The organism is Bacillus sp. BB081 (genome assembly GCF_008368895.1).
Classification (GTDB): Bacteria; Bacillota; Bacilli; order Bacillales; family Bacillaceae_G; genus Bacillus_A; species Bacillus_A wiedmannii.
This window is the reverse complement of sequence record NZ_QOZX01000040.1, coordinates 1-47,874: the sequence shown is the minus strand read 5'-3', so window position 1 is coordinate 47,874 and position 47,874 is coordinate 1. Positions and strand designations below refer to the sequence as shown.

Genomic DNA, 47,874 nt, shown 5'->3' with positions numbered 1-47,874 from the left:
ACTATTCGGGTTCACTTCATCTATAAGACAAGCAGCTTTTTCTATATATAAAGGGGTTTGGGGAAACAAAGCATTAAACAAGACTTTGAGCAAGTGTGTAAATGAAAGCTGTAAGAAGAGTAGCTCCACTTGCAAGTCCGATAAAGTCTGATTTGTTGAAAGTAATGTTGTTCATTATAATCTCTCCTTATTTGTTTAATGTAGTTGCAACAGCTTTTGCATCGACAAGTGCGGATAGCACCATGCCCATTGTATTTAAAAATTTGTTTGATTTCATTTTGTTCATCATGCGTATCCGCTCCTTTTCGAATTGTTGTTGCCCTGCTTTATGTCTTAATTATAGGAAATATGATCGCCTGCAACTATCGAATTAGCTTACGGAAGGCTTACACTTTTGTAAGAAAAAAAGACATTCGCGTAAGAATGTCTTTTAAAGCATATTGATATGATGATGCTCTTCAATTGTTTTTAAAAAGCTACGCATTGAATTCGTCATATAACTATCTTTACGGCGTATGAAAACCGTTGAAATACTACCATATTTTTCAGGGATTGCATGACAATGTACTTTACCAGCTTTAGAAAGATGGTGGACAGCAGACTGTGGTACGAGTGTAATTCCAAGGCCGAGTGCAACACTGTTTAATATTGTCTCTAATATATTAAATTCCATAATTCTTTTTGGGAGCAAACCTTCATCTTTAAGCCATCGTTCTAGTTTGGAACGGTATCCACATCCTTGGTTAAAAACGAGTAGGGGCGTTGTTGTAAATTCTTCTATATGAAAAGCTTTATTTTGTGTTACAAGCATTAATTTTTCTGTACTAACATCGTATTGTTCAATTAGTGGATGTTTAATAGGCCCTGATATAAAGGCACCATCTAATTGATGATCAAGTACTTCTCTAATCAATGCTTCTGTTAGACCCGCTTGTAATGATAAATCGACATTCGGATATCGTTTATAGTAAGAAGATAAAATGGTAGGTAATGTACTTACTGTTTCGACAGTACCGATTTTTAATATGCCAGAGGGAGTTTCACTATCTAAAAATACTTGTTTTAGCTCGTCAACATCTTGCAAAATTTTATTAACATAAACGAGCATTTTTCTTCCTTCAGCTGTTAAAGTCATGCCTCGTTTATGACGATAAAAGAGGGGTGTTTTCAGTTCATTTTCTAGTTGTTTAATACGCGCGGTGACATTTGATTGTACATAGTTTAATTCCTTTGCTGCGCTACTTACACTGCCTTGTTCGGCAACGCTTTGGAAGATTTGTAAGTCTCTTAATTCCATTTTATGCTCCTCCTTGATGTTAACTATCATTATAAGTGATAGTTAACATCATTTTGAATCATTTTACGTGATATATTTTTTCTTTTACAATTCTCTTTGTGCAAATAGAAAGAAGTGGGGGATTGTGGTGAAAAAAGGTCAAATGATAATAGGGGCTTTAGCGTGTTTAATTGCAAGTATGTCGTGGGGAGCAATGTTTCCGGTTGCTGATCATGCGCTAGAATACATAGATCCATTTTATTTTTCGCTTATTCGCTATGGAGCGGTGGCAATCGTACTGATTGTATTGTTGTTAGCGAAAGAAGGAAAGCAGGCATTTCGTTTAGAGGGAAGAGGAAAGTTACTCGTCTTTTTCGGAACGATGGCGTTTACTGTATATAATATACTTATATTTTTAGGTCAAATGTTAATGGGAAAATCAGGCGTGATGGTAGCCTCCATTATGGAAGCGCTTATGCCGATGATTTCTATTTGTATTCTATGGGGCTATAAGCATGTAAAACCGAAAAAGTATATGATAACGAGCATGATGATTGCTTTTGTAGGAGCTATATTTGTTATTACAAAAGGTGATATGAGTTTCTTTTTAACGTTGAAAGATAACATGTTTTCGCTAGCATTTATATTTGTTGGTGTTGTAGGATGGGTGATTTATACGATGGGTGGTCAAACGTGTAGCGATTGGTCAACATTACGCTATTCTACTTTGACATGTGTATTGGGTACAACTGTCACAGGGATTATAACTGTAGTCATTACAGTGCTTGGATATGTATCTGTTCCAAGTATGGAAACGATTTCTATTGTGAAGCATGATTTGTTATTTATGATGACATTACCAGGTATCGTAGCGTTACTTGCTTGGAACTATGGTGTGAAAATTTTATCGTCCATTAATGGGATTTTATTTATTAATTTTGTACCGATTACGACTTTAGTTATTATGATGATGCAAGGATATCGAATAACGATTTTTGATATTATAGGGACTTTACTTGTTATTGCAGCACTTATTCGCAATAACGTTTGTCAGAGAAAAGAAGAAAATATAAACAAGCGAATTTTACAAGAAGAGCAATTACGTCAAGCTGTTTAATAGGCAATTGGAGGATTTCACATGTTAGAAAGTTTATTGTTTTTCTTCGCCGTCGGAGTTGCTTGTGAGCTTGCAGCAATTAACCGAAATGGTCGTAAGAAGATAAAACAACAAGCTGAAATGATACAGCTTTTAAAAGAGTTAAAAGAAAGAAAAATGTAAAAAGACGACCGGGCATAGACGGTCGTCTTTTTCTATATAAAGGGGAAAGGGGACACAAAGTTATACAAGCGTAGCAGCGTAAATAAAAGCGGTAAGAAGAAGAGAGCTGCTAGCTAATCCTAAAAAATCTAATTTGTTAAAAGTGATGTTATTCATAATGAATTCTCCTTACTTGTTTAATGTAGAAGCAACAGCTTTTGCGTCGATTAGAGCGGAAAATACCATGCCCATTGTGTTTAAGAAATTGTTTGGTTTCATTTTGTTCATCATATGAATCCGCTCCTTTTCGAATAGTTGTTGTTTCTTTCTGACTTAATTGTATGAAATATTTGGGGAAGTAACTATCGAATTAGCTTACAAGAAAATTACACTTTTGTAAGAATTGAAATTTAACAATTAATACTTATTTTTATTACCAACTCCTAAAACTTAGTGTTATAATCATTGTAAGAGAATGACTATAATTCGGATGTTCAGAAAGGAACGAAACAAATGTATAAACCAATTACATTTTTGTTAAAATATATATTTAAAACAGCTGGGAAAGTAGAAGTGCAAGGAAGAGAAAAGTTACCAGAAGGTGGCCCATATGTTGTTGCGTGTACACATACAAGTTTTATGGATGTATTAATGTTAGCTACAGGGATGTACCCGACCCAAATTCATTACATGGCCAAAAAAGAATTATTTGAAGGGAAATTCAAAAACTGGTTCTTTAAAAATGTGAATGCATTCCCTGTAGATCGTGCGAATCCAGGACCGAGTACACTCAAAATTCCGTCACGCCTATTAAAAGAAGGGAAAGTAGTAGGGATTTTTCCGAGTGGGACACGATCAACAGAAGACGTTTCATTAAAAGCTGGGGCTGTTACGATTGCACTGCGTTCTAATGTCCCGTTAGTACCGGCAGCTTATGTTGGTCCATCGAGTGTGAAAGAATTAATAAAAGGGAAAAAGGCGCAATTGATTTTTGGAGATCCAATTCAAATTGATGCGGAAGAACAAATAGATCGAAAAACAGCTATGAAAATGATGACAGATCAATTAAATGAGAAGTTTGATGAGCTAAAGGAAACTTTGCAATCAAATCAAAAGTAAGAAAAGACGACCGGGCATAGACGGTCGTCTTTTCTATTACTATTTATAATAAAGGGGAAAGGGGACACAAAAGTTATACAAGCGTAGCGGCGTAAATAAAAGCAGTAAGAAGAAGAGAGCCACTAGCTAGTCCTAAAAAATCTAATTTGTTAAAAGTGATGTTGTTCATAATGAATTCTCCTTACTTGTTTAATGTAGAAGCAACAGCTTTAGCATCGATTAGAGCGGAAAATACCATGCCCATTGTATTTAAAAAATTGTTTGATTTCATTTTGTTCATCATATGAATCCGCTCCTTTTCGAATAATTGTTGCCCTGTTTCTGACTTAATTGTATGAAAAAAAGCAGAGAGTAACTATCGAATTAGCTTACAGGAAAATTACACTTTTGTAAGAAAAACGAATGAAGATGTAATGATGAGAAAGTTTGACATATGTTCATGGAATTCATTAAGTTAAAAGTAGAGGTGAGCGTATGGCTAATATTAAAGATATTGCAAAGATGGCGGGAGTTTCAGTTACGACTGTTTCGAGAGTGTTGAATGATCACCCATATGTAAGTGAAGAAAAAAGGAAAGCCGTTATGGAGATAGTTGAGAAGTTGAATTACTCACAAAACGCAAATGCCGTTCATTTATCAAAAGGGAAAACGAATATTGTTGGTGTGATTTTACCGTATATTAATCATCCATGCTTTGATGCGATGGTGGGCGGGATGATGGAGGTGGCGTTAGCTCATAATTACAGAGTGCTACTTTGCCAAACGAATTATAATAAAAAAGAAGAAATGAAAAGTTTACATATGCTAAAAACAAAACAATTGGATGGCCTTATTATTTGTTCTCGTGCGAATGATTGGGAAACGATAGAGCCGTATGCTTCCTATGGGACAATCGTTGCTTGTGAAGATAATGATATTTCAAATATCTCAAGTGTATATACGAATCATTCGGCAGCTTTTCAATTAGGAATGGATTATTTGATTGAGAAAAGTTATAAAAAAATTGGTTATTGTACGGGAAGGAAGTTAGGTCCGAGTAGTCAAAAACGTTTTGATGTTTATAAACAGCAATTGCAATCTATAGATGAAGAAGTGAATGAAGAATGGATTTTCACAGAATGTTTTACATTAGAAGATGGTGTGAAAGTGGCTCATAAATTAAAGGGGATGCAGCATCTTCCCGAAGCATTAATAGTAGCAGGAGATGAAGTTGCGATTGGGGTTATGACAGAAGCTGAAAAATTAGGTATTCAAGTTCCTGAGGATTTAGCGATTATTGGCTTTGATAATCAACCTATTTCGCAAGTGTTACAACTTACAACCATTGATCAAAATTTAAAGGAAATAGGTAAAAAGGCCTTTGAAATGTTTTACAGGCAAATACGTGATGAAAGTTCTAAACAAGAAAAGGTGGAAATTCCATATGAACTTGTGGAACGCTCTACCGTTTAGTTTTAATCCGTTATGTGTAAGTTGCATAACGGATTATTTTTTTGAAATATCTTTGACAGGAAACGCGTTTCATACTTTATAAAGGAGTTACACCGGTCTGTAATAATCCATGGATTCTTTTCAAGAATAGTATTTGGAGGGATATGCATGAATGAACTTTTATTGAGTATGAAAAAGTATATAGAAGATGATGAAAAGATTTTGGCTTTTGTCGTAGGGATATTTGAGAAGGATAATTTTACGCTATCGTATCAACATGGGATTTTTGCTGCTACTACTAGACGTCTTCTCTTTTATGGGAAATTTCCATACTATCCTGCAACATTTAAAGATTATTCATATTTGCATATAGATAGCATAGATTTTCGTCCGCATTTCGAATGTACTTGTAATCATGAAACCATTCGAGCTAAGTATATACAGAAGGGGAATGTGGAGCGATTTGTCCGTACAGTTAGAGCGAATATGAATAATTAATCACCCCTTTGTTTAAACATAATATCCCGATCTTTAAGAGTAAAAATGCGCAATAAAAACAACTTCTAAACCTCTAGGAGATAGTGATACAATGTCAAATGGGGGGGAGGTATGAACTATGGTTAATCAACGTATAAAGGAAATAACACTAATTACAATTGGTTCATTATTATTCGCAATTGGTATTAATTACTTTGCAATTCCAAACCGTTTATCAGAGGGTGGAATTATTGGTTTAACGGTTGTTACGTACTATTTATTTGATTGGTCGCCGGGGATTGTAAACTTTGCTATAAATGCAATTTTACTAGCTATTGGTTATAAATTTTTTGATAAGAAAACGATGGTTTATACAATTTTAGGGATTGTAGAAACATCCTTGTTTTTATATGTTACGGAACATATTGAGTATCATGTAAATAGTGATACGTTATTAGCGGCTCTATTCGCTGGCTTATTTGTCGGTGTCGGATTAGGCTGTATGTTCAAAGCTGGAGGTACATCAGGAGGATCGGCAATTTTAGCTCGGTTAGCCAATCAATATTTAGGGTGGAGCGTTGGTAAAGGCGTACTTATTATTGATATTGTGGTAATTGCTGGTTCTGTATTTATAATAGGGCAAGAAAAAGCAATGTACACACTTGTTGCAGTATTCATCGGAGCAAAAGTGATTGATTTCATTGTAGAAGGAATGGATACAAAAACAGCTGTTACAATCATTTCAAATCAACCGGATTTAATCCGTGAAACTATTACGAAAAACATGACACGCGGTGTCACTGTATTAGAAGGACGCGGCGGATATACTGGTAAAAATAAAGAAGTGTTATATGTTGTTATAAATAAACAAGAGCTTGTTAAGTTAAAGCAGGTTATTAGTCGAGTAGATGAAGATGCTTTCGTTGTTATTCATGATGTACGTGATGTACTTGGCGGTGGCTTTAAAGCGAGCTAAAAGGTGAACGAGTAAATTCGTTCACCTTTTTTAATTCTTACAAAAATGTAAGTGTAATGTAATGAGATTCAATAGTAGATTTTATTCCTTCTTTTTAAAATGGATGTATATATCCTGCAGAGGAGGAAGATTGATTATGAAGAAAAAAATGATCGCTACTATAATAGCGATGATAGTGATAGTAGTAATGTTACTGCCTACGAAACTTGGACCAGTTATCGATAAATATAATCCACTTTATAAGACGAAAGAATACTATACGGTCGTGAATACAATTGGTCAGCATATTGGTGATGAGTGGTATGAATATGAATTTATTGCATTTGACGAACGTGGAAGAGAACAAAAAATAAAGAAGACTGTTAAGCATATGTTAAAGAGAGATGAAGCGTTAAAGGTGTATGCAAAAGGACGCTACGGAGAGGCGATTGAAGAAATTGAAGCTGTAAATATTCCTATTAATGCGAAGAGTAAACTTTTAACGATGAGATAGCAGATTATACCCCCACCTATTTTTTGTCGAAAATAAAAATACTAGGTAGGGGTATTTTAAGGTTCATGAAAGAGCCTTAGTCTATATGGACTAAGGCTCTTTTTGTTATATAAAGGGGAAGGGGGTACATCGTAGTAGCATGAGTGAAAGGTATAAGAAGAGTAGCTACTAGCAATGTAATTTGGTTATGTGAGTGTTCTTCTTATTTGGCTTGTTTTCTAACTTTATTGTACGAGATGTAGGTAAGAGAAACTATCGAATTACATTACACATAGCTTACAAACATGTAAGTCTTCTGTAATGTAATTCGATGGTTAAAAGATAGTTAATTTCATATAGTGTAATTAGAAAGTCTCACTGTATTACTTTCTGTTTGTAATATTAATGAAGAATGAAAAACCAACTACTTTTTAATAGCCCTCATCTGTATTTAGATGAGGCTCTTTTTATAAACCTTACAACATTGTAAGGTTTACGTAAGTTAATTCGATAGTAAATTTGTCATATTTTTTGCATAATAGATACAAATAGATAAAATAATTAGGGATATAGTAAGAAGGGAGAAAACTGGGATGCGTAAAGAAGAAGTAGTGAAGTTTCCAATTAAAGATTTCTGTAGCTACTTTACTGTTGCCGTAGTATGTATTGGATTATTTGATATCATAACAAACTTAATTGTTAAATAATATAGATGATAAAACAAGAAGGGAGATCCTTTCTTGTTTTTTTTATGGGGGAATAAAGATGAAATGGATTGATAGTCATATACATGTTGACCAATATAAGGATGAAGAAAAAAGTAGATTACTTAAAGATGTGGAACATAGTAAAGAGATACAGGGGCTTATCGCGGTATCTATGAATTATCAATCATGTAAAGAAACTTTATCTTTAGCAAAGCGATATCCTTTTGTACATCCAGCGATAGGTTTTCATCCGGAGCAACCGATTCATAAAGAAGAATGTGAGCAAATTTATAAATTAATTGAAGAGCATGTAGAAGACATAGTTGCGATTGGTGAAGTAGGCTTACCGTATTATTTAAGAAAAGAAGATGAGCGTATTACTATCAATTCATATATATCAGTGTTACAACGATTTGTTGAACTAGCTAGTAAATATGATTTACCAATTATATTGCATGCAGTGTATGAAGATGCTGATATTGTATGTGATTTACTAGAGAAATATAAAGTTTCACGTGCACACTTTCATTGGTTTAAAGGAAGTGAAACAACAATGAAACGGATGATGAGGAACGGTTATTATATTTCTATCACACCAGATGTTTTACATAAGGACAAAATTAGAAAAATTGTTTCGTATTATCCACTTGAATATATGATGGTAGAAACAGATGGACCGTGGGAATTTCACGAGGATGTTATGACGCATCCGAGAATGATTCGAGAGGTATTAAAGGAAATTAGTGTTATAAAAAACGTATCTGTTGATAAGGTTGCGAAAACGATATATGAAAATACCATTCAATTTTACTCCGCTATTTGCCAGACATTAAGAACCTGAATGATTAAGTTTTCACTTTATTTGAAGGGATAGGAGAGTTTCTCTTATCTCTTTTTATTATGGATATTTTTTCTAATATTTTCTATAATTTATGATATGTTTAATTTGATGAAGGAAGTAGGGGAGAAAATGGGGAAAGCATATAAAAAAATAGCTATTACAATTATGGTTGGTGCACTTTCACTTGCAGCGTTTGGTTGTGAAACAGAAAAAAAGACTATAAATTCAAACGCAACACAAGAAAATAAAGAAGTACAAATTGATCCAGTAGTTGAAAAACAGATGAAAGAAAATGAGAAAGACGGGAATTTGGTTGGAAACATCTCTAACCAAGGGAAGATGGCAGAGAGTAAAGGTTGGATTTACTATTCTGTAGATGGTGATAAAAATACAGGAGGCATTTATCGTACGAAAGATCAATTTCAGACTTCGGAACGTGTAGTGGAAGGTGTAAATGCTTCTTACATAAATATAAAAAACAAAGCTTTATATTTTATTCATACGGATGAAGATAAGAATGCGGGATTATCTTCTTTAATGAAGTATGATATATCTAATAAAAAGTTAGATACGTTAAAAGCAGATACAAATTATGTTTATATAAAAGATCAAACTTTATTTTATCCGAAAAAATATTCTGAGCATGGTGGTTTTGATATTGTAGGGATTGTAAAAATGGATTTAAAAACGGGACAGGAAGAAGAAGCGGCATTTAAAAATTCTGGTTGGTCTCGAACGATAGATGATAGTATTCTACATTGGAATAAAAATCGTGGAACACAAGTGACAAAAGATAATAAAACTTGGTCAAAAGAAAATTATGCAACAATATCTAGTGCTACGTATAATAATGAAGAATTATATGCTGTTGTCGACTTTTCGTTACCTTTTGAAACAAATGAAGCTGAGCATGGCATATATGAAATAGACGTTCAACAAAATAATGAAAAGTTATTGGTAAAGGATGCCTTGCAGATGAATGTGAAAGGGGATACTTTTTATTATATAAAAAAGGACGGAGTATATAAGAAGAAAATGAATGGTGGAAATGAAAAAGTAATTTATAATAAAGCGGTTGAACCAACTAAATCTTATTTATATTTTGTAGCAGGAGATATGTATCTCTATACGGATAATGGAACTATCATGAATCTAGATACAAAGAAATCAAATGAAGTAAAAGATAAGAAGCTAGCAGATGATGTTATGTTACAGAAAGTATGGAATGCACAGAAGGAACTTACTAATGTTCAAATGGCTGCACTAACAGGAAACCCGAAACGAGTAGGGGATTTTTCATACGGGGAATTAGTGAACCCTATTTATAATAAGAAAGATAATTTAGAGACTACGCTATCTACGTACTTTTCAAAATCATTTATAGCAGAGTATATGAAGAGTAAGTATATTAAAGAGTTAAATGGAAAAATGCACTATGCTATTGGAGACCCAGGATCAAAAGCAGCAACTAAATTTACAAAAATTATTTCTGCCGAGTTAAAGGATGGGAAAATAAAAGCGCAGGTAGAAACGTATAATGATTATGATAATATAACGGAAAAAGTAGAAGTTGAATTGATTTATGAGAATAATCAATGGGTTATTAATAACATGCCACGTTTTGGTTTAAGCTAAAAAAACCACCAAGCATTTTGCTTGGTGGTTTTGTATTAGGATTCTAATTTTTTCGCACGTCTTAATAATAAGAGAAAGACAAGGACGAAGAAACCAAGTATAAGGAAGAATCCATATTGTTTTACATAATCCATTACGTCACTTGCGCTTGTTGGCTTTTCAACGTGAATGCCATCTTTATTAGTAGTGATATGAATATCTTTCATTTTCACTTCATTTGTTTCTTTTTGTAAATCAATCCATTCTATATTTGGGATGCTTTCTAGATCCTTTAGTACTTCTTTTAATGGTTTCACACCTAAGTAAGGATGATAGAATGCACCAATAACTCCATCGGATAATTTGGCAACAGATACAGTATTTTCTTTCATTTTAGCAATAGCGTGTGGTTTATCTTCTTCGATAAATCCAACTGTTTCAGGCATTAATTTCATGCCATGTAAAAATGATGGTGTACTTCTGTATGCTGGAGAGTGCATGGATTTCCAAGTTGTATCACTTAATTGTAGCTGTCCTACATAAGTTGAAAAGTACCTTGATAATATTTCATATCCTTTTTGAGACATCGTGTAATGAGGTGCTTCAAATGCGACAGGATATAGTTTGGCATTTACAAGTTCTTGAATACCATTTTCAATATGATCAGTCGTATACTTTTCTTCAAACTCTTCCCCTTTTTTTACATATGCATTATATGCTTCGATATTAGGGAAGTCATCTTTTGTTTTTGGTTTTTCATGCTTCGGTTGACGAATTGGTTGATCTGTTTTTACGTCCCAAAATTCAAAACCTTCCCCAGTTTCACTATCATAAAATTGATGCGTATAACCATGCATAATAATTGCTACACCATCATCTTGCATAGAGCGTAAAAGATCGACTAGTTCGGGTTTATCTTTTAAATGCAGTGTTTTACCTGTATCAGGATCTTTATATACAGGAATAACAGTGATCATGTAAGGAATCTTTTTCTCTTTTAGTAATTCAGCAATTTCTTTTAATTGATTTATATCTGCGGCCGGATGAACGTCCTCAAGACGCAAATAAGCCTCTACTTTATTTGTCGTTGGCTTTTGTCCAAAGTAAGAAAATAACATTTCACCAACGTAATGAGACATCCAGGCAAAGAGGTGTGGCGTTGCGACGTAATAAGATGTTTCATGCTGAATGATTAGTGGGTTCTTGCTATTTGAGCCTAAAGCGTTAGCAAGAACAGTTCCGTTTGTATCAAAAGATTGAACCAATCGTTCCTCTTCTAAAGTGTTTTTTAGTTTATTACTTGGATATTCGATTTTATTAACTCGTATATCATCAGCCTTTAGGGTAATGAAAGAAAAGCGATTAGATAATTGTTCAACATTTTGTCCTAAAACTAATACTGGACCTGAGAAATTTTCTAGAAGTTGCTTCGTTTCAATAGGAAACTCTTCTTTTTGTTCACCGATATAAACAATATGTGTATAAGAAGATGAATTAGTAATTTCATTAGCCTTTTTTAAACTTTTCGTAGTTATATCATTTGTAAAATGTCCTAATTGGGTATTAAGGATTTGAATATTATTTGTAATTTTATCGTCTTGTGTACTGTATAAAACAAGTACTTTTGGTTTTGATGATGTTTGTGCAGAGGTGTGGATAGGGATAAGTAGTAAAATGCTGAACAAGAGTATTATGCACTTTTTCATTTGGTCTGCTCCTATTCTATATGTAGAGTTCAATTTACAATTATATACAAAAAATACGTTGTAGTCTATGGAAGTTACATTTTTGCACGTATTTACCAGCTGTTTTTTCACAAAATCGGTCTAAAGCATGATGATAATATATATAGTTATTTGCTATGATAAAAGGGTAAGAGAATGATAGAATGTGGGTAATTGTAAAGGGAAGAAGGCTGAAAGGGGACAAATTTCAGCGGAGAAAGAGGTAGTGGTAGTGAAGAAATTCTTTGTAGGATTTTTAGTTGTTCTTGGGGTGTACTTATATTTCCAAGGAAAGTCTGAAGGAATGGGCAAGTTAGTGAATGAGACAAGCTATGTTGACTCAGAAGAAGCAAAACAGATGAAACAAATTATTATAGAGGAAGCAAAGAAAGTCAATCTTCCAGAATGGATACCTCTTACAATTGCTGAACATGAAAGCCGGTTAAATCCAAGAAATGTTGGAGATAACGGAACTTCATTCGGATTGTTTCAATTGCACCGTGGCGGTGGCCTTGCACCAGATCATTTAACTGATGAAGAGTTGAAAGATCCGCGCACAAATGCGCAAATTGCAATGCCGCATTTAATGAAAGGATATAAGCGCGGGGTGCAAAAAGGTTTGACGGATTTTGCATTACTAAAATATGTAGCAAATACATCTGGATGGCCAGGTAATCTGGGTCCAGAGTGGACGGATAATAACATGAAGTATAACATCGGATTAGAAGATGTGTACTATCGAAATAAAGGTGTAATCAAAGAGTAGGTTTTCTATACCTACTCTGTTTTTTTATGAATAATTGCATCTTTTTCGCTCGTGAAGTACTGCGCGAGTTGTATTTTCACGTCTTCTAGTTTTGTGGAAACTTGTGGTATTTTATATCCTACATACAATGGTGAAACGACGAACCTAGGAACAACTTTACAAATGATTTTTCCGTTTAAGTAATAGAAGAATAAGTTATAACTACTACATCCTTTATGGAAATCTGTCAGTATGTAACGTACAGTTTGCTGAATATAATTTGCTAGTTCATCTATGCATCCAATATCTTCAATGATGATATTAAATTCAGTAAAACCGATAATAGGACGATCTGAAATATTGAGTTCAATGCGTTCGTTTTTTTGTACAATGACTCCTCGGAAGTTGTCCTGTTCTACGTTACCGAGATAGTCTACATATTTCATTCCGATAATCTGCATGTGTGCATGATGCAAACTCCCGCCTGAGAATGGACCGTGATTTTTGTATAAAATCACAGATGTGAATTCTTCATTCTTCTGTAAGTCTAACCAATGTTTAATGGAGAAACGAATTAGCGATCTCATATGTTCTTCTGTATATGTCGCAATATGGTCTTCACAATTATCTGTTTCGATTAGCACCGTTTGAAATGTATCTTTTAATGTAGGAAATTTGTTTTTTAACCAAATAATTGAGCCCTCAGTTGCTAAAATATCCGTTAAATTTTCTCTGTCACAAAAAGGACATGCAGCGCTTCTATTCCGAATGCTTTCTGGTTTTTGTTTGCCAATATCGTTTAAAAAGTATAGTTGTTGTGTATCCATTTGTATATATGCCCCTTTAAAATATGTGTAAAAATCCCGCTTAATACATTCGGGAAAAGGAGAAGGAAATCCTTTAAAAGGAATAGGAAAAATAAAAGACAAGATATCCTCATTACAATAGGGTACCTTGTCTTTTATTTTTTCTTTAATAATGTGTATGGATAATATAGAGCGTTTTTATTGTGCTTCTTTTTTCTATTTTTTATTGTGTATAAGGCAATTGCTGTACTTGCGATTACAATAATGGCTTTCTTCATATTCATTTACCCCTTTTTATTGTTGGTTTAATTCTTGGCTAACTGCTTTTGCATCAACTAGAGCGTGTAAAATCATTTTAACCATGTTCATCATATTCCTTCACTCCTTTTATAGTTCATTTAGTTCTTTTACAACTGCTTGTCCGTTCACTAATACCTCAAAGATTGCTTTTACGATTTCTTTCATCATGATCGTTTCCTCCTTTTGTTTGGCTCTCTTGTTTACATCTTTATTGTATAGGGAGGCATCTTTTCGTACTATCGCTTTCCATTACGTGAACATAACAGTTTTGTAAGATTTGATGTCACTTATTGAAATGTTTAGTCTATCTTCATTATTTTCAGAAAAATGACTATTCAAACATGAAATGGGAAAGTATAATAAAGAAGTAAGTATTAAATTCCGTACGAAAGAGGTGAATGAGATGAAACGTTCTTTAGCTGCACGTGCCAAATTTTTAGATTATATCTATTTTTGTCGTGCGATTTTTCATGATGTAGTTGTTAACGGGATACGTCTGTCCTTTTTTAACAATTGCATAGTAGCTATTGAACGATAGAAATCTCTTCACCCATTTTTAATAAACGTGTGAAAAGGGAGCTATTTGGCTTCCTTTTTCTATGCCGAAAACCATGGGGAATGTTTCTTTCCTATGGTTTTTTATATTGAAAGGAGTACGGAAAATGACAATTTGTAGTGTAAATAATGTAACGAAATCTTTTGGTGGAAACATCATATTTGAAAATATATCGCTTGAAATAAAGAATGGTGAACGTGTTGGATTAGTTGGTCGTAACGGTAGTGGGAAGACAACAATCTTTCAGCTTCTAACTGGAATGGAAAGTTTGGATGCAGGGGCCATTCATATGAAGAAAGGTACACGTATTGGTCATGTGGCACAAATTCCGAAATTTGATGAGGGTATGACTGTATATGATGTATTGAGTTCCGCGTTTAAAGCAGAAAAGGAATTAGAAAGAGAAATGCGTACTTTAGAAAAAAATATGGCGGAAGAACTGGAACCGTCTGCTTTACAAAGATTAATGGAGAGGTACGGAGTAATCCAAGAAAAGTTTGCGTTTCTTGGTGGTTATGAAATAGAAGCGAATATGATGAAGGTAGCAAATGGTCTACAGGTGACAGAACTATTTCCTCGGTCATTTCTGGAGTTAAGTGGTGGGGAACAAACAAAGGTAAGCCTTGCATACATGCTATTGCAGAAACCAGATTTACTTCTATTAGATGAACCAACTAATCATTTAGATTTATTCGCCGTAGAATGGTTAGAGCAATTTTTAAAAGAATACAATGGAACAGTTATGGTCATTTCACATGATCGTTATTTCCTTGATGAAGTTGTAACGAAGATTTTTGATTTAGAAGATGGAGAGATTCACGTGTATCATACAAACTATTCTCGGTTTGTTGAAGAAAAGGAAGAAAGATTGCTCCACGAGTTTCAGGCTTATCAAGAACAGCAAAAGAAAATAAAGAAAATGAAAGAAGCAATTAAGCGGCTGCGTGAATGGGCAAATCAGGCGAATCCTCCGAATGAAGGATTGCATAAGAGAGCGAGAAGTATGGAACGTGCACTGGAGCGTATAGAGAAACTAAAGAAACCTATTTTAGAACGAAAACAAATGGGGCTTCAGTTTGAAGGGCAAGAGAGAAGTGGGAAAGATGTTGTTGTAATGAAAAAAGTGAGTAAAGGATTTGCTGACCATCCTTTATTTAACGAAGCGAATTTACATGTTCGTTTTCAAGAGCGTGCGGCTATCGTCGGTCGTAATGGTACAGGAAAGACAACGCTACTAAAGTTATTATTAGAAGAAATAAAACCAGACGCTGGAGAAATTCGGATTGGTAGTAGTGTGAAAATCGGTTATTTATCACAGCATGCGTACGGAAATATGAAGAGTAATGTATTAGAGGCTTTCAGGGAATATGTAGCTGTAACAGAGGGAGAAGCGAGACATATATTAGCTAAGTTTTTATTTTATGGTCCAGCGGTGTTTAAGAAAGTAACGCAACTGAGCGGTGGAGAAAAAATGAGATTAAGACTTGCGCAACTTATGTATCAAGATATCAATTTTTTAATTTTAGATGAGCCGACAAACCATCTCGACATTGAATCAAGGGAAGTTTTAGAGGAAGCTCTTGAGCAATATAATGGAACGATTTTAGCTGTTTCACATGATCGTTATTTTTTAAATAAGTTATTTGAAAAGACGTATTGGATTGATGAGCTTAAATTATTTGAGTTTGCAGGGAACTACGCATGGGCGCGTCAAAAGTGGGAAGAACAGGTTGAGAAACAAGTAATAAAGCAGCAACGCCAAGGAAGAAAAAGTATGGAAACAGCCCCTGTAAAAAAGAAAGAAGCTAGGAATGTTGAGGAGATTGAAACAGAGTTAATACATGTAGAAGAAGATATATATACGCTTGAGTGTAAAATGGAACATGTAATTGATGTTGAAATGCTTGAACAATTGTATGAAGAAAAAACGAAGAAAGAGTTGTTACGAGCGGATTTATATAATGAGTTAGAGAATATTGTGGAGTAAAAAGTAGAAAGCGAATCCCTTCAGCTTTGCTGAAGGGATTCGCTTTTTTGTACTCATATTTTACTTTAAGAGAAAAATAAAAATTGTGTTTCACGTGAAACAGTAAATTTGATACATCTTTGTTCCGTAATTTGCATAGATTGTAAAACATAAATGATATTAGTTTTTTTTGATCGGTTACTTATTTCCCGAGACATAAGTATGTGTAACAGCGAATCAGGATTGAAAATAAAAAAACAGAGTTACAGCTTTACACGCTGAACTCTGTTTTCTTTTTGTGTCGTATCTTCCCTTGTTGAAATGATAATAGCGATCCCGAGCATAATAAAAAAAGCTAAAAAGAGGACGAACTTTGGGAAGAATGGGAATAGTAATAGCGCCCCGACTATCATGATTGTTAATAATACGTAGTGCAGGACGTATTGGAATAGGTTGTCCATGTTTTCGCCCCCTTTTTGGTAATTGGTTATTAGTAGTCTATGTTTCATATGGAACGAATAGAAGTGAATTTTTAATTTTTTAATAAGAAATAAAAGAGAGTGATTGACATGTTTAAAGGAAAGGAATAATCTTGAAATTAATTCATACTATTTTTATAGGAAAAATAAAGATAATTACAGGGAGGAGGCCTATGTTCCTGCATCGATAAAAATTAGGAAGGTAAAGGTGAGAGGGCAATGAAAAATACTTTTAAAGGAGCACTTGCTATATTTCTTAGTGTATCGGTATTACTAGCCGGATGTGGTCAAGAGGAAGCAAGTACAAATGAAGCCGGGAACGTACCAAAAGTAAAAGATGAATTTATTAAAGCAAGCGACAAAGCAAAAAGTCCTACAAAAGTAAAAGAAAGAAAAGATACTTTTGTAGTTGGAATGCCAAGTCCTGGAGGGATATTCCTTCCGCACTTTATGGAGAATGGATGGGATGGTAACATAACGCAAGCTATCTTCGCACCTCTTGTTGGACTCGATAAGGAAGGGAAACCAATTCCCATTTTGGCGAAGAAGTGGGATATTTCGGAGGATCAGCTTACATATACATTCCATTTGAAAGATGATTTAAAGTTTAGTGATGGTTCACCGTTAACTGTAGATGATGTAGCATTTACATTAACGTTATTACATGATCCAACTTATAGTGGTGCGACTGATATAAGCCAAACAGCAATAAAAGGTGGGCAAGCTTATAAAGAAGGAAAGGCAACCTCTATTGAAGGAATTCAAATCATTGATCCGAAAACAATTACGATTACGACTGAAAAGGTAAATGCTCAAACATTATCATTAATCGGTGGAGAAGTTATATCTAAAGCTTATTATGGGAGAGAGTATAAACAAGGACACTTGGAGTACTTAAAAGAGTTATACGGGAAGCCGGTGGGAGCAGGAGCTTATAAATTGGATAAATATATTCCTGGTCAAGAAGTTCGATTTGTAGCAAATGAAAATTATTTTGAAGGAAAACCGAAGATTGAGCACTTTATTTATAAAATTACAAAGGGTGATACGAAGCTACAACAATTTCAAGCAGGAGAAGTAGATTATGATGGTTTTACGACAAACGTGGAGACCATTGAGCAATTAAAAGATTTAGGTTTTGCTAATATTAATGTGTATACAGGAAGCTCTTATGGCTACATTAAAATGAATTATAAGAAGCCATACTTTAAAGATAAACGTGTCCGCCAAGCATTTATTTACGGATTAGAGCGTCAAAAGGTTATTGATACGTATTTCCAAGGTTATGCGTCACTCGTTAATGTACCGATTACGCCAGTTTCGTGGGCGTATACAGAAGAGGGCATTAATAAATATGAGTATAATTTAGAGAAGGCGAAGAAACTACTGGATGAGGCTGGATGGAAGGCAGGTTCAGATGGAATTCGTGAAAAAGATGGACAAAAATTGAAAGTAAGTTATTTTGCTTCATCAGCAAGTAAAATAAATGATGTAATGATTCCTGTGATGAAAGAAGATTATAAAAAGCTTGGTGTGGAGTTTAACCCAGAATATATGGACTTTAATACGATGATTTCAAAAGTGATAAAAGGTGATTATGATTTAGCGATGGTATCTACGCCAATGATTGATGATCCGAGCGGAACGATTGAAGAGTTTGTTTCAACAAGTAAACGAAATTATGATGGATATTATAATCCGAAAGTAGATGAATTAGCTAAGCAAGCATTAGAAACGTTGGATATTGAAAAGCGAAAAGGAATTTATAAAAAGTTATATCAAGAGTTAAGCGAAGACCCGCCTGTAATCTTCTTGAATAATAGCAAAGTGGTGTCTGCACATAATGCACGAATTCAAGGATTACAAGAAGATAACTATAACGGTATTTTGTTAAGCTTACCTAAATTAAAGATAGAATAATAATTTTTAAAAAATTCTCAAAATATTTATTTAGAAAGAATTGACAAAATATAACGGACGATATAAGCTAATAACCATAAAGTCTACCGGAAAGGTCGGAATAGGATTGTTACCCCTCAAAAACATCTATTTTTTTACGATTAAAACCGACTTTTCCGATTGGCTATAAAAAGTTGCTGTGGGAGGCATACATAAGGCAAGCAATTCATAAGGTTTAATTATTAAAAAAGTTAGGGTGGGGACAATGAAGAAAAAGACAAAAAAATGGGCTGGTGTATTTTCAGTATTATTGAGTAGTTCGCTTGTGTTATCTGCTTGTGGGGGACAGGAAGATACGGCTTCTACAGAACCGGTAAAAAAGCAGGATTTAAAAGACGCTAAGATTGAATCAATCCCAGCTACAGATAAAAAGAAAAGTCCAGAGAAAGCAAATCAGCGAAAAGATACTTTTATTACAGCCATTTCTAAGCCAGGTGGAGTTTTTCTTCCGTATTTTCAAGATAATGGTTGGGATGGAAATGTAACATCTGTTATTTTTGCGTCATTAGTAACAACAGACAAACAAAGTAAACCTATTCCGGATCTTGCAGAAAAATGGGATATTTCTGCTGATCAGTTAACATATACATTCCATTTACGTAAAAATCTAAAATTTAGTGATGGTTCGCCTTTAACGGCGGAGGACGTAGCATTTACATTAACACTACTTCATGATAAAGCGTATGAAGGTGGAATGGATATTGCTCAGTATGCTGTTAAAGGTGGAAAAGAATATAAAGAAGGAAAAGCAACTTCTATTGAAGGAATTCAAGTTGTTGATCCACAGACAATTAAAATTACAACTGAAAAAGTTAATTCACAGGCGCTAACTAATTTAGGTGGCCCAGTACTATCAAAAGCTTATTATGGAAAAGATTATAAACAAAATACAAGTTTAGACTATTTAAAAGCATTATATGGGCAACCAATTGCAGCAGGTCCATATAAATTTGAAAAATATGTTCCAGGTCAAGAAGTACGCTTCGTTGCTAACGAAAATTATTATGCAGGTAAACCAAAAATTAAAAACTTTATTTATAAAATTACATCAGGTGATACTGGATTCCAATTATTCCAAACAGGTGAACTGGACTATAGTGGATTTAGAGCAAATCCTGAGAATATAGACCAATTAAAAGGATTAGAATTTGCAAATATTAATCTTGAATCATCAAGTGATATTGCTTATATCTATGTAAATAATAAGAAATCGTATTTGAAGGATAAGAAGGTACGTCAAGCACTTACTTATGGATTAGACCGTAAGAAGTATGTGGATACAGCTTTACAAGGATATGGATCTGTTGCTAACGTACCAATTGCGCCAGTTTCATGGGCATATACAGAAGAAGGTATTAATAAATATCCACATGACGTAGAAAAGGCTAAAAAATTATTGGATGAGGCTGGCTGGAAAGTAGGTTCTGACGGGGTTCGTGAAAAAGATGGTCAAAAACTAAAATTAACATATTACGCATCAAATACAGGTAAGACAAATGATATCTTTATTCCAATTGCAAAAGAAAGTTACAAAGAAATCGGTGTTGAATTAAATCCAGAGTTGATGGACTTTAATACGATGCTTTCAAAAGTAGGAAAAGGTGACTACGATTTAGCGGCAGTTTCAACACCAGGAATTAGTGATCCAAGTGAAGTTGTAAGTGATTACTTATCAACTAATCCAAAAAGTGATACGGGTTATAATAACCCGAAAGTAGATGACTTGATTGTAAAAGGTATAGGGACGACAGATATTGAAAAACGTAAAGCAATTTATAAAGAACTGTATAAAGAGTTAAGTGATGATCCACCAGTTATTTTATTAAACTATCGTAAACTACTTTATGCTCATAATGCACGTATAAAAGGAATTGATCCAGAAAAGTACGATAGCATTAGTTCCAACTTACCAGTGTTATCTATTGAACAATAAGGGTTGACCTAAATAATAGAAGGCGTTTTTTCATACAGCAATGGAATAGTAGCTGTTTTGAAAAAATGTTCTTCTATTTTTAAGTAAATAGGATTGGGGAGACAAAAGGTGAAAACATATATCGTTCGTAGGTTCCTTCAAATGATCCCTACATTGTTTGGTACATCTATTATTATTTTTTTCTTATTTGCACTTTTGCCGGGGGATTATATTGATTCAAATCCAAAGTTAACACCAGAGAGAGCTCAAGAGTTAAGGGAATTGTATGGCTTAAACAAACCAATTATTGAAAGATATTTTCAATGGTTAGTGAATGCTTTGCATGGTGATTTTGGATTTTCTCTACAGTATCAAGAACCTGTAACCTCATTACTTAATAAATTTATTTGGAATACATTTATCGTTGCTGTTGCAGCTTTATTTTTCACTTGGATTATTGCTCTTATTATTGGGGTTATTTCTGCAACAAAGCAGCACTCTTGGTTTGATAGATTGGTAACAATCGGTGTCTTTGCAGCAATGTCATTTCCATCCTTCTTTATCGGATTATTTTTAATTAAATTATTAGCAGTTGATTTAAAGTTATTACCTATTGGTGGCATGATTGATATTGGGAGTAACTCAACAGGAATAGCATACATATTAGAAGTATTACGTCATATGATTCTACCTGTATTTATTTTAACGCTTCTTGGTGTAGGATCATTAACACGATATTTTAGAACAAGCATGTTGGATGTTGTTAGGCAAGATTATATTCGTACTGCTCGTGCAAAAGGTTTAAAAGAAAGAACCGTTATTTATAAACATGCATTGAAAAATGCAATTTTGCCAGCAATTACATTACTTGCTTTTGAATTACCTGGTTTATTTTCAGGAGCGATTATTATTGAACAGATTTTTAATTGGCCAGGGATTGGGAGTATTCAATTAGAAGCATTAAACTTCCGTGATTATACGGTATTAATGGCCTTTACAATGTTTCTTTCTTGTTTAACAATTATGGCTAATTTCTTAGCTGATATTGTATATGCGTTTGTTGATCCAAGAATTCGATTGAAGTAAGGGGGGAAAGATATGGAGACTATTACACCAATAATAGAGAAAAAGAAAGAACGAAAAAAGAGAAATGAATCATCACCATGGCGCCAAGCGTATAAAAAAATTAAGAAAAATAAGATGGCACTGTGTGGCTTATACGTTTTAATATTTATGTTTTTATTTAGTTTTATCGGTCCAATCTTTTCGCCGTATGCTGATGGGAAAGTACAAGTAACACAAATTAATAAACCACCCAGCCTGTCACACTGGCTTGGAACAGACCAGTTGGGACGGGATATTTTAACTAGACTTATGCAAGCAGGGCGTATTTCATTAACAATTGGTTTAGCGTCGATGCTATTATCCGTTATACTAGGAGCTTTATTAGGAGCAATTGCTGGTTTTTATCGAGGGGTTGTAGATCATTTAATTATGCGTGTTGCGGATGTGTTAATGTCCATTCCGGGATTACCGCTACTTATTATAATGGGAGCAATTTTATCAGAATGGAAATTACCATCGGAATACCGTTTATATGTTGTAATGATTATTTTAAGTTTAGTAGGATGGCCAGGACTTGCCCGGCTTGTGAGAGGACAAATTTTAACATTGCGGGAGCAAGCCTTTATGCAAGCAGCAGATGTATTAGGATTAAAGGATTCTCGGAAAATTATTCATCATTTAATTCCTAACGTCTTTCCGTTGCTTATTGTTGTAGCAACTTTGGGTGTTGCAGGTTCAATTTTGAGTGAATCCGCACTAAGTTACTTAGGTCTCGGAGTCGTCCCACCTACACCGTCATGGGGGAATATGATTAGCGCAGCTAACTCGTTAATTGATTTCCAAAAGCGTCCGTGGTTATGGATTCCGCCTGGTTTTGCAATTTTTATAACAGTTGTATCCATTAATTTACTTGGTGATGCACTTCGTGATGCGTTAGATCCAAAGATGAGACGGTAGGTGAGAAGGTATGAGTAAAGCGGTAGTAGAGCTGAAAGACTTACAAACACACTTTCAGACAGAAGAAGGAACAGTAAAGGCTGTGAATCATGTTAGTTTTACAGTTCGAGAAGGTGAAACTGTTTGTGTTGTAGGTGAATCAGGTTGCGGGAAAAGTGTAACAGCTTTATCTATTATGGGACTTATTGCTGAATCAGGCAGTGTAGTAGGTGGGGATATTTTATATGAAGGAAAAAGTCTTTTAGGAATGAAAGAGAAAGAGCTTCGTAGTTTACGAGGAAATGATATTGCGATGATTTTTCAAGAACCGATGACATCGCTAAATCCTGTTTTCACTGTAGGGGAACAAATTGTAGAGACGTTAAGAGAGCATGAACTGCTTAGCAAAAATGAAGCATATAAAAAGGCAATTGAGTTAATTCGTAAGGTCGGCATAGCTCGTGCGGATGAAATCGTCCATTCTTATCCGCACGAACTGAGTGGTGGCATGTTACAACGTATTATGATTGCTGTTGCACTTAGTTGTAATCCTAAGTTATTAATTGCTGATGAACCGACAACGGCTCTTGATGTTACGATTCAAGCTCAAATATTGGACTTATTAAGACAAGTAAAAGAGGAATTTAAAACATCAATTTTATTAATTACACATGATTTAGGCGTTGTAGCAGAAATGGCTGATTACGTTGTCGTTATGTATGGTGGGAAAGTAATTGAAGAAGCACCAGTACTAGAGATATTCCAAAATCCGAAACACCCGTATACGAAAGGCTTGTTGAAATCAAAACCAGTGATGGGAAAACGAATAGATAAACTATATTCTATTCCAGGGCAAGTTCCTAATTTAGTTGGTTTGGATGAATTTTGCTACTTTAGCGGTCGTTGTGAGCATTGTATGGAAATATGTAAAGAAGAAGCGCCAAATCTGAATGTACATGATGAAAATCATAAAGTAGCTTGCTGGTTATATGAGGAGCGTGCGGAACAATGAGTGAACCATTATTAGAAGTAAAAAACTTAAAAACATATTTTCCGATTAAAGGCGGCATATTTAGTAGAACAGTTGGACATGTAAAAGCAGTTGATGGAGTAAGTTTTACTATTAATAAAGGGGAAGTGTTCGGTCTCGTTGGTGAATCAGGAAGCGGAAAAACGACGATAGGAAAAACAATTTTACGTCTCGTTCAAAAAACGGAGGGAGAAGTGAAGTTTAAAGGACACGATGTTCATTCTCTATCAAAAGAGGAATTGAGAAAACATCGTCCTAATATGCAGCTTGTGTTTCAAGATCCATTTAGCTCATTAAATCCGAGAATGAGAATTGGAGAAGCACTTGGCGAGCCGATGTTGGCTCACGGACTAGCGACGAAAGAAAATGTTCGTGAAAAAGTGACAGAAGTATTAGAGTTATGTGGTTTAGCCCCATATCATATTGACCGGTACCCTCATGAGTTTTCTGGTGGACAACGTCAGCGTATCGTTATCGCAAGAGCAATGGTATTAAATCCAGAATTTATTGTAGCTGACGAACCTGTGGCAGCACTAGATGTATCTATTCAAGCACAGATCATTAATTTATTTAGTGAGTTACAGGAGAAAAAGGGACTATCTTATTTGTTCATTTCACATGATTTAAGCGTAGTAGAGCACTTATGTACGAAAATTGGAATTATGTATTTAGGAACGATTGTGGAAACAGCGCCGCGTGATGAGTTATTTACGAACCCACTGCATCCGTATACAAAAGCATTGTTATCAGCTGTGCCAATACCAGATCCAACAGTGAAGCGAGAGCGGATTATACTAGAGGGTGATATTCCAAGTCCAGCAAATCCACCTTCGGGTTGTCGCTTTCATACACGTTGCCCGTTTGCAACAGATATTTGTAAACAAACGGTACCAGAATTCCGTAATGTTGGTGAAGAGCATTTTGTTGCTTGTCATCATGTATAAAAGAAAAGGACCCTTTCAAATTGAAAGAGTCCTTTTTTTATTTACTAGATGAAGTTTGTTTCAATACAAATTTCTCGATTGCGTGAGCAACCCCATGCTCATTATTTGTTAATGTTACGACATCACATAGTTTTTTTACATCTTCTTCAGCATTTCCCATTGCAACTGATAAGCCAGCTACTTGTAACATTGGCACATCATTAAAGTTGTCCCCGATTGCAATAGTATCTTCAATTGGTATATTGAAATACGCTGCCATTTCTTGTAGGCCGTTCCCTTTATGACCGTGCTTATCCATAATTTCTACATTAGTAGGAGCTGATGCGGTAACTGAAATGTCAGTGTCTTCTTGTAACATGCTTAATAGCTGTGCACGATGCGCTGCATTAAATGTCAAAATGAAGAATTTAGATATTTCTAATTCTGGATTATTTACGACATCTTCGATTTTTTGAAAATCAGTAATTAAGTTTGATTTCTTTTGTTTTTCTGTAATTCTTTCAAGTTCTTCAAGTGTAACATCTAGTGCATGCTTGTTTTCTTCGAACGCTTGCATGACTTGATCTTGCCATGTATATGGAGAATAAACTCCTTTATTCGTATATAGCTTATAAGGAAAACCTTCAGATTCTAGTAATTTTGCAAGCTTGTATACTTTATCATTTTGTAAACAACGCGAGTTAATTACTTTTCCATCCACATAAACAATTGCCCCATTGCTCGCCCCAACTGGAAGAGATAGTTTATATTCTTCCAATAATTTCAAAGCATCCTCTTTTGCACGACCAGAACAAATCATGACTATATGACCAGCCTCTTTTGCAGTTTGGATAGCTTGTAAGTTCTCTTTGGAGATTTCAAGATTAGATGATAGTAGCGTACCATCCATATCTAATGCGATTAATTTCAAAATGACCACCTCTTTGCTTTTATTATACATAGTTATATAGAGGAAACATATAAACTTATCTTGGAAAGATTGTATTTTATCTCGCGTGAACCGTCAGTAAAAATTTGATAGGCGCCATCTTATTACTTTGAATATGCACTTTAATTTGTAACAAAAATAGAGGTAGGTATGAGGGGGTTTCGTTATATGACTGTAATATTACAATAACATTACAAACGTCAACTTAGGAGAAAGTGCATTAAAACAGGTTTTTTAAGGGTGTTTACAAAAAAACGTAAAAAAAGTGTAATAAAATTTACGTAATTATATTGCAACGTAACAATAGTTATGTTACATTAATGTTACAAACGTTACGTTAATAACTTTAATGTAACGCTAACATAAAAACTATGAAATAAACATTTCTTAGAAATTACATAATAGATAACTTATTAAAAAGGAGGATACATAAAATGAAAGAGCAAGTATTACAAGTAACAAAAGGTGACTTCGTAGGATCAGCAAGTGGAGCAGTAGTATTAACGGCATTAATCGTATTTCTATCAAGCGTATTAGTATAATAGAAGCTTTGTAACAAAAAACAAATGAAGGGAGAATGAAAGATATGAAAGAGCAAGTATTACAAGTAACAAAAGGTGACTTCGTAGGATCAGCAAGTGGAGCAGTAGTATTAACGGCATTAATCGTATTTCTATCAAGCGTATTAGTATAATAAAAGTTTTGTAACAAAAGAAAATAGAAGGGAGAATGAAAGATATGAAAGAGCAAGTATTACAAGTAACAAAAGGTGACTTCGTAGGATCAGCGAGTGGGGCGGTAGTATTAACAGCATTAATCGTATTTCTATCAAGCGTATTAGTATAATAAAAGTTTTGTAATAAAAGAAAAAGAGAGGAGAATGCAAAATGAAAGAGCAAGTATTACAAGTAACAAAAGGTGACTTCGTAGGATCAGCAAGTGGAGCAGTAGTATTAACGGCATTAATCGTATTTCTATCAAGTGTATTAGTATAATAGAAGTTTTAAATCTTACAAAATGAAAGGAGAATGAGGAATATGAACAGTGAACAAGTGTTACAAGTAACAAAAACAGATTTATTAGGATCATTAGGTGGAGCGGTAGTATTAACATCATTTATTTTATTCCTTGCAAATGTATTAGTATGAGACATATAAATACAATCATTCAAAAAAAATAAAGACTCTAGCATATTAGTAAGTAGTTAATATGTTGGGGTCTTTTTTGTTTTCCTCTCATATATATCTTCAAGTATTAATATTCCCTCCGTCATGTAAAGAGAAAAAAGTCGAATTTTATATGTAAGAAAAAAAGAGGAATTTGACAGAAAAGATAGAAAATTTTAAAGGTCAGAATTTGTTAGCTTGCTAACTAATTTCTATTAATTGATGTTGGAAGCGTTTTCGGTTGGTTTTAAGTATGGACCATTTAATCTATTTACAGGGGGATGAGGATTTTATGAAACAAAAATCTATGGATACGCTAGCTGCACAAATGGAGGACTTTTTTCCGGTACGTGATGTAGATCATTTGGAATTTTACGTAGGAAATGCAAAGCAATCAAGTTATTACCTTGCGAGAGCATTCGGTTTCAAAATTGTGGCTTACTCTGGATTAGAAACTGGTAACCGTGAAAAGGTATCTTATGTTCTTGTGCAAAAAAATATGCGTTTTGTTGTGTCTGGAGCTTTAAGTAGCGATAATCGTATCGCAGAATTTGTAAAGACACATGGTGATGGTGTAAAAGATGTTGCTTTACTTGTTGACGATGTTGACAAAGCATACTCGGAAGCTGTGAAACGTGGTGCCGTCGCGATTGCTCCACCTGTGGAATTAACAGACGAGAACGGTACATTGAAAAAAGCAGTTATTGGTACGTATGGTGATACAATTCACACGCTTGTAGAGCGTAAAAATTATAAAGGAACATTTATGCCAGGATTCCAACAGGTGGAGTTTAATATTCCATTTGAAGAGTCAGGTTTAATTGCTGTAGACCACGTAGTTGGTAATGTTGAGAAAATGGAAGAATGGGTTAGCTATTATGAGAATGTTATGGGCTTTAAACAAATGATTCATTTTGATGATGACGATATTAGTACAGAGTATTCAGCATTAATGTCGAAAGTTATGACAAATGGAAGTCGTATTAAGTTCCCTATTAACGAGCCAGCGGATGGAAAGAGAAAATCGCAAATTCAAGAATATCTAGAATTCTATAATGGAGCAGGTGTACAACATCTTGCTTTATTAACAAGCGATATCGTTAAAACAGTAGAAGCGCTTCGTGAAAATGGCGTGGAGTTTTTAGATACACCTGATACTTATTATGATGAGTTAAGTGCGCGAGTTGGGAAGATTGATGAAGAAATTGATAGGTTAAAAGAATTAAAGATTTTAGTAGATCGCGATGAGGAAGGATACTTACTACAAATCTTTACGAAACCAATTGTAGATCGTCCAACTTTATTTATTGAAATTATTCAACGTAAAGGTTCTCGCGGATTTGGAGAAGGGAACTTTAAAGCATTATTTGAATCAATTGAAAGAGAACAGGAACGTCGCGGAAACTTATAAGATTTGTATCCACCAGCAAAAGTCTCTTTGCTGGTGGAAATTTCATTTTTATAGGGAGGAATCATGATGAAATTTGTTACATTTCGTCTTCCTTCGAAAGAAATGCGAGCTGGATGGCTTGAAGGTGACAAAGTAATTGATATGAATCTTGCTAGCGATGGAAAATTACCTTCTTCTATGTTCGCCTTTTTAGAGAAAGCGGATGAGTATGTAGAAGTATTGCGTAATATGGAGAATCCGGAAAAGGGTATATATTCCTTAGAGGAAGTGCAATTAGCGGCGGCAATTCCTAATCCGAGTAGTATTCGGGATTTTTACGCGTTTGAACAGCATGTAAAAACGGCCCGCGGCCGGAGAGGGCTAGAGGTTGTACCTGAATGGTACGATATCCCGGTTTTTTATTTTACGAACCATCGTGCTGTAATTGGTCCGGATGATTTTGTAATTGGTCCGAAGAAATCTAAAAAGCTTGATTATGAGTTAGAGATTGCTTGCGTAATTGGGAAAGAAGGAAGAAATATTTCTCGTGAGCAAGCAGAGGAATACATTTTTGGTTATTGTATTATGAACGACTGGAGTGCAAGGGACTTACAAGCAACAGAAATGAAGGTAGGACTTGGTCCAGCAAAAGGAAAAGATTTTGCAACTTCATTAGGAGCGCACCTTGTTACGAAAGAGGAATTGGATGTTTATCGTAACGGTGACCGTTATGAGTTAGAGATGACTGCTCATGTAAATGGAAAGCTATTATCAAAGGGGAACTTCCAAGATATTTACTATACATTTGCTGAAATGATTGAACGTGCTTCGGAAGACGTTACGTTATATCCAGGCGATGTGATTGGTTCTGGGACAGTAGGAACAGGTTGTGTTTTAGAACTGGGTACGGAAGAGTGGCTGCAAAATGGGGATGTTGTAGAACTTACGATTACTGGTTTAGGTACGTTACGTAATACGGTCAAAAAAGAAATGGAAGCAGGTGATGGGCATGTTTTATCGTCACATGGGGGAGCTACCTCATAAACGACATGTACAATTCCGTAAAAAAGATGGGTCGCTTTATCGCGAACAGGTAATGGGAACAAAAGGTTTTTCTGGTACGCAATCTATTTTGTACCATCATTATATGCCAACGGAAGTAGGTCATGCGGCATTATCTCATTCTTGTCAGTTGCAGTATGAAGAAGATGTAGCTCTTGCTCATCGTCATTTTCGCACGAAAGAAAATAAAAAAACTGGCGATGCAGTAAGCGGAAGGAATTTTATGCTTGGGAATGAGGATGTATTAATTGGAGTAGTGGCACCGACAGAAAAAATGGACTATTTCTACCGTAATGGTGATGGTGATGAAATGTTATTTGTTCATTACGGAACAGGGAAAATTGAAACGATGTTTGGAACGATTCACTATCGAAAAGGTGATTATGTAACAATCCCAATTGGAACGATTTATCGTGTTATTCCAGATGAAGGAGAGACTAAGTTTCTTGTTGTAGAGGCAAATAGTCAAATCACAACGCCGCGTCGCTATCGGAATGAATATGGACAATTGTTAGAGCATAGTCCGTTTTGTGAGAGAGATATTCGTGGTCCTGAAAAATTAGAGACGTATGATGAAAAAGGTGAGTTTGTCGTAATGACAAAGTCGCGAGGGTATATGCATAAACATATTTTAGGGCACCATCCGTTAGATGTTGTTGGTTGGGATGGCTATTTATATCCGTGGGTCTTTAATGTAGAGGACTTTGAACCAATCACAGGTCGTATTCATCAGCCACCTCCAGTACATCAAACGTTCGAAGGTCACAATTTCGTTATTTGTTCTTTCGTACCACGTTTATACGACTATCATCCAGAATCTATTCCGGCACCATATTATCATAGTAACGTGAATAGTGATGAAGTACTGTACTATGTAGAAGGAAACTTCATGAGCCGGAAAGGTGTGGAAGAAGGTTCTATTACACTTCATCCGAGCGGAATTCCTCATGGGCCGCATCCTGGGAAAACAGAGGGAAGTATAGGGAAGAAAGAAACACTTGAACTAGCTGTTATGATAGACACGTTCCGTCCGCTTCGTATTGTAAAGCAAGCACATGAAACAGAAGATGAAAAATATATGTATAGCTGGATTGAAGAAGATTCACATACTGTGAAATAGGTAAAAAGAGGCATGCTCACTTAGTGAGCATGCCTCTTTTGTGGAATCGACATGTATAATAATACCAAAAAAATTATAGAAAGATATATAGAAAGAATGATAAAGATATTGTATGTTCTGAAAGATTTCTACTTATTTCGACAAAAGTATTGACTGGGGAAAGTGCAATGAGTAAAATGAAAAAGCGAATTAAAAATTTTCAGAAAATTTAAAACTTGGAGGAGCATGCTATGAAGCAAATTTTTCAAAAGAAGCCTATTGCAAAGCTAATGCAAGAGAGTAAGCAAAAGACGTTAGCAAGAACATTGGGTGCATTGGATTTAACTATGCTTGGAATCGGGGCAATTGTTGGAACAGGTATTTTTGTTCTAACGGGCGTGGTAGCAGCAAAACATTCTGGACCAGCTATTATATTATCATTTGCAATAGCCGCGTTAGCCTGTGCCTTTGCTGCATTTTGTTATGCTGAATTCGCTTCTTCAGTTCCTGTCTCAGGCAGTGTGTATACGTACACATATGCGACGATGGGAGAGGTATTCGCATTTTTAATTGGATGGGACTTAATGCTTGAGTATTTACTCGCTACATCTGCTGTAGCAAACGGTTGGTCCGCTTATTTTCAATCTTTATTAAAGGGATTTGGGATCCATATTCCTACCATTCTCTCCTCGGCCCCTGGTACAGGAAAGGGTGGAATAATTGATTTGCCTGCGGTTCTAATTATTTTAGTGATGACAGTTCTTTTATCTAGAGGTGTTCGTGAAAGTGCACGAATAAATAACATTATGGTGTTTATTAAATTAGCGGTTGTTCTCATATTTATCTTTGCTGGTTTTAATTATGTAAAACCTGAAAATTGGACACCTTTTATGCCGTTTGGCTTAGATGGTGTAATGGCTGGAGCTGCTACAGTGTTTTTTGCATTCATAGGGTTTGATGCAGTTTCAACGGCAGCAGAAGAAGTGAAACGTCCACAACGTGATTTACCAATTGGCATTATTGCATCTTTATTAATTTGTACGGTTCTTTATATTGTTGTTTCACTTATTTTGACAGGAATTGTTCCATACGGACAGTTAAATATATCAGATCCAGTTGCTTTTGCACTTCAATTTATCGGACAAGATAGTTTAGCGGGAGTAATTTCAGTAGGAGCAATTACAGGAATCACAACAGTAATGTTAGTTATGATGTATGGGCAAGTACGTGTTTCGTATGCAATGAGTAGAGATGGATTATTGCCGAAGCGCCTTGCTAAAGTCCATCCAAAATTTAAAACACCATTTTTAAATACATGGACAACAGGAATTATTGCAGCACTTATTTCAGGATTAATAGATTTAAATGTGTTAGCGCATCTTGTAAATATGGGGACTTTATCAGCCTTTGCACTTGTAGCTGTTGCTGTTATTGTAATGAGAAGAACTCATCCGGATTTACCAAGAGCGTTTAAGGCACCGCTTGTACCATTTTTACCAGCATTAACGGTGATTTTTTGTTTATATTTAATGCTTCAGTTATCCGGAACTGCTTGGATTAGTTTTGGGGTATGGATGGTTATCGGTATTGTGGTTTACTTCTTATATAGCCGAAAACATAGTGCTTTAAATAATAGTAAAGACGAAGAAGATGCAGCAAATTTATAAGTTAAAAAATCCATTCTAATTCTGTTAGGATGGATTTTTTATTCTGAAAATTTACATTTTTCTGATTGTGTATATAATATAATTGTTGGGGAACTGAGGGGGGAATGTATGAAAAATACGTGGCGTGAGTTAAGGGAGATGGACCGAAACATATGGATTCGGTTTATTGGCGAAACGTTAAATGGAATTGCAATGATGATGTTGATGCCTTTTTTTGCCCTATATTTAAAAGATAAGGTGGATTCGTTATTGGAAGTAGGGGTTATTATGGCACTTTCTCCGATTGCCGCAAGTTTCGGTTCTCTTCTTGGTGGGAGGATTGCTGATATATATGGAAGAAAGCCAATAATGATTTTTTCAATGGTGAGTAATGCTTTGTTCATGCTAGGTTTTTTATTTATAGAAGGATTTATTCCTTATGCTATTTTATCTATTTTTTTAGGGCTCAGTAATTCATTATTCCATCCCGCTGCATCAGCAATGGTTGCGGATGTAACAGCACCTGAAAAAAGAACAGAAGCATATGGTTTATTACGAATGGGGCACAATATAGGTGCTGCAATTGGCCCGATAATGGGTGCTTCAGTAGTTATGTTGTCGAAGAACCTTGTGTTTATTATTGCCTCGTCTACGATGTTATTTTATGCATTACTTGTATTCATTCTTATTCAAGAGACAATGCCAAAGAGTGCGAATAAAGGAGAAAATAAAGAAAAGGAATCAGAGGCGGTTTGGAAAATTGTAATGAGAGATAAGGCACTAATGATTTATTTGTTAGCAGGTATCATTATTTCGATGGGATTTTCTCAAACAGAGGGCATGTTGCCGCTGCACTTTGATAATGAAATGAAAGGCATTTTTGGAACTAACAATCCATATCCATATTTAATGGCTTTAAATGGACTATTAGTTGTGTTGTTCCAATTTCAAATTTCAAAATGGGCCACAGATAAACCTGTCGGAAAGACGATGTTATATGGTGCATGTTTGTTCGGAGTTGGTTTGTTCTTTATAGGATGGTTACCGAAGTGGTTTGGAGAATTTGATGCAAATGCTACGATTATTTTAATAACGTTGCTGTTCGTTTATGCTATATATACGTTAGGTGAGATGATTATGTCGCCTGTACAGATGACGTTTGTAGCGAATTTGGCCCCTGAGCACTTGAGAGGGACTTATATGGGAGCTGCCAGTTTGCAGTGGATTACAGGAGGCGTATTCGGTCCACTTCTGGGCGGTTTTTTATTGGATCGATTACTTGGCCACTTTCTATTTACAATTTTAGCTGTAGGATGTGTAGTTGCAGGTATTGTATATGTTTCTTTAGATCGTCTCGTTGAGCAAAGGCAAAAAGGCACACTGACCAAACAATCTTCTTAATGAGTAGATGACATACACAAAAAGGGGATTTCTACATATTTTAGGTACATAACTAGATTGGATTACAATTTTATCCCGCTATTTGTGGGCAGTAAGACTTCCACCTCAAAATTCGGCGGGAGATAACTGCCCGATTGGTGCGGGCTGATAATTAGTGGGGATGGCCCCTCGTTAATTAAATTTTCCCTGTATTTTAGAATTTAATTTTGTATATTTATGAAGAAAGTTAAGTAGAAAAAGTATAGAAAACCAATAAGTGGTGTCATTTAATTATTTGTGGAAGTTGCATTTTATTTCAAATAGGAACTACCTATTTTTATAAAAAGTGCTAAAATAGAAAAATGAAAACAATTGGTTAGGGTGATTTCAGTGACAAAAATTAAATTAGGTTTATTATATGGTGGAAAATCAGCTGAGCATCAAGTTTCGCTACAAACGGCTCTTGCTGCTATTAAAGCATTAAATCAAGATAAATTCGAGATTCATCCAATTTATATTACAGAACAAGGTCAATGGGTGCGCGGTGAGCGTATTGAAGGTGAAGTAACAGATGTTGAAGTTCTAAAAATGAGCGGCGCAGAAAATGCGATTTCTCCGTTATCATTAAGCACAGAAATCATTCCATCTGCAGCTTCTGAGGAAAATGCTATCGACGTTATTTTCCCATTATTACATGGACCAAATGGTGAAGATGGAACGGTTCAAGGATTATTAGAATTAATGAACATTCCTTATGTAGGAAATGGTGTTCTAGCATCTGCTGCTGGTATGGATAAAGTTGTTATGAAAAACATCTTCGCAGAAGCTGGATTGAAACAAGCGAAGTATGCATCGTTTATTCGTAGTGCATGGGAAAAAGATTATGAAACAGCATATGAAAAAGTAGAAGAAGTTTTAGGATATCCTTGCTTCGTAAAACCAGCAAACCTTGGTTCAAGTGTTGGCATTAATAAGTGTAAAAATCGTGAAGAGCTTGAGAATGCATTTGAAGAGGCGTTCCAATTTGACCGCAAAATTATTGTAGAAGAAAATATTGTTGGACGTGAAGTAGAAGTTGGTGTATTAGGTAATGATGAACCGAAATGTTCAGTTGTAGGTGAAATTGTACCGAAAAAGGACTTCTATGATTATAAGTCGAAATATATCGATGGCGATACAGCATTAATTATTCCGGCTGAAATGACAGAAGAAGAGTCTAATGTCATTAAGCGAGATGCAATTATTGCATTCCAATCGTTAGATAGTGCTGGCTTAACAAGAGCGGATTTCTTCTTAACGAAAGATGGAGAAGTATATATTAACGAAGTGAATACGATGCCAGGGTTTACGCCGTTTAGTATGTTCCCTCTACTATGGCAACATACTGGATTACCGTATCCGGAATTAATTGAAGAGCTAATTCGTTTAGCGATTGAGCGTCACGAAGAAAAACAAAAAATTAAATATACAATCTAACAAAAAAGGAGGAAGCACTATTCGCAGGAATAGTGCTTCCTCTATGTAAGGAGTGTTCTCATGATAAATCGAACGTTAAAACAAGTAGAACAGATGGTAAATGGTACGGGATTAGCAGAGCAATATGAGGGAATTACTATACAAGGAGTGTCTATTGATACGAGAAAAATCGAAAAAGGCAACCTATATGTTCCGATTCAAGGTGAACGTTTCGATGGACATGCTTTTGTAGATAAAGCCGTTGAAAATGGAGCTGTGGCGACATTATGGATGAAAGATGTAGCAAATCCACCTGAGAATCTTCCCGTTATTTTTGTGGAAGACACGTTATCAGCATTACAAATGTTAGCGAAAAACTATCGCAATCAATTGGATGTGAAAGTTATTGGTGTGACAGGGAGTAACGGTAAAACATCTACAAAAGATATTGTAACAAGTCTTCTTGCGACTAAATTCAAAGTTCAAAAAACAGAAGGAAACTTTAATAACCATATTGGGTTACCTCTTACTATTTTAAACTTAGAAGAAAATACAGAAGTAGCTGTATTAGAGATGGGTATGTCAAGCCGAGGGGAAATTGAATTCTTATCTAAGTTGGCACGTCCAAATGCAGCTATCATTACGAACATCGGTGAGGCACATTTAATGGACTTAGGCTCTCGTGAAGCAATTGCTGAAGCGAAATTAGAAATTGTGACAGGATTACAAGAAGGTGGAGTATTCGTATATAACGGAGATGAGCCATTATTAACAAATCGTGTTCCTAAAATGAATTTAATAGCTGAAACAGTTACGTTTGGTGATGCTAGAGCAAATGATTATTATCCAACGACTGTAGCATTACAGGCGACTGGGACACATTTTAAAATGAATAGAGATGAAAATATTTCATTCTACTTACCAGTATTAGGAAAACACAATGTGTACAATACGCTTGCTTCAATGGCAATTGCAAAACATTTTGGTGTAACATGGGAAGAAATGAAACAAGGTTTAGTAACACTTCAAATGACGGGCATGCGTATGGAAATTGTAAAAACGGATAGTGGATTAACAATTATCAATGATGCTTATAATGCAAGTCCGACAGCTATGGAAGCAGCATTCCACTTAATGAACGGTTTAGATGGATTTGCTAAGAAGATCGTTGTACTCGGTGATATGTTAGAGCTTGGAAATCAAGAAGTACAGTTTCATTATGAAGTCGGTAAATTAATCGATCCAGCAAAAATTGCATATGTGTTCACATATGGTAAATTAGGGGCTCAAATTGCTGAAGGAGCGAAAATTAATTTCCCTATTGAGCGTGTAAAAGCGTATGATAATAAAGAAGAGCTAGTAAAAGAGTTACAAGCAGTAGTTGATGTGAAAGATGTTGTATTAATAAAAGCATCTCGCGGCATGAAATTGGAAGAAGTAATTACGATGTTGAAATAATTGGTGTATATAAATAGGGATGATAGATGCGAAAATAGAAGAAACTTATAATAAGCGCTTACAGTAAATATAAAAAAAATAAAAGTGAAGAAAAAAACTCTGAATATGAAAATAAGGTAACAGTTGGGTTTGCTTTTTGCACATACAAAACTTATAATTGATAAAGTGTAATAACGTTTAGAAGTATTTTCGCGAAGAATATACGCCCGTTTATATACGTGAGCATTCAGGAAAAGGGCTTTTCCGCAAATTCGGAAAACGCCTTTTTTTAAATGATAAGTATAGGATAGAAAAGGAGAAGTAACATTGACAACATTTCGAGAATTAGGATTAAGTGAGTCTTTACTACAATCTGTTGAAAGTATGGGCTTTGAAGAGGCTACGCCGATTCAAGCTGAAACAATTCCACATGCATTGCAAGGTAAGGATATTATTGGGCAAGCGCAAACAGGTACAGGGAAAACAGCAGCATTCGGATTACCACTATTAGATAAAGTGGATACAAATAAAGAAGCAGTTCAAGGTATTGTTATCGCGCCAACGCGTGAATTAGCAATTCAAGTTGGAGAAGAGCTGTACAAAATTGGTAAACATAAACGCGTTCGTATTTTACCAATCTATGGTGGTCAAGATATTAACCGCCAAATTCGTGCTCTAAAAAAACACCCACACATTATTGTTGGTACGCCGGGTCGTATTTTAGATCATATTAACCGTAAAACACTTCGCTTACAAAACGTAGAGACAGTTGTTCTTGACGAAGCGGATGAAATGTTAAACATGGGCTTCATTGAAGATATTGAAGCGATTTTAACAGATGTGCCAGATACACATCAAACATTATTATTCTCAGCGACAATGCCAGATCCAATCCGTCGTATTGCTGAGCGTTTCATGACTGAGCCTCAACACATTAAAGTAAAAGCAAAAGAAGTAACAATGCCAAACATTCAGCAGTTCTATTTAGAAGTGCAAGAAAAGAAAAAGTTTGACGTGTTAACACGCTTACTAGATATTCAATCTCCAGAGCTTGCAATCGTATTCGGTCGTACAAAGCGTCGTGTTGATGAATTATCAGAAGCATTAAACTTACGTGGTTATGCAGCAGAAGGTATTCACGGTGACTTAACACAAGCGAAGCGTATGTCTGTATTACGTAAATTTAAAGAAGGTGCTATTGAAGTTCTTGTTGCAACAGACGTTGCTGCACGTGGTCTTGATATTTCAGGCGTAACACATGTATATAACTTCGATATCCCACAAGATCCAGAATCATACGTTCACCGTATCGGTCGTACTGGCCGTGCAGGTAAAAAAGGTATTGCAATGTTATTTGTAACACCACGTGAATCAGGACAATTAAAAAATATCGAGCGCACTACAAAACGTAAAGTTGATCGTATGGAAGCACCGACACTTGACGAGGCATTAGAAGGTCAACAACGTTTAATCGCTGAAAAACTTCAAAGCACAATTGAAAATGATAATTTATCATACTACAAGCGTATTGCAGAAGAAATGTTAGAAGAGAATGATTCTGTAACAGTAGTAGCTGCTGCTTTAAAAATGATGACAAAAGAGCCAGATACAACTCCAATCGCTTTAACGTCAGAACCACCAGTTGTTTCAAGAGGTGGCGGTTCTAAAAAACGCGGCGGTAACGGAGGCGGATACCGTGATGGTAACCGTAATCGTAGTCGTGACGGACGCGGCGGTGGCGATGGTCGTAACCGTGATCGCAATCGTGATGGTGGTAGCCGTGGTGGCGATGGCCGTAACCGTGATCGTGATCGTAATCGTGATGGTGGTAGCCGTGGTCGTAAAGGTGAAGGTCAAGGTCGCCCTGGATCTTCAAATGGACGTGGCGAAAGAAAACATCATAGCCGTCCGCAAGCTTAATAAAAAAGAGAATGCCCTTTGCTGGCATTCTCTTTTTTTATTTCTGTAATTGTACATACTACATAATAACTTGTGTAGAAAAGAGGTGCTACATGCTTGTTAGACTTGGGTATGTTGCGATGAGTGTACATTTAAAGAATGCATCTCCATCTCAAACGATGACATATGCGCAGTTTCAACGAATTGGTGATCGAGAGGCTGCAATTCGTAAACTCGAAAGAATTGCTAATTCGAATTTAGAAAATTGTTTACGGTTATTAAAGCATAATAAAGGGCATGATATATCTTTCTTTCGGCTTAGTTCCAAGCTTGTTCCTTTAGCGAATCATGAGGAGCTGTTAGAGTGGAACTATATTCGTCCCTTAAAAGAAAATTTAAAAGTACTAGGTGATTACGCTATTCGAATGAACATGCGTATTGATTTTCATCCAGATCATTTCGTTGTGCTGAATTCACCTGAGAAGAATATTTTTAAACAATCTGTAAAGACATTGCAGATGCATAAAAAATTATTAAAAGGTATGGGGATTGAACATAAGCAACGATGCGTATTACATGTGGGTGGAGGTTATAAAGATAAGGAACTCGCATTAGAACGCTTTATAGAAAATTGGTCAAGTGTTCCAAGGAGTATCCAAGAGATGGTCATATTAGAAAATGATGATACGACCTTTTCTTTAGAAGAAACATTGTATTTAGGTGAAAAATTAGATATTCCAGTCGTGTTTGATTTGCATCACCATATGATGAATAATGATCGAGAAGATTGGCATGAAGATTGGGCGCGTGTTGTACATACGTGGGAATCGTCTTTGTTACCAGTGAAAATGCACATTTCTAGTCCTAGAGAGGGAAAAGACCCGAGAGCGCATGCGGACTTTATTGATGTAGATACTTTTTTATCTTTTTTAAAAAAGATAAAGGGAAGTGTTTCGCAAATTGATTGTATGATTGAGGCGAAGAAGAAGGATGAGTCATTATTTCAACTAATGAGAGATTTAAGTAAACAAACAGATGTAGAAATTGTCGATGGTGCGAGCTTTTATATTAAATAAGCTCTGCACCATCGAATTTTTTTGTTAATAAGGGAGTGCAAATACCACCAATGATCAATCCTGTTAAATGGCTTATAGGGTTAGCGGAGGGATTGAAGAAAGTGAATAGTAGTAATATACATATCATGATTGAAAAAATAGCAATGTCTCTTGGATTGGAAGAACGATACCGACTATACAATAGAAATAATTGTGCACCTAGCAATCCGAAAATACCACCAGATGCCCCGGCATGAATATATTCAAGAGGCATAATGAGATAAGAAGAAATATTTCCAAGAATGCCAGAAAGGAAAAAAATAATGATGAAAGAAAAGTGTCCGAGTTGTTTTTCGATAGAAGAGCCAAGCACAAATAAACAAATACTATTAGAAAGGAAATGTTGTAAGTCTACATGTACAAGTAAGGAAGTTATGAGACGCCACCATTCTCCTTTAGCGATATATTCATTGTAGGATGCCATGGGAAAGAGAAGAAAGTCGCCTAACATAATCATGACTAATTGTATGAGAAGTAAAGCGATGACGATTGGTTGTAAGGAAATGCGGGCAGAAGGTATTAGCATGTTGTGAGTATCACTCCTTTTGCATCAGAAAGATTCTCTGTTATTCTTACAATATGAAAAAAGAAAGCTAAATAGAAGAAGGGGGTTTTGAAATGATTGTAGGGATTGGAATCGATATTATTGAATTGAATCGAATTGAAAAAATGCTAGATGGAAAACTTAAATTTATGGAGCGTATTTTAACTGAAAGTGAACGTAATGTTGCTAAGGAGCTGAAGGGAAGTCGCCTTACAGAGTTTGTAGCTGGAAGATTTGCAGCGAAAGAGGCGTATTCAAAAGCGGTAGGAACCGGTATTGGAAAAGAAGTAAGTTTTTTAGATATTGAAGTAAGGAATGATGATAGAGGTAAGCCGATTCTCGTTATAAGTACAGAGCATATTGTTCATTTATCAATTAGTCATAGTAAGGAATTTGCTGTTGCTCAAGTTGTTTTAGAAAGCTCGTCACGCTAGTCTGCATATTTTATATCTTTGTCTCATATATTTGATGTAGCGATAAGGAAGGTACATCTTCCATTCATTTATAGGGGCAAAGGGGCTGAAGTGATGAAAAGGCGTCTGTTTTTAGTTCTTGTCGGTTTATTAACCGTTTTTGTGTTGGCGGGTTGTATGGAAAAGAAACAAGATGATGTTGTGAGAGATTTAGAGGCGAAAGTAAAAGGGATGAAAAGTTATCAAGCTGAAGCAAAATTATCTATTAAAACAGGGAATGAGCCTCAGGAGTACAAGGTAGAAATATGGCATAAGGAACCTTCTTTTTATCGTGTGAATTTGCAGAATGCGAAAAAAGATCAAAGCCAAATTATTTTAAGAAATGAAGAAGGGGTATTTGTATTAACGCCAGCACTTAATAAGAGTTTCCGTTTCCAAAGTGATTGGCCGCAAAATAGTAGCCAGGCTTATTTATATGAATCCCTTGTGAGAGATATTTTGCAGGATAAGAAAAACCTTACTTTTGAAAAAACAGATAAGTATTATATTTTTAAAACAAAAACAAACTATCAACATCAAAACATGTTGCCGAAACAAGAGATTACATTGAAGAAAAGTGATTTAACACCAGTTTCGGTGAAGTTAATGGATAATGATCAAAATGTTCTTGTGAAAGTAGATTTCTCAAAAGTGAAATTTGATGCGAAATTTGATAAAGGTGCATTTGATACGAAACAAAATATGTCTAGAGCGCAAGTAGATGTTCAAACAACAGCGAAAGAAGACAAACCATTTGCTATTTTGTATCCGCGCGATACGCCGCAAGGTATGGTTTTGAAAGATGAAAAAGAGTTGAAGACGGACAGTGGCAAGCGTGCGATACTCACATACACTGGAAGTAAGAAATCCTTTACTTTGATACAAGAAAAGGCAAAAGTTGCAGAGGCTTCGTCGGCGATAAGTGTGAGCGGAGAATTGGTTGATCTTGGCTTTACAATTGGTGCATTGACGAAAGATTCTTTAACGTGGTCGCATAACGGAGTAGAATATATGCTCGTGTCTAAAGGTTTAGAGCCGAAGGAGCTATTAATGGTTGCTCGTTCAGTTACAGAGAAGCAAGTGAAGTAAACTTCTTAGGCGTGGTGATATATGTGCACCACGTCTTTTCTTAGTTTGAAGGGTGGATTTCATAAAAGAAGCATATAAAAGAATAAGCTTCGCATATCGTGTATAAGGAAGTGTATTTATGGAAGAAGCACCATTTTACCGTGATACTTGGGTGGAAGTGGATTTAGATGCGATCTATAACAATATTACACACATTAAAGATTTCATTCCAAGTGATGTAGAGATTTTTGCTGTAGTCAAAGCGAATGCATATGGACACGATTATGTACCGGTAGCTAAAACGGCATTAGAAGCAGGGGCGACAAGGTTAGCGGTTGCCTTTTTAGATGAAGCTTTAGTGCTTCGAAGGGCTGGTATTACTGTGCCGATTTTAGTGTTAGGTCCTTCCCCGCCTCGTGATGTCAATGTAGCTGCTGAAAATGATGTAGCGTTAACTGTTTTTCAAAAAGAATGGGTGGATGAAGCGATCAAACTTTGGGATGGTTCATCTACAATGAAATACCATATTAATTTCGATAGTGGTATGGGGAGAATTGGAATACGCGAACGAAAAGAATTAAAAGGATTTTTAAAGAGTTTAGAAGGTGCACCATTTTTAGAATTAGAAGGAGTTTATACACATTTTGCAACAGCGGATGAGGTGGAGACTTCTTACTTTGATAAGCAATATAACACATTTTTGCAGCAGTTAAGTTGGTTGAAAGAGTTCGGAGTGAATCCTAAGTTTGTCCATACAGCTAATAGTGCTGCAACGCTACGTTTTCAAGGGATTACATTTAATGCAGTACGAATTGGCATTGCGATGTATGGATTATCCCCGTCTGTAGAAATACGCCCTTTTTTACCGTTTAAATTAGAACCAGCGCTATCATTGCATACGAAAGTTGCTCATATTAAACAGGTGATTAAAGGGGATGGGATTAGTTATAATGTCACTTACCGAACAAAAACGGAAGAATGGATTGCAACTGTTGCGATTGGATATGCAGATGGCTGGCTTAGAAGATTACAAGGGTTCGAAGTGCTTATAAATGGTAAAAGGGTACCGATTGTAGGTCGAGTGACAATGGATCAATTCATGATACATCTTCCTTGTGAAGTGCCGCTTGGTACGAAAGTTACACTCATTGGAAAACAAGGTGATGAGTATATTAGTGCTACTGAGGTTGCTGAATATTCTGGGACTATTAATTATGAAATTATTGCAACGATAAGCTTCCGTGTGCCGAGAATATTCATACGGCACGGCAAGGTTGTAGAAGTAATCAATTATTTGAACAATATATAGAAGGTAGTATGATTTGCTTCTTGTCATTTGAGAGGACTGTTCATTGGTTAAGAATAAGCTCATTTTTGATGAGAAGCTTTTTACTTATCATTACTTTTAACATAATTTAAAGTGAATTTTGCTGGGAAACTCTTTCGTTTCTTGTCTGTAATAAGATAAAAATAAAAGAATATGAATGTTTTGTTTGTGAATTGGAAAACATAAGCAAGGAATAAGGAAGTCTTTGCAACAGGCTCCATACAATGGTATTATTACAATAGGTGTCATATATATATTTGGGTGTGTAGTTGACGGTGGAGGTGTATTTTTGTGTCCGAATCAAGTGTAACTACTGAAATCGTGGTTCGGTTGCCAAAGCAAATGGTAACGGAATTGGACGGAATTGGAAAACAAGAGAATAAGAATCGCCATGAACTAATTTGCCAGGCAACACAACTGTTATTGCGTCAACATAAGACGAAGAAACGCTACCAACATGAATCAATGCGACGTGGGTACATTGAAATGGGAAAAATTAATCTTGGTATTGCATCGGAAGCTTTCTTAGCAGAGTATGAAGCAGCTCATACAGTAGAACGCTTAGTTAGCGGGGGGTAATATTTTGATTGTAAAACGCGGCGACGTGTATTTTGCAGACCTTTCCCCAGTTGTTGGTTCTGAGCAAGGAGGCGTTCGTCCGGTTCTTGTCATTCAAAATGACATCGGAAATCGTTTTAGTCCAACGGTGATTGTAGCGGCTATTACTGCACAGATTCAAAAAGCTAAATTACCCACTCATGTGGAAATTGATGCGAAAAAGTACGGTTTTGAGAGAGATTCTGTTATTTTACTTGAGCAGATTCGAACAATCGATAAGCAGCGCTTAACGGACAAAATCACTCACTTAGATGAAGTGATGATGATTCGTGTAGATGAAGCGCTACAAATTAGTTTAGGACTAATAGATTTTTAAATCGGCAGTTTAAGTTGCTCTCTTTACAGGGCAACTTTTTTTTATTATAGAGGAGGTTACGGTTGTATATGGAAATGGTAGATAATCGACAAGCGTTAATGAAAATGTTAGTGAAGGAATTAGGCTTTACCGAAAAGCAAGTTCGTCATGTTATTCAATTAACAGAAGAAGGTAACACAGTTCCATTTATTGCTCGTTACCGAAAAGAATGGACAGGTTCTTTAGATGAAGTGCAAATTCGTACAATTTTAGAGAGATGGCAATATATGATGCAGCTTGAAGATAGGAAAGAAGAGGTTCTTCGTCTTATTGATGAGAAGGGGAAACTGACAGGAGAGTTACGTCAGCAAATTGTTAAAGCTGTAAAGTTGCAAGAAGTAGAAGATTTATATCGTCCATATAAAGAGAAAAGAAGAACGAAAGCAACGATTGCAAAAGAAAAAGGACTAGAGCCGTTAGCTGAATGGTTATTGTTATATAAGAAAGAAGATCCAAATCAGAAGGCAGTGGAGTTTATTAACGCAGAGAAAGAAGTGCAATCTGCAGAAGAAGCATTACAAGGTGCCCAAGACATTATTGCAGAAATCGTTTCAGATGAAGCGACTTATCGTAGTTGGATTCGGAATGTTACTTTTAGAAAAGGTGTTATGTCTTCGTCCGTAAAAGATGAAAAGAAAGATGAAAAGAATATATACGAAATGTATTACAGTTATGAAGAACCGTTGCAGAAAGTAGTACCGCATCGTGTATTAGCGATGAATCGCGGTGAGAAAGAAGATATATTGAGAGTTTCTGTTGTTCCACCAGTAGATGAGATAGTAACTTTCTTATATAAGAGAGTAATTCGTGATAACGATTCTAAAAGTGCACATTATGTAAAGTTAGCAATTGAGGATGGTTATAAACGATTAATTCAATCCTCCATTGAAAGAGAGATCCGAAAAGAATTAACAGAAACAGCTGAGGAACAAGCGATACATATTTTCTCTGAGAACTTACGTAATTTGTTATTACAACCTCCAATGAAAGGAAAGGTTGTGTTAGCTTTAGATCCTGCATATAGAACGGGGTGTAAATTAGCTGTTGTAGATGATACGGGGAAGGTTCTATATATTGATGTTATTTATCCGCATCCACCTGTTCGTAAATATGAAGATGCAAAAACGAAAGTTCTTTCTATTATAGATAAATATCAAGTTGAAATGATTGCGATTGGGAATGGTACAGCTTCTAGAGAATCGGAAGAATTTATAGTTGATGTATTACAAAATGTGAAACAAGAAGTCTTCTATATTATTGTGAACGAAGCTGGTGCGAGTGTGTATTCGGCCTCCGATTTAGCTCGTGAGGAATTTCCGAATTTACAGGTTGAAGAAAGAAGTGCTGTTTCTATTGGGAGACGTCTGCAAGATCCACTTGCTGAACTTGTGAAGATTGATCCTAAATCAGTTGGGGTTGGACAATACCAACATGATGTATCTCAAAAGAGGTTGAATGAATCATTAACATTTGTAGTAGAGACGGCAGTTAACCAAGTCGGTGTGAATGTAAATACAGCTTCAGTTGCGTTATTGCAATATGTTTCGGGTTTATCGAAAACTGTTGCGAAAAATATTGTGGCAAAGCGTGAAGAAGAAGGGAAATTTACAAAACGAACAGACTTAAAGAAAATACCGCGTCTAGGTGCGAAGACATATGAACAATGCATAGGTTTCTTACGTATATTAGAAGGGGCAAATCCGTTAGATCGAACGGGTATTCATCCAGAACAATATAAAAATGTTGAATTGTTATTGAAGAGTCTAGGGTTATCAAAAGATGACGTAGGGCAATTGCAATTACAAAAGAGCTTAGAAGAAGTGGAGATTTCTAAGTTATCGCAAGAAACGGGAGTTGGGGAGCCAACATTAGTTGATATTATAGATGCGCTCATTAGTCCAGAGCGAGACATGAGGGATGAGTTGCCTAAACCGCTTCTGAAAAAAGGGATTTTGAAATTAGAAGATTTAAAACGTGGTATGGAACTGGAAGGAACAGTTCGTAACGTTGTTGATTTTGGTGCTTTTGTTGATGTAGGTGTAAAACAAGATGGTTTAGTACATATTTCTAAACTAAGCAAACAGTATGTGAAGCATCCGTTAGATATTGTATCTGTCGGACAAATCGTCAAGGTATGGGTAGATGATATTGATACGAAAAAAGGTCGCGTTGCACTATCCATGTTGCCGATTGAATAGTAAGAGAAGAGAGCAGATGAAACTGCTCTTTTTTTTATGGGATAAAACGTGTAATGGATTATGAGCTTTGATGTATTTTGCTATAATAAAACCAGCATTCATTTAGTAATTTAATTTGATACCGGTTTTTTTCAAAATATGCGCGTTGCATTTGTTTTTTTAGCCACGTAGGCATAGGAATCCCTCCTTGTTTAATCCTACTCTCAAAAATCTAAGGTACTATTGATGAGAGGTTGGTGAGTGGATTTCTATTCATGCTATATTTTTAGAAACCACGCTTCTTGAATGAGGATGGGTATATGTACTATTTAATATATGTATAAGGGAGGAGAAAAGTGTAAAAATATTTTTTAGTTTAGGAGGAATGAGAGTGGATGAGCAAGAAATACAGCGTCTGGTGGAAGAAGTATCACTACAATACTTCGGAATGCCATTTTTACATAGAGCTATGTTCAATAGTAGGTTGCGTACAACTGGTGGACGTTATCTATTGAAGAGTCACAACATTGAACTGAATTATCGATATTACGAAATGTATGGGAAAGAAGAGTTAGTCGGAATCATTAAACATGAGCTTTGTCATTATCACTTACATATTACAGGAAGGGGCTATAAGCACCGTGATAGAGATTTTCGTGAATTGTTGAAAGAAGTTGATGCGCCACGCTTCTGTAAACGAATAATTAATGAAGAGAAGGAAAAAAAGGTTTATACGTATGAATGTATGGGCTGTTTGCTTCAATATGTAAGAAGACGTCAAATAAATACAAAAAGATATGTCTGCGGAAAGTGTAAAGGGAAACTGAACCTGATAAAGAAAACATCTTGACAGTGAAAACGCAATCCAGTATATTATAAACATGTCACGTTTGTACAAGATGTTGAGAAAAAACATCTTGACTTACGATAAGAAATTTTATAAGATACAAATTGTCTTTATTATTCCGCAGTAGCTCAGTGGTAGAGCTATCGGCTGTTAACCGATCGGTCGTAGGTTCGAGTCCTACCTGCGGAGCCATACAGAGAAGTACCCAAGTGGCTCAAGGGGCTCCCCTGCTAAGGGAGTAGATCGCTAACGCGGTGCGAGGGTTCGAATCCCTTCTTCTCTGCCATACATACTGGCCCGTTGGTCAAGTGGTTAAGACACCGCCCTTTCACGGCGGTAACACGGGTTCGAATCCCGTACGGGTCACCACTTCGGAGGATTAGCTCAGCTGGGAGAGCACCTGCCTTACAAGCAGGGGGTCGGCGGTTCGATCCCGTCATCCTCCACCATATAAATTATATAAATAGTATTATCGCGGGGTGGAGCAGTACGGTAGCTCGTCGGGCTCATAACCCGAAGGTCGCAGGTTCAAATCCTGTCCCCGCAACCAAACGGTCCCGTGGTGTAGTGGTTAACATGCCTGCCTGTCACGCAGGAGATCGCCGGTTCGACCCCGGTCGGGACCGCCAATTTAACTTCTGCTATTTGGCAGTTGTTTTTTATTGGACATTATGTTACAATAACATTTGTCTTTGAAAAGAAGATAAATATTTCGATGGGCTATAGCCAAGCGGTAAGGCAACGGACTTTGACTCCGTCATGCGCTGGTTCGAATCCAGCTAGCCCAGCCATTTACGAGCCATTAGCTCAGTTGGTAGAGCATCTGACTTTTAATCAGAGGGTCGAAGGTTCGAATCCTTCATGGCTCACTTTTGTTTTTTCCGCGCGGTCGTGGCGGAACGGCAGACGCGCTAGGTTGAGGGCCTAGTGGGGGAAACCCCGTGGAGGTTCAAGTCCTCTCGGCCGCATCAAAAAATCTTTTTAAAAAGTACTTGCATTTGAAAATGTAGTATGATAAGATAATTGAGTCGCCAAAATACAACGACGAAAAAACATCATGAATAAGCGCCCGTAGCTCAATTGGATAGAGCGTTTGACTACGGATCAAGAGGTTAGGGGTTCGACTCCTCTCGGGCGCGCCATAACGGGAAGTGGCTCAGCTTGGTAGAGCACCTGGTTTGGGACCAGGGGGTCGCAGGTTCAAATCCTGTCTTCCCGACCACGCGGGTGTAGTTTAGTGGTAAAACAAGAGCCTTCCAAGCTCTGGTCGAGAGTTCGATTCTCTTCACCCGCTTTTAGTTCTTTGAAAACTGAAC

At 35.9% G+C, this 47,874-nt stretch carries 50 protein-coding genes and 12 tRNA genes; 51 read left to right on the top strand and 11 right to left on the bottom strand.

The window, feature by feature from the left end:
• Positions 1–73: 73 nt before the first annotated feature.
• Positions 74–175 carry a DUF3948 family protein gene (locus tag DN394_RS17840; protein ID WP_001060020.1) on the bottom strand — a complete coding sequence of 34 codons (102 nt, stop codon included), beginning with the start codon at positions 173–175 and terminating at the stop codon, positions 74–76.
• A gap of 255 nt (positions 176–430) precedes the next feature.
• A complete protein-coding gene (locus tag DN394_RS17835) occupies positions 431–1,297 on the bottom strand; it encodes a LysR family transcriptional regulator (protein WP_046960213.1) in 867 nt (288 codons plus the stop codon).
• 127 nt (positions 1,298–1,424) lie between these two features.
• On the opposite strand from DN394_RS17835, the gene DN394_RS17830 reads away from it, so the two are divergent.
• Complete coding sequence (locus DN394_RS17830) at positions 1,425–2,393, top strand: DMT family transporter (RefSeq protein WP_098092897.1); 969 nt, start codon at positions 1,425–1,427, stop codon at positions 2,391–2,393.
• Positions 2,394–2,414: 21 nt separating this feature from the next.
• A complete protein-coding gene (locus DN394_RS17825; RefSeq protein WP_000894068.1) occupies positions 2,415–2,555 on the top strand; it encodes a YrzO family protein in 141 nt (46 codons plus the stop codon).
• Between the two features lie 60 nt (positions 2,556–2,615).
• On the opposite strand, the gene DN394_RS17820 is transcribed toward DN394_RS17825, so the two are convergent.
• Positions 2,616–2,711 carry a DUF3948 family protein gene (locus DN394_RS17820; protein WP_001060011.1) on the bottom strand — a complete coding sequence of 32 codons (96 nt, stop codon included), beginning with the start codon at positions 2,709–2,711 and terminating at the stop codon, positions 2,616–2,618.
• Positions 2,712–3,047: 336 nt separating this feature from the next.
• Here DN394_RS17820 and DN394_RS17815 point away from each other — a divergent pair, with 336 nt between their 5' ends.
• Positions 3,048–3,653 carry a lysophospholipid acyltransferase family protein gene (locus tag DN394_RS17815; RefSeq protein ID WP_000277788.1) on the top strand — a complete coding sequence of 202 codons (606 nt, stop codon included), beginning with the start codon at positions 3,048–3,050 and terminating at the stop codon, positions 3,651–3,653.
• A gap of 73 nt (positions 3,654–3,726) precedes the next feature.
• Here DN394_RS17815 and DN394_RS17810 read toward each other — a convergent pair whose 3' ends face one another.
• Positions 3,727–3,822 carry a DUF3948 family protein gene (locus tag DN394_RS17810; RefSeq protein ID WP_001060007.1) on the bottom strand — a complete coding sequence of 32 codons (96 nt, stop codon included), beginning with the start codon at positions 3,820–3,822 and terminating at the stop codon, positions 3,727–3,729.
• A 305-nt stretch (positions 3,823–4,127) separates the two neighbouring features.
• Here DN394_RS17810 and DN394_RS17805 point away from each other — a divergent pair, with 305 nt between their 5' ends.
• From DN394_RS17805 to DN394_RS17780, 6 genes are all read left to right on the top strand, one after another.
• On the top strand, positions 4,128–5,105 hold the full coding sequence (locus DN394_RS17805; protein WP_001273921.1) for a LacI family DNA-binding transcriptional regulator: 978 nt from the start codon (positions 4,128–4,130) through the stop codon (positions 5,103–5,105).
• Between the two features lie 147 nt (positions 5,106–5,252).
• Positions 5,253–5,582, top strand: coding sequence for a PH domain-containing protein (locus DN394_RS17800; protein WP_001004213.1), 330 nt, complete (start codon positions 5,253–5,255; stop codon positions 5,580–5,582).
• Positions 5,583–5,700: 118 nt separating this feature from the next.
• Positions 5,701–6,537 (top strand): YitT family protein, encoded by an 837-nt coding sequence (locus tag DN394_RS17795; RefSeq protein WP_000248044.1) that lies wholly within the window; start codon positions 5,701–5,703, stop codon positions 6,535–6,537.
• Between the two features lie 136 nt (positions 6,538–6,673).
• Positions 6,674–7,030 carry a YxeA family protein gene (locus DN394_RS17790; protein ID WP_000728373.1) on the top strand — a complete coding sequence of 119 codons (357 nt, stop codon included), beginning with the start codon at positions 6,674–6,676 and terminating at the stop codon, positions 7,028–7,030.
• A 744-nt stretch (positions 7,031–7,774) separates the two neighbouring features.
• On the top strand, positions 7,775–8,557 hold the full coding sequence (locus DN394_RS17785; RefSeq protein ID WP_097918259.1) for a TatD family hydrolase: 783 nt from the start codon (positions 7,775–7,777) through the stop codon (positions 8,555–8,557).
• A gap of 129 nt (positions 8,558–8,686) precedes the next feature.
• The gene (locus DN394_RS17780) at positions 8,687–10,192 is read left to right on the top strand and encodes a DL-endopeptidase inhibitor IseA family protein (protein ID WP_046960209.1); all 1,506 of its coding nucleotides are present in this window, start codon (positions 8,687–8,689) and stop codon (positions 10,190–10,192) included.
• A 35-nt stretch (positions 10,193–10,227) separates the two neighbouring features.
• Here the strand turns inward: DN394_RS17780 and DN394_RS17775 are convergent, their stop codons facing one another.
• Positions 10,228–11,877: a DUF2334 domain-containing protein gene (locus DN394_RS17775; RefSeq protein WP_098705630.1), complete on the bottom strand. Its 1,650-nt coding sequence runs from the start codon at positions 11,875–11,877 to the stop codon at positions 10,228–10,230.
• A 250-nt stretch (positions 11,878–12,127) separates the two neighbouring features.
• Here DN394_RS17775 and DN394_RS17770 point away from each other — a divergent pair, with 250 nt between their 5' ends.
• Positions 12,128–12,661, top strand: a complete 534-nt coding sequence (locus DN394_RS17770) for a transglycosylase SLT domain-containing protein (protein WP_098705637.1) — start codon at positions 12,128–12,130, stop codon at positions 12,659–12,661.
• Positions 12,662–12,672: 11 nt separating this feature from the next.
• On the opposite strand, the gene DN394_RS17765 is transcribed toward DN394_RS17770, so the two are convergent.
• Entirely contained in the window at positions 12,673–13,467 is a 795-nt protein-coding gene (locus DN394_RS17765; RefSeq protein WP_097918257.1) for a DUF4931 domain-containing protein, read from the bottom strand.
• 134 nt (positions 13,468–13,601) lie between these two features.
• Entirely contained in the window at positions 13,602–13,730 is a 129-nt protein-coding gene (locus DN394_RS17760) for a hypothetical protein (RefSeq protein ID WP_002096919.1), read from the bottom strand.
• Positions 13,731–14,149: 419 nt separating this feature from the next.
• Here DN394_RS17760 and DN394_RS17755 point away from each other — a divergent pair, with 419 nt between their 5' ends.
• Together DN394_RS17755 and abc-f are read left to right on the top strand one after the other, a co-directional pair.
• Complete coding sequence (locus DN394_RS17755) at positions 14,150–14,284, top strand: RAxF-45 family protein (RefSeq protein WP_046956655.1); 135 nt, start codon at positions 14,150–14,152, stop codon at positions 14,282–14,284.
• A 124-nt stretch (positions 14,285–14,408) separates the two neighbouring features.
• Positions 14,409–16,289: a ribosomal protection-like ABC-F family protein gene (abc-f, locus tag DN394_RS17750; RefSeq protein ID WP_098705629.1), complete on the top strand. Its 1,881-nt coding sequence runs from the start codon at positions 14,409–14,411 to the stop codon at positions 16,287–16,289.
• A 242-nt stretch (positions 16,290–16,531) separates the two neighbouring features.
• Here abc-f and DN394_RS17745 read toward each other — a convergent pair whose 3' ends face one another.
• On the bottom strand, positions 16,532–16,729 hold the full coding sequence (locus DN394_RS17745; RefSeq protein WP_000369258.1) for a hypothetical protein: 198 nt from the start codon (positions 16,727–16,729) through the stop codon (positions 16,532–16,534).
• 237 nt (positions 16,730–16,966) lie between these two features.
• Here DN394_RS17745 and DN394_RS17740 point away from each other — a divergent pair, with 237 nt between their 5' ends.
• The 6 genes from DN394_RS17740 (at position 16,967) to DN394_RS17715 (ending at position 24,593) form a co-directional block, all read left to right on the top strand.
• Positions 16,967–18,667: an ABC transporter substrate-binding protein gene (locus DN394_RS17740; RefSeq protein ID WP_097918255.1), complete on the top strand. Its 1,701-nt coding sequence runs from the start codon at positions 16,967–16,969 to the stop codon at positions 18,665–18,667.
• Positions 18,668–18,911: 244 nt separating this feature from the next.
• Positions 18,912–20,639 (top strand): ABC transporter substrate-binding protein, encoded by a 1,728-nt coding sequence (locus DN394_RS17735; RefSeq protein WP_048542902.1) that lies wholly within the window; start codon positions 18,912–18,914, stop codon positions 20,637–20,639.
• 108 nt (positions 20,640–20,747) lie between these two features.
• Positions 20,748–21,704: an ABC transporter permease gene (locus tag DN394_RS17730; protein ID WP_000860732.1), complete on the top strand. Its 957-nt coding sequence runs from the start codon at positions 20,748–20,750 to the stop codon at positions 21,702–21,704.
• Between the two features lie 12 nt (positions 21,705–21,716).
• A complete protein-coding gene (opp4C, locus tag DN394_RS17725; protein ID WP_000447957.1) occupies positions 21,717–22,640 on the top strand; it encodes an oligopeptide ABC transporter permease in 924 nt (307 codons plus the stop codon).
• Between the two features lie 10 nt (positions 22,641–22,650).
• Positions 22,651–23,631 carry an ABC transporter ATP-binding protein gene (locus DN394_RS17720; RefSeq protein WP_000030796.1) on the top strand — a complete coding sequence of 327 codons (981 nt, stop codon included), beginning with the start codon at positions 22,651–22,653 and terminating at the stop codon, positions 23,629–23,631.
• Positions 23,628–24,593: an ABC transporter ATP-binding protein gene (locus tag DN394_RS17715; RefSeq protein ID WP_001294507.1), complete on the top strand. Its 966-nt coding sequence runs from the start codon at positions 23,628–23,630 to the stop codon at positions 24,591–24,593. Before DN394_RS17720 ends, DN394_RS17715 begins: the two co-directional genes overlap by 4 nt.
• Positions 24,594–24,630: 37 nt before the next feature.
• On the opposite strand, the gene DN394_RS17710 is transcribed toward DN394_RS17715, so the two are convergent.
• On the bottom strand, positions 24,631–25,503 hold the full coding sequence (locus DN394_RS17710; protein ID WP_000766409.1) for a Cof-type HAD-IIB family hydrolase: 873 nt from the start codon (positions 25,501–25,503) through the stop codon (positions 24,631–24,633).
• A 452-nt stretch (positions 25,504–25,955) separates the two neighbouring features.
• Between DN394_RS17710 and DN394_RS17705 the strand changes: the two genes are divergently transcribed.
• From DN394_RS17705 to uvsE, 14 genes are all read left to right on the top strand, one after another.
• The gene (locus tag DN394_RS17705) at positions 25,956–26,063 is read left to right on the top strand and encodes a DUF3948 family protein (RefSeq protein WP_000664237.1); all 108 of its coding nucleotides are present in this window, start codon (positions 25,956–25,958) and stop codon (positions 26,061–26,063) included.
• 35 nt (positions 26,064–26,098) lie between these two features.
• On the top strand, positions 26,099–26,215 hold the full coding sequence (locus DN394_RS17700) for a DUF3948 family protein (RefSeq protein ID WP_000654250.1): 117 nt from the start codon (positions 26,099–26,101) through the stop codon (positions 26,213–26,215).
• 35 nt (positions 26,216–26,250) lie between these two features.
• Complete coding sequence (locus DN394_RS17695) at positions 26,251–26,367, top strand: DUF3948 family protein (RefSeq protein WP_000654250.1); 117 nt, start codon at positions 26,251–26,253, stop codon at positions 26,365–26,367.
• 41 nt (positions 26,368–26,408) lie between these two features.
• Positions 26,409–26,516: a DUF3948 family protein gene (locus DN394_RS17690; RefSeq protein ID WP_000664237.1), complete on the top strand. Its 108-nt coding sequence runs from the start codon at positions 26,409–26,411 to the stop codon at positions 26,514–26,516.
• A 42-nt stretch (positions 26,517–26,558) separates the two neighbouring features.
• The gene (locus tag DN394_RS17685; protein WP_001083700.1) at positions 26,559–26,669 is read left to right on the top strand and encodes a DUF3948 family protein; all 111 of its coding nucleotides are present in this window, start codon (positions 26,559–26,561) and stop codon (positions 26,667–26,669) included.
• A 310-nt stretch (positions 26,670–26,979) separates the two neighbouring features.
• The gene (gene hppD / locus DN394_RS17680; protein ID WP_000810916.1) at positions 26,980–28,098 is read left to right on the top strand and encodes a 4-hydroxyphenylpyruvate dioxygenase; all 1,119 of its coding nucleotides are present in this window, start codon (positions 26,980–26,982) and stop codon (positions 28,096–28,098) included.
• A gap of 66 nt (positions 28,099–28,164) precedes the next feature.
• Positions 28,165–29,121 carry a fumarylacetoacetate hydrolase family protein gene (locus DN394_RS17675; protein WP_097918253.1) on the top strand — a complete coding sequence of 319 codons (957 nt, stop codon included), beginning with the start codon at positions 28,165–28,167 and terminating at the stop codon, positions 29,119–29,121.
• Positions 29,087–30,259, top strand: coding sequence for a homogentisate 1,2-dioxygenase (locus DN394_RS17670; RefSeq protein ID WP_098705593.1), 1,173 nt, complete (start codon positions 29,087–29,089; stop codon positions 30,257–30,259). The genes DN394_RS17675 and DN394_RS17670 overlap by 35 nt, the downstream gene beginning before the upstream one ends.
• 230 nt (positions 30,260–30,489) lie before the next feature.
• Positions 30,490–31,905 carry a branched-chain amino acid transporter BcaP gene (locus tag DN394_RS17665; RefSeq protein WP_097918251.1) on the top strand — a complete coding sequence of 472 codons (1,416 nt, stop codon included), beginning with the start codon at positions 30,490–30,492 and terminating at the stop codon, positions 31,903–31,905.
• Between the two features lie 108 nt (positions 31,906–32,013).
• Positions 32,014–33,285, top strand: coding sequence for an MDR family MFS transporter (locus DN394_RS17660; RefSeq protein ID WP_098110195.1), 1,272 nt, complete (start codon positions 32,014–32,016; stop codon positions 33,283–33,285).
• Positions 33,286–33,654: 369 nt separating this feature from the next.
• Positions 33,655–34,740 (top strand): D-alanine--D-alanine ligase, encoded by a 1,086-nt coding sequence (locus tag DN394_RS17655; protein ID WP_000161439.1) that lies wholly within the window; start codon positions 33,655–33,657, stop codon positions 34,738–34,740.
• 60 nt (positions 34,741–34,800) lie between these two features.
• Positions 34,801–36,177 carry a UDP-N-acetylmuramoyl-tripeptide--D-alanyl-D-alanine ligase gene (gene murF, locus DN394_RS17650; protein WP_097993855.1) on the top strand — a complete coding sequence of 459 codons (1,377 nt, stop codon included), beginning with the start codon at positions 34,801–34,803 and terminating at the stop codon, positions 36,175–36,177.
• A 306-nt stretch (positions 36,178–36,483) separates the two neighbouring features.
• Positions 36,484–38,076 (top strand): degradosome RNA helicase CshA, encoded by a 1,593-nt coding sequence (gene cshA / locus DN394_RS17645; protein WP_000206595.1) that lies wholly within the window; start codon positions 36,484–36,486, stop codon positions 38,074–38,076.
• 92 nt (positions 38,077–38,168) lie between these two features.
• Positions 38,169–39,131, top strand: coding sequence for a UV DNA damage repair endonuclease UvsE (uvsE, locus tag DN394_RS17640; protein WP_046956659.1), 963 nt, complete (start codon positions 38,169–38,171; stop codon positions 39,129–39,131).
• Here uvsE and DN394_RS17635 read toward each other — a convergent pair.
• Positions 39,124–39,696 carry a rhomboid family intramembrane serine protease gene (locus DN394_RS17635; protein ID WP_000906923.1) on the bottom strand — a complete coding sequence of 191 codons (573 nt, stop codon included), beginning with the start codon at positions 39,694–39,696 and terminating at the stop codon, positions 39,124–39,126. The genes uvsE and DN394_RS17635 overlap by 8 nt on opposite strands.
• A gap of 92 nt (positions 39,697–39,788) precedes the next feature.
• Here DN394_RS17635 and acpS point away from each other — a divergent pair, with 92 nt between their 5' ends.
• From acpS to DN394_RS17605, 6 genes are all read left to right on the top strand, one after another.
• A complete protein-coding gene (gene acpS, locus DN394_RS17630; RefSeq protein WP_097918248.1) occupies positions 39,789–40,148 on the top strand; it encodes a holo-ACP synthase in 360 nt (119 codons plus the stop codon).
• A 156-nt stretch (positions 40,149–40,304) separates the two neighbouring features.
• Entirely contained in the window at positions 40,305–41,255 is a 951-nt protein-coding gene (locus tag DN394_RS17625) for a LolA family protein (protein ID WP_002096914.1), read from the top strand.
• Between the two features lie 118 nt (positions 41,256–41,373).
• Positions 41,374–42,543 carry an alanine racemase gene (gene alr / locus DN394_RS17620; RefSeq protein WP_048562622.1) on the top strand — a complete coding sequence of 390 codons (1,170 nt, stop codon included), beginning with the start codon at positions 41,374–41,376 and terminating at the stop codon, positions 42,541–42,543.
• A gap of 309 nt (positions 42,544–42,852) precedes the next feature.
• Positions 42,853–43,140: an antitoxin EndoAI gene (locus DN394_RS17615; protein ID WP_000004570.1), complete on the top strand. Its 288-nt coding sequence runs from the start codon at positions 42,853–42,855 to the stop codon at positions 43,138–43,140.
• 4 nt (positions 43,141–43,144) lie between these two features.
• Positions 43,145–43,495 carry a type II toxin-antitoxin system endoribonuclease NdoA gene (gene ndoA / locus DN394_RS17610; RefSeq protein ID WP_000635963.1) on the top strand — a complete coding sequence of 117 codons (351 nt, stop codon included), beginning with the start codon at positions 43,145–43,147 and terminating at the stop codon, positions 43,493–43,495.
• A 68-nt stretch (positions 43,496–43,563) separates the two neighbouring features.
• Positions 43,564–45,732, top strand: coding sequence for a Tex family protein (locus DN394_RS17605; RefSeq protein ID WP_141474917.1), 2,169 nt, complete (start codon positions 43,564–43,566; stop codon positions 45,730–45,732).
• A 58-nt stretch (positions 45,733–45,790) separates the two neighbouring features.
• Here the strand turns inward: DN394_RS17605 and cmpA are convergent, their stop codons facing one another.
• Entirely contained in the window at positions 45,791–45,907 is a 117-nt protein-coding gene (gene cmpA / locus DN394_RS17600) for a cortex morphogenetic protein CmpA (RefSeq protein ID WP_001143642.1), read from the bottom strand.
• Positions 45,908–46,102: 195 nt separating this feature from the next.
• Here cmpA and DN394_RS17595 point away from each other — a divergent pair, with 195 nt between their 5' ends.
• The 13 genes from DN394_RS17595 to DN394_RS17535 all read left to right on the top strand — a co-directional run bounded on the left by DN394_RS17595 (position 46,103) and on the right by DN394_RS17535 (position 47,852).
• Entirely contained in the window at positions 46,103–46,561 is a 459-nt protein-coding gene (locus DN394_RS17595; RefSeq protein WP_097918246.1) for a SprT family protein, read from the top strand.
• Positions 46,562–46,675: 114 nt separating this feature from the next.
• Positions 46,676–46,750: transfer RNA gene (locus DN394_RS17590), tRNA-Asn, on the top strand.
• 3 nt (positions 46,751–46,753) lie between these two features.
• A tRNA-Ser gene (locus DN394_RS17585) sits at positions 46,754–46,844 on the top strand.
• Between the two features lie 8 nt (positions 46,845–46,852).
• A tRNA-Glu gene (locus tag DN394_RS17580) sits at positions 46,853–46,927 on the top strand.
• A gap of 4 nt (positions 46,928–46,931) precedes the next feature.
• Positions 46,932–47,007, top strand: a tRNA-Val gene (locus tag DN394_RS17575).
• A gap of 24 nt (positions 47,008–47,031) precedes the next feature.
• Positions 47,032–47,108, top strand: a tRNA-Met gene (locus DN394_RS17570).
• A 3-nt stretch (positions 47,109–47,111) separates the two neighbouring features.
• Positions 47,112–47,187 (top strand) — tRNA-Asp (locus DN394_RS17565).
• A gap of 87 nt (positions 47,188–47,274) precedes the next feature.
• Positions 47,275–47,349: transfer RNA gene (locus tag DN394_RS17560), tRNA-Gln, on the top strand.
• A gap of 5 nt (positions 47,350–47,354) precedes the next feature.
• A tRNA-Lys gene (locus DN394_RS17555) sits at positions 47,355–47,427 on the top strand.
• 16 nt (positions 47,428–47,443) lie between these two features.
• Positions 47,444–47,526: transfer RNA gene (locus DN394_RS17550), tRNA-Leu, on the top strand.
• A 97-nt stretch (positions 47,527–47,623) separates the two neighbouring features.
• Positions 47,624–47,700 (top strand) — tRNA-Arg (locus tag DN394_RS17545).
• 3 nt (positions 47,701–47,703) lie between these two features.
• Positions 47,704–47,780, top strand: a tRNA-Pro gene (locus tag DN394_RS17540).
• A gap of 1 nt (position 47,781) precedes the next feature.
• A tRNA-Gly gene (locus DN394_RS17535) sits at positions 47,782–47,852 on the top strand.
• Positions 47,853–47,874: the final 22 nt, after the last annotated feature.

Bases quoted from the DNA above. Each gene is read 5' to 3' on its own strand.
- DN394_RS17805 (WP_001273921.1), top strand. From the start codon at position 4,128: ATGGCTAATATTAAAGATATTGCAAAGATGGCGGGAGTTTCAGTTACG.
- DN394_RS17685 (WP_001083700.1), top strand. From the start codon at position 26,559: ATGAACAGTGAACAAGTGTTACAAGTAACAAAAACAGATTTATTAGGA.
- DN394_RS17700 (WP_000654250.1), top strand. From the start codon at position 26,099: ATGAAAGATATGAAAGAGCAAGTATTACAAGTAACAAAAGGTGACTTC.
- cmpA (WP_001143642.1), bottom strand. From the start codon at position 45,907: ATGCCTACGTGGCTAAAAAAACAAATGCAACGCGCATATTTTGAAAAA.
- DN394_RS17790 (WP_000728373.1), top strand. From the start codon at position 6,674: ATGAAGAAAAAAATGATCGCTACTATAATAGCGATGATAGTGATAGTA.
- DN394_RS17690 (WP_000664237.1), top strand. From the start codon at position 26,409: ATGAAAGAGCAAGTATTACAAGTAACAAAAGGTGACTTCGTAGGATCA.
- DN394_RS17800 (WP_001004213.1), top strand. From the start codon at position 5,253: ATGAATGAACTTTTATTGAGTATGAAAAAGTATATAGAAGATGATGAA.
- DN394_RS17720 (WP_000030796.1), top strand. From the start codon at position 22,651: ATGAGTAAAGCGGTAGTAGAGCTGAAAGACTTACAAACACACTTTCAG.
- DN394_RS17605 (WP_141474917.1), top strand. From the start codon at position 43,564: ATGGAAATGGTAGATAATCGACAAGCGTTAATGAAAATGTTAGTGAAG.
- DN394_RS17625 (WP_002096914.1), top strand. From the start codon at position 40,305: ATGGAAAAGAAACAAGATGATGTTGTGAGAGATTTAGAGGCGAAAGTA.
- DN394_RS17715 (WP_001294507.1), top strand. From the start codon at position 23,628: ATGAGTGAACCATTATTAGAAGTAAAAAACTTAAAAACATATTTTCCG.
- murF (WP_097993855.1), top strand. From the start codon at position 34,801: ATGATAAATCGAACGTTAAAACAAGTAGAACAGATGGTAAATGGTACG.
- DN394_RS17705 (WP_000664237.1), top strand. From the start codon at position 25,956: ATGAAAGAGCAAGTATTACAAGTAACAAAAGGTGACTTCGTAGGATCA.
- acpS (WP_097918248.1), top strand. From the start codon at position 39,789: ATGATTGTAGGGATTGGAATCGATATTATTGAATTGAATCGAATTGAA.
- DN394_RS17835 (WP_046960213.1), bottom strand. From the start codon at position 1,297: ATGGAATTAAGAGACTTACAAATCTTCCAAAGCGTTGCCGAACAAGGC.
- DN394_RS17740 (WP_097918255.1), top strand. From the start codon at position 16,967: ATGAAAAATACTTTTAAAGGAGCACTTGCTATATTTCTTAGTGTATCG.
- alr (WP_048562622.1), top strand. From the start codon at position 41,374: ATGGAAGAAGCACCATTTTACCGTGATACTTGGGTGGAAGTGGATTTA.
- DN394_RS17735 (WP_048542902.1), top strand. From the start codon at position 18,912: ATGAAGAAAAAGACAAAAAAATGGGCTGGTGTATTTTCAGTATTATTG.
- DN394_RS17820 (WP_001060011.1), bottom strand. From the start codon at position 2,711: ATGAATAACATCACTTTTAACAAATTAGATTTTTTAGGATTAGCTAGC.
- DN394_RS17775 (WP_098705630.1), bottom strand. From the start codon at position 11,877: ATGAAAAAGTGCATAATACTCTTGTTCAGCATTTTACTACTTATCCCT.
- DN394_RS17825 (WP_000894068.1), top strand. From the start codon at position 2,415: ATGTTAGAAAGTTTATTGTTTTTCTTCGCCGTCGGAGTTGCTTGTGAG.
- DN394_RS17810 (WP_001060007.1), bottom strand. From the start codon at position 3,822: ATGAACAACATCACTTTTAACAAATTAGATTTTTTAGGACTAGCTAGT.
- DN394_RS17660 (WP_098110195.1), top strand. From the start codon at position 32,014: ATGAAAAATACGTGGCGTGAGTTAAGGGAGATGGACCGAAACATATGG.
- uvsE (WP_046956659.1), top strand. From the start codon at position 38,169: ATGCTTGTTAGACTTGGGTATGTTGCGATGAGTGTACATTTAAAGAAT.
- opp4C (WP_000447957.1), top strand. From the start codon at position 21,717: ATGGAGACTATTACACCAATAATAGAGAAAAAGAAAGAACGAAAAAAG.
- DN394_RS17665 (WP_097918251.1), top strand. From the start codon at position 30,490: ATGAAGCAAATTTTTCAAAAGAAGCCTATTGCAAAGCTAATGCAAGAG.
- DN394_RS17795 (WP_000248044.1), top strand. From the start codon at position 5,701: ATGGTTAATCAACGTATAAAGGAAATAACACTAATTACAATTGGTTCA.
- hppD (WP_000810916.1), top strand. From the start codon at position 26,980: ATGAAACAAAAATCTATGGATACGCTAGCTGCACAAATGGAGGACTTT.
- DN394_RS17635 (WP_000906923.1), bottom strand. From the start codon at position 39,696: ATGCTAATACCTTCTGCCCGCATTTCCTTACAACCAATCGTCATCGCT.
- DN394_RS17785 (WP_097918259.1), top strand. From the start codon at position 7,775: ATGAAATGGATTGATAGTCATATACATGTTGACCAATATAAGGATGAA.
- DN394_RS17755 (WP_046956655.1), top strand. From the start codon at position 14,150: ATGAAACGTTCTTTAGCTGCACGTGCCAAATTTTTAGATTATATCTAT.
- DN394_RS17780 (WP_046960209.1), top strand. From the start codon at position 8,687: ATGGGGAAAGCATATAAAAAAATAGCTATTACAATTATGGTTGGTGCA.
- DN394_RS17675 (WP_097918253.1), top strand. From the start codon at position 28,165: ATGAAATTTGTTACATTTCGTCTTCCTTCGAAAGAAATGCGAGCTGGA.
- DN394_RS17695 (WP_000654250.1), top strand. From the start codon at position 26,251: ATGAAAGATATGAAAGAGCAAGTATTACAAGTAACAAAAGGTGACTTC.
- DN394_RS17670 (WP_098705593.1), top strand. From the start codon at position 29,087: ATGTTTTATCGTCACATGGGGGAGCTACCTCATAAACGACATGTACAA.
- DN394_RS17815 (WP_000277788.1), top strand. From the start codon at position 3,048: ATGTATAAACCAATTACATTTTTGTTAAAATATATATTTAAAACAGCT.
- DN394_RS17840 (WP_001060020.1), bottom strand. From the start codon at position 175: ATGAACAACATTACTTTCAACAAATCAGACTTTATCGGACTTGCAAGT.
- abc-f (WP_098705629.1), top strand. From the start codon at position 14,409: ATGACAATTTGTAGTGTAAATAATGTAACGAAATCTTTTGGTGGAAAC.
- DN394_RS17760 (WP_002096919.1), bottom strand. From the start codon at position 13,730: ATGAATATGAAGAAAGCCATTATTGTAATCGCAAGTACAGCAATTGCC.
- DN394_RS17745 (WP_000369258.1), bottom strand. From the start codon at position 16,729: ATGGACAACCTATTCCAATACGTCCTGCACTACGTATTATTAACAATC.
- DN394_RS17765 (WP_097918257.1), bottom strand. From the start codon at position 13,467: ATGGATACACAACAACTATACTTTTTAAACGATATTGGCAAACAAAAA.